General features: G+C 66.5%; 51 protein-coding genes, 1 pseudogene and 1 riboswitch (1 of these 53 cut by a window edge). Of the genes and pseudogenes, 17 read left to right on the top strand and 35 right to left on the bottom strand.

Annotated features, from left to right (window positions below; translation table 11 throughout):
• The 3 genes from ACSLGO_RS10630 to ACSLGO_RS10620 form a co-directional block, all read right to left on the bottom strand.
• Positions 1-1,109, bottom strand: partial view of an acyl-CoA dehydrogenase gene (locus tag ACSLGO_RS10630; protein WP_152225413.1) — the 5' portion only. 154 nt of this gene lie to the left of the window's left edge; only the first 1,109 of its 1,263 coding nucleotides appear in the window; its start codon is at positions 1,107-1,109; its stop codon lies off the left edge, out of view.
• 285 nt (positions 1,110-1,394) lie between these two features.
• A complete protein-coding gene (locus ACSLGO_RS10625; RefSeq protein WP_091601110.1) occupies positions 1,395-2,303 on the bottom strand; it encodes an SDR family oxidoreductase in 909 nt (302 codons plus the stop codon).
• 261 nt (positions 2,304-2,564) lie between these two features.
• Entirely contained in the window at positions 2,565-3,767 is a 1,203-nt protein-coding gene (locus ACSLGO_RS10620) for a multidrug effflux MFS transporter (protein WP_255300436.1), read from the bottom strand.
• A 100-nt stretch (positions 3,768-3,867) separates the two neighbouring features.
• Between ACSLGO_RS10620 and ACSLGO_RS10615 the strand changes: the two genes are divergently transcribed.
• Positions 3,868-4,308, top strand: a complete 441-nt coding sequence (locus tag ACSLGO_RS10615; protein ID WP_433122547.1) for a universal stress protein — start codon at positions 3,868-3,870, stop codon at positions 4,306-4,308.
• A 10-nt stretch (positions 4,309-4,318) separates the two neighbouring features.
• On the opposite strand, the gene ACSLGO_RS10610 is transcribed toward ACSLGO_RS10615, so the two are convergent.
• Positions 4,319-6,019: an MFS transporter gene (locus tag ACSLGO_RS10610; RefSeq protein ID WP_263127834.1), complete on the bottom strand. Its 1,701-nt coding sequence runs from the start codon at positions 6,017-6,019 to the stop codon at positions 4,319-4,321.
• 137 nt (positions 6,020-6,156) lie between these two features.
• On the opposite strand from ACSLGO_RS10610, the gene ACSLGO_RS10605 reads away from it, so the two are divergent.
• Complete coding sequence (locus ACSLGO_RS10605; RefSeq protein ID WP_091601104.1) at positions 6,157-6,723, top strand: TetR/AcrR family transcriptional regulator; 567 nt, start codon at positions 6,157-6,159, stop codon at positions 6,721-6,723.
• 65 nt (positions 6,724-6,788) lie between these two features.
• Positions 6,789-7,256, top strand: a complete 468-nt coding sequence (rraA, locus tag ACSLGO_RS10600) for a ribonuclease E activity regulator RraA (RefSeq protein ID WP_386917279.1) — start codon at positions 6,789-6,791, stop codon at positions 7,254-7,256.
• 129 nt (positions 7,257-7,385) lie between these two features.
• Here the strand turns inward: rraA and ACSLGO_RS10595 are convergent, their stop codons facing one another.
• A complete protein-coding gene (locus ACSLGO_RS10595) occupies positions 7,386-8,231 on the bottom strand; it encodes an HpcH/HpaI aldolase/citrate lyase family protein (RefSeq protein ID WP_091601100.1) in 846 nt (281 codons plus the stop codon).
• 207 nt (positions 8,232-8,438) lie between these two features.
• Between ACSLGO_RS10595 and ACSLGO_RS10590 the strand changes: the two genes are divergently transcribed.
• The 3 genes from ACSLGO_RS10590 to ACSLGO_RS10580 all read left to right on the top strand — a co-directional run bounded on the left by ACSLGO_RS10590 (position 8,439) and on the right by ACSLGO_RS10580 (position 11,976).
• Positions 8,439-8,720 carry a hypothetical protein gene (locus tag ACSLGO_RS10590; protein WP_387003576.1) on the top strand — a complete coding sequence of 94 codons (282 nt, stop codon included), beginning with the start codon at positions 8,439-8,441 and terminating at the stop codon, positions 8,718-8,720.
• Positions 8,721-8,756: 36 nt separating this feature from the next.
• Positions 8,757-9,401: a TetR/AcrR family transcriptional regulator gene (locus ACSLGO_RS10585; RefSeq protein WP_263127837.1), complete on the top strand. Its 645-nt coding sequence runs from the start codon at positions 8,757-8,759 to the stop codon at positions 9,399-9,401.
• Between the two features lie 76 nt (positions 9,402-9,477).
• Entirely contained in the window at positions 9,478-11,976 is a 2,499-nt protein-coding gene (locus ACSLGO_RS10580; RefSeq protein ID WP_436401069.1) for an MMPL family transporter, read from the top strand.
• A gap of 558 nt (positions 11,977-12,534) precedes the next feature.
• Here the strand turns inward: ACSLGO_RS10580 and ACSLGO_RS10575 are convergent.
• On the bottom strand, positions 12,535-12,861 hold the full coding sequence (locus ACSLGO_RS10575) for a hypothetical protein (protein WP_386917282.1): 327 nt from the start codon (positions 12,859-12,861) through the stop codon (positions 12,535-12,537).
• A gap of 483 nt (positions 12,862-13,344) precedes the next feature.
• On the opposite strand from ACSLGO_RS10575, the gene ACSLGO_RS10570 reads away from it, so the two are divergent.
• A complete protein-coding gene (locus ACSLGO_RS10570; protein ID WP_386885764.1) occupies positions 13,345-13,584 on the top strand; it encodes a hypothetical protein in 240 nt (79 codons plus the stop codon).
• A gap of 12 nt (positions 13,585-13,596) precedes the next feature.
• Here the strand turns inward: ACSLGO_RS10570 and ACSLGO_RS10565 are convergent, their stop codons facing one another.
• Both ACSLGO_RS10565 and ACSLGO_RS10560 read right to left on the bottom strand, forming a co-directional pair.
• Entirely contained in the window at positions 13,597-14,970 is a 1,374-nt protein-coding gene (locus ACSLGO_RS10565) for an FAD-binding oxidoreductase (RefSeq protein ID WP_436401160.1), read from the bottom strand.
• Positions 14,971-15,007: 37 nt separating this feature from the next.
• Positions 15,008-16,822 carry an L-lactate permease gene (locus tag ACSLGO_RS10560; protein WP_436401068.1) on the bottom strand — a complete coding sequence of 605 codons (1,815 nt, stop codon included), beginning with the start codon at positions 16,820-16,822 and terminating at the stop codon, positions 15,008-15,010.
• A gap of 213 nt (positions 16,823-17,035) precedes the next feature.
• Here ACSLGO_RS10560 and ACSLGO_RS10555 point away from each other — a divergent pair.
• Positions 17,036-17,563: pseudogene (locus tag ACSLGO_RS10555) on the top strand (SDR family oxidoreductase); the annotation flags it as partial.
• Here the strand turns inward: ACSLGO_RS10555 and ACSLGO_RS10550 are convergent.
• The 7 genes from ACSLGO_RS10550 to gcvP form a co-directional block, all read right to left on the bottom strand.
• Positions 17,560-17,979 (bottom strand): ChaB family protein, encoded by a 420-nt coding sequence (locus ACSLGO_RS10550; protein ID WP_091601085.1) that lies wholly within the window; start codon positions 17,977-17,979, stop codon positions 17,560-17,562. The pseudogene ACSLGO_RS10555 and the gene ACSLGO_RS10550 overlap by 4 nt on opposite strands.
• Positions 17,980-17,981: 2 nt before the next feature.
• Positions 17,982-18,200, bottom strand: a complete 219-nt coding sequence (locus tag ACSLGO_RS10545) for a hypothetical protein (protein WP_325786269.1) — start codon at positions 18,198-18,200, stop codon at positions 17,982-17,984.
• An 80-nt stretch (positions 18,201-18,280) separates the two neighbouring features.
• Complete coding sequence (locus ACSLGO_RS10540; protein ID WP_387003555.1) at positions 18,281-19,702, bottom strand: L-serine ammonia-lyase; 1,422 nt, start codon at positions 19,700-19,702, stop codon at positions 18,281-18,283.
• Positions 19,703-19,726: 24 nt separating this feature from the next.
• Positions 19,727-21,028, bottom strand: a complete 1,302-nt coding sequence (gene glyA, locus ACSLGO_RS10535) for a serine hydroxymethyltransferase (protein ID WP_436401067.1) — start codon at positions 21,026-21,028, stop codon at positions 19,727-19,729.
• Complete coding sequence (gene gcvH, locus ACSLGO_RS10530; protein ID WP_263127845.1) at positions 21,025-21,402, bottom strand: glycine cleavage system protein GcvH; 378 nt, start codon at positions 21,400-21,402, stop codon at positions 21,025-21,027. Before gcvH ends, glyA begins: the two co-directional genes overlap by 4 nt.
• Positions 21,403-21,720: 318 nt before the next feature.
• Positions 21,721-22,842 (bottom strand): glycine cleavage system aminomethyltransferase GcvT, encoded by a 1,122-nt coding sequence (gcvT, locus tag ACSLGO_RS10525; RefSeq protein WP_091601074.1) that lies wholly within the window; start codon positions 22,840-22,842, stop codon positions 21,721-21,723.
• 13 nt (positions 22,843-22,855) lie between these two features.
• Positions 22,856-25,705, bottom strand: coding sequence for an aminomethyl-transferring glycine dehydrogenase (gene gcvP, locus ACSLGO_RS10520; RefSeq protein ID WP_436401066.1), 2,850 nt, complete (start codon positions 25,703-25,705; stop codon positions 22,856-22,858).
• 147 nt (positions 25,706-25,852) lie between these two features.
• Positions 25,853-25,954, bottom strand: a riboswitch (glycine riboswitch).
• 358 nt (positions 25,955-26,312) lie between these two features.
• Between gcvP and cycA the strand changes: the two genes are divergently transcribed.
• Positions 26,313-27,716: a D-serine/D-alanine/glycine transporter gene (gene cycA, locus ACSLGO_RS10515; protein WP_377955364.1), complete on the top strand. Its 1,404-nt coding sequence runs from the start codon at positions 26,313-26,315 to the stop codon at positions 27,714-27,716.
• Here the strand turns inward: cycA and ACSLGO_RS10510 are convergent.
• The 6 genes from ACSLGO_RS10510 to ACSLGO_RS10485 all read right to left on the bottom strand — a co-directional run bounded on the left by ACSLGO_RS10510 (position 27,703) and on the right by ACSLGO_RS10485 (position 31,045).
• The gene (locus tag ACSLGO_RS10510; protein WP_325786266.1) at positions 27,703-28,542 is read right to left on the bottom strand and encodes an MBL fold metallo-hydrolase; all 840 of its coding nucleotides are present in this window, start codon (positions 28,540-28,542) and stop codon (positions 27,703-27,705) included. The genes cycA and ACSLGO_RS10510 overlap by 14 nt on opposite strands.
• Positions 28,543-28,656: 114 nt before the next feature.
• On the bottom strand, positions 28,657-29,274 hold the full coding sequence (locus ACSLGO_RS10505) for a hypothetical protein (RefSeq protein ID WP_141653616.1): 618 nt from the start codon (positions 29,272-29,274) through the stop codon (positions 28,657-28,659).
• A gap of 24 nt (positions 29,275-29,298) precedes the next feature.
• The gene (locus tag ACSLGO_RS10500) at positions 29,299-29,886 is read right to left on the bottom strand and encodes a DUF6286 domain-containing protein (RefSeq protein WP_152274019.1); all 588 of its coding nucleotides are present in this window, start codon (positions 29,884-29,886) and stop codon (positions 29,299-29,301) included.
• Positions 29,883-30,287 (bottom strand): Asp23/Gls24 family envelope stress response protein, encoded by a 405-nt coding sequence (locus ACSLGO_RS10495; RefSeq protein ID WP_091601063.1) that lies wholly within the window; start codon positions 30,285-30,287, stop codon positions 29,883-29,885. The genes ACSLGO_RS10500 and ACSLGO_RS10495 overlap by 4 nt, the downstream gene beginning before the upstream one ends.
• Positions 30,284-30,463: a hypothetical protein gene (locus tag ACSLGO_RS10490; protein WP_091601061.1), complete on the bottom strand. Its 180-nt coding sequence runs from the start codon at positions 30,461-30,463 to the stop codon at positions 30,284-30,286. The genes ACSLGO_RS10495 and ACSLGO_RS10490 overlap by 4 nt, the downstream gene beginning before the upstream one ends.
• 63 nt (positions 30,464-30,526) lie before the next feature.
• Positions 30,527-31,045: an Asp23/Gls24 family envelope stress response protein gene (locus ACSLGO_RS10485; RefSeq protein WP_091601059.1), complete on the bottom strand. Its 519-nt coding sequence runs from the start codon at positions 31,043-31,045 to the stop codon at positions 30,527-30,529.
• Between the two features lie 374 nt (positions 31,046-31,419).
• Here ACSLGO_RS10485 and aceB point away from each other — a divergent pair, with 374 nt between their 5' ends.
• Entirely contained in the window at positions 31,420-33,018 is a 1,599-nt protein-coding gene (gene aceB / locus ACSLGO_RS10480; protein WP_436401065.1) for a malate synthase A, read from the top strand.
• Between the two features lie 316 nt (positions 33,019-33,334).
• On the opposite strand, the gene ACSLGO_RS10475 is transcribed toward aceB, so the two are convergent.
• Entirely contained in the window at positions 33,335-34,450 is a 1,116-nt protein-coding gene (locus tag ACSLGO_RS10475; protein WP_377955081.1) for an alcohol dehydrogenase catalytic domain-containing protein, read from the bottom strand.
• A 161-nt stretch (positions 34,451-34,611) separates the two neighbouring features.
• Between ACSLGO_RS10475 and ACSLGO_RS10470 the strand changes: the two genes are divergently transcribed.
• Together ACSLGO_RS10470 and ald are read left to right on the top strand one after the other, a co-directional pair.
• Entirely contained in the window at positions 34,612-35,073 is a 462-nt protein-coding gene (locus tag ACSLGO_RS10470) for a helix-turn-helix domain-containing protein (protein ID WP_436401064.1), read from the top strand.
• An 88-nt stretch (positions 35,074-35,161) separates the two neighbouring features.
• Complete coding sequence (ald, locus tag ACSLGO_RS10465; RefSeq protein ID WP_263127850.1) at positions 35,162-36,280, top strand: alanine dehydrogenase; 1,119 nt, start codon at positions 35,162-35,164, stop codon at positions 36,278-36,280.
• 70 nt (positions 36,281-36,350) lie between these two features.
• On the opposite strand, the gene ACSLGO_RS10460 is transcribed toward ald, so the two are convergent.
• The 3 genes from ACSLGO_RS10460 to ACSLGO_RS10450 form a co-directional block, all read right to left on the bottom strand.
• Positions 36,351-37,682: an MFS transporter gene (locus ACSLGO_RS10460; RefSeq protein ID WP_325786263.1), complete on the bottom strand. Its 1,332-nt coding sequence runs from the start codon at positions 37,680-37,682 to the stop codon at positions 36,351-36,353.
• 84 nt (positions 37,683-37,766) lie between these two features.
• Entirely contained in the window at positions 37,767-38,813 is a 1,047-nt protein-coding gene (locus ACSLGO_RS10455) for a Gfo/Idh/MocA family protein (protein WP_436401063.1), read from the bottom strand.
• Positions 38,810-39,547 carry a GAF and ANTAR domain-containing protein gene (locus ACSLGO_RS10450; RefSeq protein ID WP_152274025.1) on the bottom strand — a complete coding sequence of 246 codons (738 nt, stop codon included), beginning with the start codon at positions 39,545-39,547 and terminating at the stop codon, positions 38,810-38,812. The genes ACSLGO_RS10455 and ACSLGO_RS10450 overlap by 4 nt, the downstream gene beginning before the upstream one ends.
• 365 nt (positions 39,548-39,912) lie before the next feature.
• Here ACSLGO_RS10450 and ACSLGO_RS10445 point away from each other — a divergent pair, with 365 nt between their 5' ends.
• Positions 39,913-40,284: a hypothetical protein gene (locus tag ACSLGO_RS10445; protein WP_152274026.1), complete on the top strand. Its 372-nt coding sequence runs from the start codon at positions 39,913-39,915 to the stop codon at positions 40,282-40,284.
• An 82-nt stretch (positions 40,285-40,366) separates the two neighbouring features.
• Here the strand turns inward: ACSLGO_RS10445 and ACSLGO_RS10440 are convergent, their stop codons facing one another.
• From ACSLGO_RS10440 to ACSLGO_RS10430, 3 genes are all read right to left on the bottom strand, one after another.
• A complete protein-coding gene (locus ACSLGO_RS10440) occupies positions 40,367-42,589 on the bottom strand; it encodes a catalase (RefSeq protein ID WP_436401062.1) in 2,223 nt (740 codons plus the stop codon).
• 270 nt (positions 42,590-42,859) lie between these two features.
• Positions 42,860-43,051 carry a hypothetical protein gene (locus tag ACSLGO_RS10435; protein ID WP_091601037.1) on the bottom strand — a complete coding sequence of 64 codons (192 nt, stop codon included), beginning with the start codon at positions 43,049-43,051 and terminating at the stop codon, positions 42,860-42,862.
• 51 nt (positions 43,052-43,102) lie between these two features.
• On the bottom strand, positions 43,103-44,062 hold the full coding sequence (locus ACSLGO_RS10430; RefSeq protein WP_325786257.1) for a lantibiotic dehydratase C-terminal domain-containing protein: 960 nt from the start codon (positions 44,060-44,062) through the stop codon (positions 43,103-43,105).
• Between the two features lie 515 nt (positions 44,063-44,577).
• Here ACSLGO_RS10430 and ACSLGO_RS10425 point away from each other — a divergent pair.
• Together ACSLGO_RS10425 and ACSLGO_RS10420 are read left to right on the top strand one after the other, a co-directional pair.
• Positions 44,578-45,546 carry a helix-turn-helix transcriptional regulator gene (locus ACSLGO_RS10425; RefSeq protein ID WP_436401061.1) on the top strand — a complete coding sequence of 323 codons (969 nt, stop codon included), beginning with the start codon at positions 44,578-44,580 and terminating at the stop codon, positions 45,544-45,546.
• A 45-nt stretch (positions 45,547-45,591) separates the two neighbouring features.
• The gene (locus ACSLGO_RS10420) at positions 45,592-46,887 is read left to right on the top strand and encodes a PLP-dependent aminotransferase family protein (protein ID WP_152274029.1); all 1,296 of its coding nucleotides are present in this window, start codon (positions 45,592-45,594) and stop codon (positions 46,885-46,887) included.
• A 29-nt stretch (positions 46,888-46,916) separates the two neighbouring features.
• Here ACSLGO_RS10420 and ACSLGO_RS10415 read toward each other — a convergent pair whose 3' ends face one another.
• From ACSLGO_RS10415 to ACSLGO_RS10395, 5 genes are all read right to left on the bottom strand, one after another.
• A complete protein-coding gene (locus ACSLGO_RS10415) occupies positions 46,917-47,123 on the bottom strand; it encodes a hypothetical protein (protein ID WP_141653613.1) in 207 nt (68 codons plus the stop codon).
• A 31-nt stretch (positions 47,124-47,154) separates the two neighbouring features.
• Positions 47,155-48,585: a dihydrolipoamide acetyltransferase family protein gene (locus ACSLGO_RS10410; RefSeq protein ID WP_436401060.1), complete on the bottom strand. Its 1,431-nt coding sequence runs from the start codon at positions 48,583-48,585 to the stop codon at positions 47,155-47,157.
• A 61-nt stretch (positions 48,586-48,646) separates the two neighbouring features.
• On the bottom strand, positions 48,647-49,621 hold the full coding sequence (locus tag ACSLGO_RS10405) for an alpha-ketoacid dehydrogenase subunit beta (RefSeq protein WP_152274031.1): 975 nt from the start codon (positions 49,619-49,621) through the stop codon (positions 48,647-48,649).
• Positions 49,618-50,823 (bottom strand): pyruvate dehydrogenase (acetyl-transferring) E1 component subunit alpha, encoded by a 1,206-nt coding sequence (gene pdhA, locus ACSLGO_RS10400; RefSeq protein WP_152274032.1) that lies wholly within the window; start codon positions 50,821-50,823, stop codon positions 49,618-49,620. The genes ACSLGO_RS10405 and pdhA overlap by 4 nt, the downstream gene beginning before the upstream one ends.
• A 145-nt stretch (positions 50,824-50,968) precedes the next feature.
• On the bottom strand, positions 50,969-52,108 hold the full coding sequence (locus ACSLGO_RS10395) for a histidinol-phosphate transaminase (protein WP_263127857.1): 1,140 nt from the start codon (positions 52,106-52,108) through the stop codon (positions 50,969-50,971).
• A 114-nt stretch (positions 52,109-52,222) separates the two neighbouring features.
• Between ACSLGO_RS10395 and ACSLGO_RS10390 the strand changes: the two genes are divergently transcribed.
• Positions 52,223-52,621: a phage holin family protein gene (locus ACSLGO_RS10390; RefSeq protein WP_091601017.1), complete on the top strand. Its 399-nt coding sequence runs from the start codon at positions 52,223-52,225 to the stop codon at positions 52,619-52,621.
• Here the strand turns inward: ACSLGO_RS10390 and ACSLGO_RS10385 are convergent.
• A complete protein-coding gene (locus ACSLGO_RS10385; RefSeq protein ID WP_436401059.1) occupies positions 52,618-53,964 on the bottom strand; it encodes a hypothetical protein in 1,347 nt (448 codons plus the stop codon). The two genes, ACSLGO_RS10390 and ACSLGO_RS10385, sit on opposite strands and share 4 nt — an antisense overlap.
• A complete protein-coding gene (locus ACSLGO_RS10380; protein ID WP_091601013.1) occupies positions 53,961-54,236 on the bottom strand; it encodes a hypothetical protein in 276 nt (91 codons plus the stop codon). Before ACSLGO_RS10380 ends, ACSLGO_RS10385 begins: the two co-directional genes overlap by 4 nt.
• A gap of 228 nt (positions 54,237-54,464) precedes the next feature.
• Here ACSLGO_RS10380 and purB point away from each other — a divergent pair, with 228 nt between their 5' ends.
• The gene (gene purB, locus ACSLGO_RS10375) at positions 54,465-55,889 is read left to right on the top strand and encodes an adenylosuccinate lyase (protein ID WP_386885803.1); all 1,425 of its coding nucleotides are present in this window, start codon (positions 54,465-54,467) and stop codon (positions 55,887-55,889) included.
• Positions 55,890-55,951: the final 62 nt, after the last annotated feature.

The following is a 55,951-nucleotide window of genomic DNA, read 5'->3' as shown; positions in this document are numbered from 1 at the left end:
AGGTGGTTGGTCGAGAGGATCGCACCCGCTCCGGCCACCGGCCAGATCTCCTGCAGGGCGTTGAGACTGATGGCAATGGAATCCGCCGCCTCAAACCTCACCTTCATGCGTTGTTCCGGATCCGCCACTCCACCGTCGCAGGCGATTGCGAACAGGCTTCGCCAGTTTTGGAGATGCCGTTTCTTCACCGTCTCCACCATCGAGATTGCCCCCGCCAGGCGGACCAGCAAATGAGGGTTTTCGGTGACCGACACCCCTGTGCCGCGCCGGGCCCGTCGGACCTTGCTTTCGGTAATGAACTCCTCCAGGCCGCCCAGTGTCGCGCCGATGGCGGAGTTGGCCATGGTGGAGTTGAAGATGGACATAAACGAGACCCGGTAAAGAGGCCCGTCGTTGACCTCCCAGCCGGGATTCTGGTCACTGTAGGTGTTGCTCAGCAAATGAACCCTGTAGTCGGGAACAAACGCGTCGTTTACTGTCACGGATTTACTTCCGGTGCCCTTGAGGCCGGCAACGTCCCAGCTGTCCTGTGCCACAGAAAAGTCGGTGCGCGGGATGACGAAGTTGCGGTCGCCGCCACCAAGAATGACCCAGTCGGCATGGTCGACGCCGCTGGAGAATCCCCACGTGCCGCTCACGATGTATCCGCCTTCGACCTCCGTCCACTTGCCGGTAGGGGCATACGAACTCGAAGCGCGCGTGTCCGGGCCGTCCTGCCAGAACTCGTCCTGGAGCCGCTTGTCCATAAGCGCGATCTCGAACGAGTGCACATTGAGCTGCCCGCCAATCCAGCCGGCGGAGGATTCAGCACCGGCGATCTTCATGATGCCTTCGAAGAAGCAGTCGGGCGCCATTTCGAGGCCTCCGTAACGCCTGGGCGTCAGCGCCCGGAATACACCGGCGCGGCGCATAGCCTCCACCGTGACCGTCGGAACCTGCCCGATTCGTTCGGTCTCTGCACGTCCGTTCCGGATGATATCCAGGATGTCGTCGACGGCGCTAAGGTAGTTGGCGCCGGCTTCGTACGCGCGTCGGGCGTACTCGTCATGGCCAGCACCCTGCCCGTTACGGACAGGTTCCGTCTCAATGGTTCCTAAGGTGGCGTGCATGCCAAGTCCTCTCACGTGGGTTGTGCAGCGGGCCGCATCCGGAAGGCAAGTAACGGCCACATTGCCGGTTGCGCGTGACCGGTGGTGCAGCCGATCTATGCATCACACTAGGACCGGGCGATTGGGCTGTCTTTGGCTGTAACGCCCAACCTGAGCCCTCCGTTTAGATAAGCCGATGGGAACGTGAATCGTGTTGCCTGTTATTCATGGACAAGCTGCTGTGCCCCCAGAGCGCAAAAAAACCGGCCCCGCGCAAGTGCGGGGCCGGTTTCTTTTGGGAGGAGTTTAGGGCGAAGGCATTCCGCCGTTGACGTTGAGCGTCTCGCCCACCACGTAGCTCGATTCCGGTGACGCCAGGAAGACGTACGCCGGCGCGAGCTCCGTGGGCTGGCCGGCGCGGCCGAGCGGAGTGTCCTTGCCGAACTCCGGCAGGGCATCCTTGGGCTGGCCGTCGGACACCTGCAGCGGAGTCCAGAACGGACCCGGAGCCACCGCGTTCACCCGGATGCCCTTGGGTGCCAGCTGCTGGCCCAGGCCCTTCGTGAAGTTGTTGATCGCCGCCTTGGTGCTGGCGTAGTCCAGCAGGTGCGGAGAGGGGCTGTAGGCCTGGATGGAGGTGGAGTTGATGATGCTCGATCCGGCCGGGAGGTGCGGCAGGGCCGCCTTGGTCACCCGGAAGAAGGAGTAGATGTTGGTCTTGAAGGTGTCATCGAGCTGTTCGTCGCTGAGGTCTTCAAGGTTTTCGACGGCCACCTGCTTGCCTGCGTTGTTCACCAGGATGTCCAGGCCGCCGAGGCCCTTTACGGCATCCTCGACCACCTGGGTGCAGTACCCGGCATCGCGGAGGTCACCGGGGAGCGCGACGGCGGTTCGGCCGGCGTCCTTGATGAGCTGGATGACTTTGGCGGCGTCTTCCTCTTCCTCAGGTAGGTAGGAGAGCGCGACGTCGGCGCCTTCGCGGGCGAAAGCGATGGCCACGGCCGCGCCGATTCCGGAGTCCGCGCCGGTAATCAGTGCCTTGCGGCCTTCCAGCCGTCCGGTTCCGCGGTAGGAGTCCTCGCCGCGGTCCGTCTTGGGCTCGAGGTCCGCATCAAGGCCGGGTTCCGGCTGGTCCTGCTTGGGTGGACTGACGGAGGGATACCGGTTGACCGGATCCTGGAATGTGTACTGGTCCGAAGTGTTTTCGTTGGCCATTGAGTTTCCCCACTTCCCATTCTTCATGGATATGGAGCCGCAACTGGCGGCCGCCTACATTAGGTAAGCATGCTTAGCATCCTATTGCGGTGCGGCACCGGCGGGCAAACCCGGGCCGATGGCCGGGCCGGAAATCTGGTGGGGAAGGGCCTAGAAGAAGAGGCCGAGGAAGCCGACGCTGATGCTGCCAACCAGGCCGATAATCAGGAGCCAGACAATGGGCGTGCGGAACTTGTTCATGTGTCGCATGGTCCCCACAGTCTACGCGGGATGCCGCTGGCGGGTGAGGAACAGGGCGGTGGCCGCCAGCAGGGCCGAGGACGTCATCACCAGGGCCAGCGGAAGGGCGGTGAATTCTCCGCCCAGTCCGGTCAGCGGGGAGACGATTGCACCCATCAGGAACTGCGCCCCGCCGAGCACTGCGCTGCCGCTTCCGGTGGCTCCTTCCGCCTGGGCCAGGGCCAGCGCCGTCGTATTCCCCATGATGAATCCCAGGGAGGAAACCATGCAGAACAGCGGCACTGCGAGCAACAGCGGCGGAACAGCCGCGACCACCAGAACCAACAGGACGGCGGCGAACCCCAGCAGTACGCTCACGGCCCGCAGGACGGTGCGGCGCGGCGGAACGCTTCGACTCAGCCGGGCGGCAATGAACCCGGAGGCAACCATCCCCGCGGCGTTGAGGCCGAACATCAGCCCGTAGGTCTCCGGCCCCAGGCCCATAATGCTCTGGTAGACGAACGGGGAGGCCGAGATGTAGCTCATCAGCACCCCGAAGGAACTTGCGAAGAGCAGCACGTAGCCCAGGAACCGCCAGCGGCGCAGCACCACGCCCAGCCCGGCGAAGGGCGGGCCGCTGGAGCGGCGCTCGGCAGGCAGGGATTCACGGACCGCGGCCGCTGCGCAGATGAACATCAGCGCCGCAATGCCGGCCAGCGTCCAGAGCACGCCGCGCCAGTCCCAAAGCCCGGCCAGGACCCCGCCGATGACGGGCGCCACCACCGGAGCGACACCGCCGATGGTCATGAGCAGGCTGAAGGTCCGCGCCGCGGCGGGGCCGGAAGAGAGATCGGCAGCCACGGCGCGGGCAATCACCGGCCCGGATGCCGCACACAGGCCCTGCACGAAGCGCGCGGCAATCAGGACCCCCAGATTCGGCGCAGTGGCACAGGCAATGGACGCAAGAACGAAGGCCCCGGTTCCGATAAGCAGCGGACGGGTGCGGCCGTATTTGTCAGACAGCGGCCCGAAGCCCAGCTGTCCGGCCGCCATGCCGAGGAAAAACGCAGTGAGGGTCAACTGGACCCCCGACGCCGAGACATCCAGGTCCGCGGCGATGCCCGGGAAGGAGGGCAGATACAGGTCCGTGGTGAATGGCCCGGTAGCCGCCAGGAACGCGAGCACCAGCAGCAGGCCCGCTCCCAGCGGGGCTGCCGCACGGGGCTGGGACTCGTTGGCTGGCACCTGCTGATAGTACGAACAATCCCCGCCTCTGGAGAAAACGGCAGCTGGGCCTCAGACTTTTTGCAGGAAACATTCGCAGCGGACAGACAGGACCAGGGCCATGGCACAGGACACCCGCAAGCGAATCGTCGTCGGCGTCGACGGTTCGGAACTCTCCCTCGTGGCACTGCGGACCGCGCGGCGGCTGGCTGACCTGCTGGATTGCCGAATCGAGGCCGTGACGGTCTGGTCCTACCCGGTGGCGCTGGCCGTGCCTATTGCTTCCGCCGAGTGGTCCCCCCGGGTAGAGGCCCAGAGCGCACTGGAAGAAACCCTCCAGGCCGCCTTCGGCCAGGACGTTCCGGAGGGGCTGAAGAAGCTGGTTGTGTCCGGCCAGCCGGTGCAGGTGCTGGTGGAGGCCAGCAGGGGCGCGGAAATGCTGGTGGTCGGCAGCCGGGGCAGGGGCGGCTTTGCGGGACTGCTGCTTGGGTCAGTCAGTTCCGCTGCGGCAGCCCATGCCCACTGCCCCGTGCTGATCGTGCATCCGCCGGAAGCGGACTAGGAGTTCTCCGCTAGCGGCGGGGCGAGCAGGCGTCCTGCTCCGCCCGTTCGGTCTGGAGTTCCACACTGCCGGCACCCTTGGAGATGGCGGCAGTTTCAGCGGGCGCATCGTCGAGCGCAGTGCCGGACGCGGCAAGTGCGGACTCCGGCGCGGCGGAAGGCGCCGCATCGCCGTCGGACGCCGCATCCTGGTCCGCCGCCACCCGGCGCAGCATAAAGAGGGCGCCCACCGCGGCGGCCACCATCAGCGCAATGCCGATCAGCGACGTCGCCACCACACCCGAGTCGAAGGCGGCCTGGGCGGAGGCCAGCAGGTCCGCGGACTGCGGGCCGGGCAGCGCCTTGGCTGCTTCAACCGCTCCGCCGAGCGTTTCCGACGCCGCGGACGCCGCCGCAGGATCCATGCCGTCCGGGAGCACGATTCCGTTGCGGTAGCCGGCGGTCAGGATGCTGCCCAGCACAGCGGTGCCGAGGACGGCACCCACTTCGTAGGCGGTTTCGGAGATGGCCGAGGCCGCACCGGCCTTAGCCGGCGGGACGCTGCCGAGGATCAGGTCATTGGAGATGGTCTCCGCGGAGCCGACGCCGATGCCAAGGATCATGAAGGCGATCACCAGTCCCAGCGGGCTCTCGTCATGGCCGGTCATCAGCACCACGGTGTAGCCAATGGCACTGAAGGTCAGGCCGGCGGCGACGGCATAAGCCGGACGCACGCGGCGCACCACGCGGACGACGGCGAGGCCGGCCACCACGGTGAGCATCAGGCCCGGGAGCATCATCAGTCCGGCTTCGCGGGGCGTCTGCCCCAGGACCAGCTGCAGGTGCTGGGAAAGGAAGAGGATGAAGCCCACCTGGGCGAAGACGCTCAGCAGGTTGGCGGAGATGGAACCGGTGAACACCGGATTCCGGAACAGGCGCACATCCAGCATGGGTTCGGAACGGCTGAGCTGGCGGCGCACGAAGGCAACGCCGAAGAGCAGGCCGGCGGCCATCGGAACCAGGGCGTAGGCGTCGAGGCCGTGCGTGGAGATGGACTTGATGCCGTAGACCAGCGGGAACATGGTGGCCATGACCAGCAGGATGCTGACCGGATCCACCTTGCCCGGCTTGGGGTCACGGGATTCGGGCAGCAGCTTGGGCCCGAACACCAGCAGCGGGATCAGCACCGGAACGGCGAGGAGGAAGACCGAGCCCCACCAGAAGTGTTCCAGCAGGGTGCCGCCCACAATCGGGCCCAGTGCGGCACCGCCGGAGAATCCGGCCGCCCACACGGCGATCGCGATCCGGCGCTGGCCGGGCACCACGAACATGTTGCGGATGATGGACAGTGTGGCCGGCATCAGCATGGCACCGAAGAAGCCGAGCAGGGCGCGGGCACCGATCAGCGCTCCGGCAGACGGAGCGAAGGCCGCCGCGACGGAGACCAGGCCAAAACCGGCCGTACCGATCATGAGCAGCTTCCGCCTGCCGAGCCTGTCCCCGAGGCTGCCCATCGGGACCAGCAGGCCGGCCAGGATCAGCGCGTAGATGTCGATGATCCAGAGCAGTTCCGTTCCGGTCGGCGCCAGGGCACGGGACAGGGACGGGACGGCAAAGCTGAGCACGGTGTTGTCTACCGCAACCAGCAGGACGGCGAGCATCAGCACCGCCAGTCCCAGCCATTCACGCTTTCCGGCCCGCTGAAGCACGGGCCGTTCCTGTACCGCAGGCACAATTCCTCCTTGGACCTGGCAGGGCTCCGCCTGCCGAAAATGATGGGTTAAAAAGACATGCCAGCAACCAGCGGGGTCTACCCGTACGTTACTGTACCGTCTAGACTGTACAGCACGGAATGGGCTAGCGTAAAGCCATGCCTGAACAGACACCCGCCCGGGAACGCGTCCTCTCCGCCTACGAGGATCTGCTGATCAATGAGGGACCCCGCGGGGCAACGCTCGACGCCGTGACCGCACTTGCCGGCGTCTCCAAGGGCGGACTGCTGTACCACTTCAAGAACAAGGAGGCCCTGGCCACCGGGATCCTTGACCGCCTGCGGGTCCTTGCCGCTGCGGACCTGGAGCGCATGCGCACCGACGCCGAGGGTCCGGCACGCTTCCTGGTCCGCACCTCCGTCTACGTGGACAGCGGCCTGGACCGTGCGCTGATTGCCGCGGTACGCCTGGCGCAGGCCAACGACGCCGCCGCCTCCGAGCTGCTCCAGCGGATCCACCGCGACTGGTTCAACCTGATTCTCGACGAAGTGGGAGACCAGGCCATTGCCCGCGCCATCATGCTGCTGGGCGACGGACTGTATTACAACGAGGGCCTGCCCGGCGGCTGGCCCCAGGGTGAGGACTCCCCCACCTCGGGTTCAGTGGAGGAGCTGCTGGAGGTTGTGGACCTGCTCAAATCCCAGGCCGCAGCCAAGCACGCCTAAGCGGTACCTTCGACAGCCCGCCGCGTCCACGCGGCCCGGATGTGTCCTGTGGCACAGTATGTGCCATGGAAAAGAGCACAGCAGACCTCTACGACGAACACGGCGAAGCCCTGGCTTCGGTCTCCCTCCAGTTCCAGGACCTCGGCGGCTCCACCCGCTTCACCGGCCCGGTGCGCACCATCCGCTGCCATGAGGACAACGGCCTGGTGAAGTCCACCCTGAACTCACCGGGCAACGGCGCGGTACTGGTGGTGGACGGCGGGGGTTCGCTGAACACCGCCCTGATGGGGGACATGATCGCCGAGGCAGCGGTCCACAACGGGTGGGCCGGCGTCGTCATCCACGGCCCGATCCGTGACCGGGCCGCCGTTGCCAAGCTGCCGCTGGGCGTGAAGGCCCTCGGCTCCAACCCGCGCAAGAGCGCCAAGGATTCCGTGGGAGAGGTGGACGTTCCGGTGGAGTTCGGCGGAGTCATCTTCCGGCCCGGCGCGGTGCTCTACGCGGACGAAGACGGCATCCTGGTGGAGCGGTAAGCACTGGAGGGTGGCGCAGGTGCTGCTGTTCCGCTCTGCACTTCAGTTCAGCGGACTATGGCGAAGACTCCGCGCACACCCTGACCGGAAGCGTGCTGGAGCAGCCCGTTCTCTGAAACGCCCCCGGAACTAGGCGTTCCAGAGACCGTAGGAGTCCGCCAGGGAAGAGATCTTCTGGGCCCGGGCCAGGCGCGGCAGGTAGGAGCCGTCGCCCACCACTGCGCCGGCGGCGTGTGCCTCGAGCAGTTCGTGGGCCCAGACAATTTCGGATTCGCTCGGCGAGAGGCCCTTGTTGATCGTGTCCGCCGCCTCGGGCATCAGGCAGAGCTTGCCGGTCATGCCCATTGATGCGGTCACCTTGCACGCGTCCAGCAGCTTCTCGCCCAGCGTGCCCGGCGTGGGGCCGTCGATCGGGCCGGGAAGCTGGCCCACGCGGGAGGCCACCACCAGCTTGGAGCGGGCGTACGCCAGTGCCATCGGGTCATCGGACGCGCCGGTGTCGCGGCGGAAGTCGCCGACGCCGAATGCCAGGCGGAAGGTGCCCGGAGCACTGGCGATCGCCGTCGCGTTTTCGATGCCGAGCGCGGACTCGACCAGCGCCAGCACCGGGGTGCCGGCCTGCAGCCGCATGGCGGTGTGCGTGACCTGCTCCGGCTTTTCGGTCATGGCCAGCATGACGCCGCGCAGGCCGGGTGCCTTTGACAGGGCAGCCAGGTCATCGGCCCAGTAATCGGTTTCGATGCCGTTGACGCGCACCCAGGCAGTCATGCCGGTGGAGAGGGCCTCCACCACGCGCTCACGTGCCTCTGCCTTGCCTTCGGCGGGAACTGCGTCCTCCATGTCGAATACGACAGAGTCCGCTTCCGAGGCCAGCGCGGGAGCAAAATGTGCTTCGTCCGCGGCAGAAGCCAGCAGCCAGGAACGGGACAATTTCGCGGGCAGCGCCGCAGCGCGGCTGTTTCGGAAGGGAGCCATACGGTCGAGCCTACTTTCCGGCCCGGCGATACCCCAATGCGGAACCCCCAGGTGTGATCACCGTTACTCCTCCGATGCACCCGGGTTTGCTTCGCAGAATCCCGCGATGGTATCTCAGGCCGGCAATTTTCCCTCGGCACTCGCCTGATACGCAGCGCCGGCCGGGGACGGAAAACGCCCCGCCCGGAAATCTGGAAGACTTAAGCCATGAGTGAGCAGAGCAGCGGGAAAAACACGCAGCCCGGCCGCAGCGGCTGGCTGACCGGAGGGCCGCTGCTGACGGTGCTCCTGTTCGCCGGGCCGCAGATTCCCGGGCTCCTGAGCCGGCTGTTTTCCGGCGCCCCGGACGGGGTCTATTCACTGGCCACCGTCTACGGAGGAGCCGCGCTCACCCTGGTTGGCGCGGGAGTGCTGGTGCACTTCCTCGGATCGCGGCGCTTGTCCGCTGCCGGACGGGCGCGTGAGGCTTCGGAGCCGGAACGGGATTAGTTGCACCCGGTGCAACGATGCACTTAGTGTAGGAGTGTGCTTTCTGCCAGTACCTCTCCCGACCGCCGGTCTGCCCTCAAGAGCAAGCACCGCCAGGCGATAGTCAACGCCTGCGCTGACCTGCTCTCCGAGCGCCGCGGCACCGATTTTTCCGTGGATGAACTCGCACAGCGGGCAGACGTCTCCCGTCGCACAGTCTTCAACCACTTCGCCTCTCTGGACGACGTCGTTACCGAGGTGGGCACCGGCGTCGTCGCTTCCTCCCTCATGCTGCCGGAAGGCACGGCACCGGCCGGGCACTCTCCCCTGGATGACCTGGTGGACCTGGTCAGTTCGCCCAGGTTCATCGAGGCGGTTTCCTACCTCACCGAGGTCCTGGGCCGGGCAGACACCCGGTCTTCGCCGCAGCAGGCCATCATGGCCTTCCGCTCCGTGACCCTCGCCGGAGACCAGGTGATCTCCGCCCTCACCTCCCGCCACCCGGAATCCGATCCGGAAGACATCCAGCTTCTGGTGGGCACTTTCGCCGGCGGAATCAGCGTGCTCTATGAACGCTGGAGCTCCCTGACCGGCGCCGTCAACACCCCTGATTCCCGCACCGCCTGGATCGAACTGCTCCAGCGGCTCACTGCTGCCCTTCGTACCGGAGTAGGCTCCGGCACTCCCCCGGGCAGCCCCTAAGTTTTCGCTCGCGGCGGTTCACCTCCGCCGCCCCCGTCCGCAGCAAAACCCAAGTTTTTCGATAAGGACCTTCCAAATGGCTGAATTCCTCTACCGCCTGGGGCGGGGCGCCGCACGGCGTGCCCGCACCGTGCTGGGAGTGTGGATCGCCGTGCTGGCAATCGCCGGCATAGCGTTCGCACTCTTCGGCGGCACCCTCTCCACCGCCATCTCCATCCCGGGCACACCCACCACCCAGGTGACAGACCGCCTCCAGCAGGAACTGCCGGAAGCCTCCGGCGGAACCGGCTCCGTGGTCTTCCAGACCGAGGACGGCTCGCCCTTCACCCAGGAGCAGAAGGACGCCATCGCTGCGCTGGCGGCCGATGCCTCCGAGGTCGACGGCGTCGAAAACGCCGTGGACCCCTTCGCCACCGAAGCCCAGCGGAACGCTCAGCGCACCCAGCTGGAGGAAGGCCAGGCACAGCTCGACGCCGGCCGCGCCCAGCTGGAGGCGGCACGCGCCGAACTCGATGCCGGCCAGCAGCAGCTCGACGCCGCCCGTGCACAGGCGGAAGCAGCCGGCGCACTCGAAACGGCCCAGCCGCAGCTGGACGCCCAGCAGGCCCAGATTGATGCCGGCCGGGCCGAACTCGAGGCGCAGGCCGCCGCCGCGGAAGAGCAGGCTCCGCAGCTGGAACAGGGAGCCGCCCTGCTCAACATGGCCCAGAACATCCGCATGGTTTCCGAGGACGGCAGCGCCGCAATTGTGACGGTGGTCTTCGAGGACACCCAGATGGAGGTCACCCAGGAAACGAAGGATGCCCTCGTGGCGGTCTTCGACGACGCCCCGGTTGAGGGCGTCACCGCCGACTTCTCCACGGACATCGCCCAGGGCATCCCAACCATCTTCGGCATCGGCGAGGTCATCGGCCTGGTTGTCGCGGCCGTTGTGCTGGTGGTCATGCTCGGCACGCTGGTCGGTGCGGGACTGCCGCTGATCACCGCCCTGATCGGCGTCGGAATCGGTGCCCTGGGCGCCCTGGCGTTCTCCGGCGTTGTGGAAATGGTCTCAGTGACTCCGGTGCTGGGCCTGATGCTCGGCCTGGCCGTCGGCATCGACTACGCGCTGTTCATTGTGAACCGGCACCGCCGCCAACTGAAGGCGGGCTATGACCTGGAGGAGTCGATCGGCCTGGCCAACGGCACCTCAGGCAACGCCGTCGTCTTCGCCGGCTCAACCGTGCTGATTGCCCTGCTGGCCCTGAACATCACCGGCATTCCATTCCTTGGCCTCATGGGCACCGTGGGTGCTGCGTGCATCGCGATTGCCGTGATGATCGCTGTAACGCTCACCCCGGCACTGCTGAAGCTGACCGGCATGCGCATCCTCAGCAAAAAGGAACGTGCCGCCGTGTCCCCCGCCGCGGAAGCAGCCTCTCCCACGGCCGTACCGGGTTCGGCGAAGCCAATGTCCACGGTGAGCGCCGTGCTCACGGCACTGGTTTCGATTGCCGCCCTGCTGGTGATCGCCATTCCCGCCCTGGATCTGCGCACCGGGCTTCCGGACGGGTCCTCCGAGGCGCATGACTCCACGCAGTACCGGGCCTACTCCACGCTGTCGGAGAAGTTCGGCGAGGGCCAGAACGGCACCCTACTGGTGGTGGCCGAGCTGGACTCCGAGCCGGCCGACGCGGAGGCAACCGCTGTCCAGGCGGAGATCGCCGGGATCCTCTTCGAACAGGACGGCGTTTCCGCCGTCGCGCCGATCGGTTCCTCGGAAGACGGCAGCACGATCGCCTTCCAGGTGGTTCCCGAAGAAGGTCCCACGAGTGAGTCCACCGAGAACCTGGTGCACACCCTGCGGGACATGTCCCCGCTGAACGGCGAGTACGAGATTGGCGTGGCCGGAACCGCTTCGGGCAACATCGACATTTCAGACAAGCTCTCCGACGCCCTGCCGATCTACCTTGGCGTAGTGGTGGGCCTGTCACTGCTGATCCTGATCCTGGTGTTCCGGTCCATCTACGTTCCGGTCATTGCCACGCTGGGCTTCGTGCTTTCCTACTTCGGCGCCCTGGGCGGCGTCGTGGCGATCTACCAGTGGGGCTGGCTCTCCGGGGTCTTCAACGTGGAGACACCGGGCCCGATCCTGAACTTCCTGCCTACCATCCTGGTGGGCATCCTGTTCGGCCTGGCCATGGACTACATGCTGTTCATCGGCTCCGGCATGCGGGAGGCCTACGCCCACGGTGCCCCCTCCCGGGTTGCCGTGGTGCAGGGTGTCCGCGCCGGACGCGCCGTGGTGACCGCTGCGGCGATCATCATGGTCTCCGTGTTCGGCGGCTTCGTCTTCTCCCACAGCGCCATGATCCGTCCAATCGGGTTCGCGCTGGCATTCGGTGTGCTGCTGGACGCCTTCGTGGTCCGCATGCTGCTGATCCCGGCGCTGATGCACCTGGCCGGGGACAAGGCTTGGTGGCTGCCGAAGTGGCTGGACAAGATCCTGCCGGACGTCGACGTCGAAGGCTCCTCTCTGGAGCGCCGCCACCCGCACGTTGACCACCACGAACCGGAACCGGCCAGCCGCAGCTAGCGGCGTCCCGGCCCGGATTATCGAAACAGCAGCTGCCCCTTTCGGGCGGCTGCTGTTTTTTGTGGCCTCCGTCATCATCGCGAGAAGCGTGTGAATTTCTGGACGCCGTCCAAAAGATGGCATATAACTGTCTGGACGAAGTCCATAATTGGTCTTTATCTATTTACTGCTGTTTACGGCATGCGGGACCCGCTGGGGGAGGACCGCACCTGGCAGGTTCAGCCCTTGTCCCCCGCCCTGTCCCGACAGACGACCCAGGAGATCCCCGTGAACCGCCCCGCCCCCCGGCTTGTGCCGGTATTTGCCGCAGCCGCCGCTGCCGTCCTGGCACTCTCCGCCTGCACACCCGCTTCTTCGGCTGCGGCCTCCTATCACGCTTGCCTCGACGACACCTCGCTGCAATTCACCAGCATTGCCACATCACCCGGGGAGCTCGATTGCGGCCCGGGCAGTATCCCGGTGTCCTGGTTGGCTGCCGGAGCTGACGGGGAGGTCCCCAGCGTGGCGGTGTCGGCGTCGCCCGCGGCGTCAGCGTCAGCTTCAGCGTCAGCTTCAGCGTCAGCCGATGCCAAGGGAGGCAAGGGCGAACCGGGCACCGACGGCAAGCCTGGAGAATCCGGGCCGGCCGGTGTTCCGGGACTGGCGGGACCGGCGGGCGCTTCCGGCAAGACCGGGGCGGCTGGCCAGGCGGGACCGGCCGGGGCGGCGGGCCAGGCGGGGGCGGCGGGAGCGGACGGAGCGGCGGGACCGGCCGGATCTGACGGAGCGGACGGAGCGGACGGTGCCGACGGTGCCGACGGTGCCACCGGGCCCGCCGGCGAACCGGGCCCAGCCGGTCCCACTGGACCCGCCGGCCTTCCCGGCCGGGATGGGAACAGCATCCACAACGGATCCGGGGCTCCCTCAAATAACGTGGGCGTGGACGGCGACTTCTACCTCGACACCGCAACCTTCGCCATCTACGGCCCCAAGACGGCGGGAACATGGCCGGGTGGGTCTCAAAGCCTGATTGGCCCGCAGGGACCCATGGGCCCTCAAGGCGCGCAAGGCCTTCAAGGTGATCAGGGTGACCCGGGCCCAGCGGGAACCACCGGTGCTGCGGGACCAGAAGGTCAGGTTGGCCCGGCCGGACCACAGGGACCTGCAGGGCCCCAGGGGCCGGCAGGGCCAGCCGGACCGCCGGGCGATAAGGGCGACACCGGCGATACCGGGCCCGCCGGCCCGGCCGGACCGGCAGGGGCAGGGACGGTCTTCGTCAGCTTCCTGCCCGGCACCATAGATCCCACAGCTCTCACTAACAGTGCGGGTTACTTCCCGATCGCCGGCTCGGTGGCTCCCTCCAGTTCCCGAGAGGCTAACGAAATTCGAATGCCGCGCGCAGGGACCATCACCGAGATGAGAGTCGAGATGACGGAACGGAGCAGCCTCATCGACGTGTACCTCGTCCGTGACGGCCTGTTCCAACCCCTCATGTCCTGCACGACTACCTCCCAATGCGGGCGCACTGGATCGCTGGCCGTGGAGCAGAACCAGAAGCTCGTCCTGTGGGTTTACGGCTTGGGCCCCGCTCCCATTGAGAACCTGCGCGTCTCACTGGTCTTCGAGTAGGGCAACCGGCTCCTAGATGGCCTTGCCCGGGTTGAGGATGCCCAGCGGATCCAGCGCGGCGCGGATGGTGTGCATGACTTCCAGCGAGACGTTCCCGAGCTCCTCCTGGAGCCAGTCCCGTTTCAGCAGGCCAATGCCGTGTTCTCCGGTGAGCGTGCCGCCCAGGGACTTGGCCAGGTGGAACATCTCCCCCAGCGCCACCTTGGGCGGCCCCTCCGTCACGGACTCCTCCGGGTCCATCACGATCATCGGGTGCAGGTTGCCGTCGGAGGCATGGGCGATGGTGAAGATGCGCACCCCCGTGCGTTCGGCGATCGCCTCCAGCCCGGAGACGACGTCGGCCAGTTTCCCGCGCGGCACCCCGATGTCCCCAACCGAAACCCTGCCGAGCTTTTCGAGTGAGGGGATAGCTTCCCGGCGGGCGGTCACCAGCGCGGCCGCCTGCTGGTCGTCGACCGCCCGTTCACAGATCCCGAACGATGAGACGGCGTCCATCACCACGTCCTGCTCCAGGAAGGCGCCGTGTCCGTCCGTTTGAACCAGCAGGAAGGAAGCACCGCGGGAGCGGTAGTCCGTGCCCAAAGCAGCGTCCACTGCTTCCAGGGTCTGGCCGTCCATCAGCTCCATCATGGACGGCTGGATCCGCGCCGCAACAACGGCCGACGCCGCCCGGGCCGCCTGTTCAACGTTCGGGAAGAAGGCCGCAACCGTGGCGGTCTGCACGGGCAGCGGACGCAGCCGCAGGGCTGCTTCGACGACGATTCCCAGGGTCCCTTCCGACCCGATCATCAGGGCGTTCAGGTCATAACCGCTCACGCCCTTGATGGTCTCCCGGCCGGTGCGCAGTTCCCTCCCGTCCGCAAGGATGACGCGCAGCGCCAGCACGGCTTCGCGCGTGACGCCGTATTTGGCGCAGCGCATCCCGCCGGCGTTCGTGGCGATGTTCCCGCCGATGGAGCAGATGGCGGTGCTGGCCGGGTCCGGGGCGTAGAACAGCCCGTACTCAGCGGCGGCAGCGTTCAGCTCAGCATTCAGCACGCCGGGCTGCACGACGGCGAGCTGTTCCTCCGGATCGATCCGCAGGATCGAGTCCATGCCGGACACGTCCAGCACGATTTCGCCCTGCCGGGAAGACGAGGCGCCTGCCAGCCCTGTTCCGGCCCCGCGGGGAACCACCGGTATCCGGTGGGCGCTGGCCCGGCGCAGGACTTCGGCTACTTCCCCGGCGTCCTGGGCGAAGACCACTCCGTCCGGGATGCTCTCAGCCACGAAGCCGGATCGGTCCGTGCTGGCCGCCAGCCGGTCCCCTTGGTCAACGGAAAACCTGGCTGCCGCGCCCAGCACGGCGGCCGCCCCATCCGCGACAGGAATGCCGGAAGCGTTCATGGGCTTCGTACTCACACGTTCTCCTTGACTTGCCAACCTACGGGACCATCCAGCCGAGCACCGGCGTGGACTGCAACCAGATCAACAGGGTCATCCCGACCAGCAGGCCCAGGGACCAGCCGATCAGCTTGCGCAGCAGCGTGCCCTCCACCCCGTTGAGGCCCACGGCCGCGGCCGCAATGGCCAGGTTCTGCAGCGACAGCATCTTGCCCAGCACCCCGGCGGAGGAGTTCGCCGCCGCCATCAGGGTGGGCGAAAGACCGGTCTCCTCGGCGGCCGCGACCTGCAGCTGCCCGAACAGGGAGTTCGACGACGTGTCCGACCCGGTCAGCGCCACGCCGATCCAGCCCAGCAGCGGAGACAGGAGTGCGAAGAAGCCGCCGGCGGAGGCGAGCGCGACACCGAGGGTGGTGGTCTGTCCGGACAGGTTCATCACGAAGGACAGCGCGAGCACCGAACAGACTGTGACGATCGTCCAGCGCAGGGTCTTCAGGGTCTCGCCGTAGATCCGGATCCCCTTCGCGGGTGCAATCCGGTAGAGAACCATGGTCAGGATCCCGGAGATCAGCAGCAGCGTTCCGGTGGCCTTCAGGTGGTCGAAGCGCAGGTTCTGCGCCCCCACCGGATCTCCGGAAGAATTCACCACGTCCAGGCCCGGCCAATGGAAGGTAACACCGCCCACCTGGGTCAGCCATGCCTTGATGGCGGGGATCTGCGCGAGGGAGAAGACCACAATGATGATCAGGTACGGGGCCACGGAGAGCCAGACGCTGCGGGCCGGCGGCCGTGCGTTATCGCGTCCGCCTTCTCCTGCGGAGCCCTCGCTCCCGCCGCTGGCGGCAGACCGCCGCCCAGAGCCGCCGCTTCCGGAAGCCTGCGAGGTGCTGCCGTCTCCGCCTGTGCGGGTCAGCGTGTCGGTTCCTTCCTCAGCAGCGCCTTCGCCCGCACGTTCTCCGGCGGCGGCACCGCGCACCGCACCGGCGTCGTCGTCCATCGCTTCCCCGGACATGCCGATCAGTTCCTTCGGCTGCCAGACCCGGAGCATTGCGAGCACCGCGATCACCGTGGCGACGGCCGCCACGACGTCGGTCAGTTCCACGACGAAGAAGTTGGAAGCCACAAACTGCGCCAGGCCGAAGACGATGCCGGCCACCAGGGCCACCGGCCACGTCTGCCGCACACCGCGCTTGCCATCCACCAGGAACACCAGGATCAGCGGGACCACGAGGGCGATAAACGGCGTCTGCCGCCCGGTCATGGAGGAGAGCTCCTGCAGGGGAATGCCGGTGACGCCGTTCAGCGCGATGATGGGCGCGGCCATGGCACCGAATGCCACCGGCGCCGTGTTGGCCAGCAGCGCCACGATCGCCGACTTCAGCGGTTTCATGCCGGAGGCCATCAGCATCGCGGCGGCAATGGCTACCGGGGCGCCGAAACCAGCCAGCGATTCGAGCAGGGCGCCGAAACAGAACGCGATCAGGATGGACAGGATCCGCAGGTCATCGGAGATGGAGCGGATGGTCCGTCCCAGTACGTCGAACCACGGGGTTGCCACCGTGAGGTTGTAGATCCACAGGGCGTTGATGAGGATCCACAGGATCGGGAAGATTGCGTAGAACGCACCCAGGGCGGTGGCAGAGAGGGTCTGGTCCAACGGCATACCCCAGCCGAACAGCGCCAGCAGGATGGACAGGACCAGCGAGATGATGCCCGCCTGGTAGGCCTTGAGCCGGAAGACGCCGAGCATCACGAAGAGCAGGAGGAGCGGGAGCGCGGCGAGGATGGCGGAAAGCACCAGGGAATCGCCAATAGGATCAAGGACCTGTTCGTACTGCGCTGCCGGAAAATGCACAAAAACCCCTTTGTTTTTGCCGGGCCGGTTGGATCCGGTCCTGCCCGTAGACAAGTTGGGTAGACACTAGGCGCGCCGGTCCGGCCGGTCAACGCCCCTGCCTGCCCTTCTCACCGAAATGGCAGAAAGTGCCCGTTTCAGCGCTGAAACGGGCACTTTCTGCTATCTCGATGGGTACGGCAGGATATGGTCATGAGTTTCGAGGCCGCCGCGGCTTTCGGCCGGGTGGACGTGCTGTTCAACAATGCCGCAGCTTCGGCCCGTCGGGTTCCGTGGACCAGATCAGCCTCGGCGACTGGAACGAAACCATCGCAGTGAACCTGACCGGCACCATGCTCTGCGCTGCGGCGGGCGGTCCGGCAAATGAAGGAACAGGACCACCCCGGCGGCCGGATCATCAATGACGGCTCCCTCTCCGCCGTTGCTCCCCGCCCGCTGGCCGCGGCCTACACCGCCACCGAGCATGCCGTCACCGGGCTCACCAAGTCGATTGACCTGGACGGCCGCGCCTGGGGAATCAGCTGCGCGCAGATCGACATCGGCAACGCTGCCACGGAGCTGCTGGACGGCATCACCGCCGGAGGCGCGCTGCAGCCGGACGGCACCCGCAAAGCAGAACCGACCTTCCCGGCGGAAGAAGCGGCCCGGATGGTCGTGTTCATGGCCGGACTGCCGGCGTCGGCCAATCCGGGCTCCGTGGTGCTCACGGCAGCCGGCATGCCCTACCTCGGCCGCGGCTAGGACCGGCTCTTCCGGGTTTCCTTCTCGTTGGCCTTCTGGATGGCCTCAACCAGCTCATCCTTGGTCATACGGGACCGGCCCGTAATCTCCAGCTTGGATGCGACGTCGTACAGATGGTCCTTGGTGGCATTGGCATCCACTCCCCCGGCGGTCTTCGCGTTGGAGCGCCTGCCCTCTTCAGCCTTCTTGTCCGAGGGGCCCTTCGAGTCCTTGGGCTCCCAGTGGTCGCCGACCTTTTCGTAGGTGTGCTTCAGCGAGGCATACGCGGTCTGCGCGGCCCGCTGCTCGTTCCCGTACTCATCCATCGCGGAGTCGTAGGTCTTCGCGAATGTGTCCTGCGCCTTCTGGTCTGAACGTTCCAGGGTTGACGGCAGCTCGCTCTTTTTGGCCTTGCCGGCCTTGGTGGTCTTCGGCATTCTCAGTCGTCCCCCTCCGGCTGCAGCGTGGAAGCTTCGGTTCCTTGAGGCCCGCCGAGCACTTCCTGGACTTCGGCGCTGTCCGTGTCATCCGCCAGCGGTTCGGGCTGGCGCCATTCCTGGGCGTGGTCCGGAGCGGCGTTACGGGTGAGGTTCCGCGTTTCGTGCTTCATTTCCTCATCCATGCGGCGCCCATGGGTGCTGTTTCCGCGTTCGGTCATGATGCTTTCCTTCCGGTCGGCAACTTACTAAGCGTCCTTACTGTCTACCACTCGGACAGGCCCGCCTCAACCCGCGGAGGTCAGCACTCCACCACGTTCACGGCCAGGCCGCCCATCGCCGTCTCCTTGTACTTCGAGCTCATGTCCCGTCCGGTTTCCCGCATGGTCACAATGACTTCGTCCAGGGAGACACGGTGCTCGCCGTCGCCCCAAAGGGCCATCTTCGCGGCGTTGACCGCCTTTCCGGCGCCGATCGCGTTCCGTTCGATGCAGGGCACCTGGACCAGGCCGCCGATCGGATCGCAGGTCAGGCCGAGGTTGTGTTCCATGGCGATTTCCGCGGCATTCTCAACCTGTTCGGGCGTTCCGCCCAGGATTTCGGCAAGGCCCGCGGCAGCCATGGACGACGCCGATCCCACCTCGCCCTGGCAACCCACCTCCGCGCCGGAAATCGAAGCCTGCTCCTTGTAGAGCACCCCGATCGCGCCGGCAGCGAGCAGGAAACGGACGACGGCGTCGTCCTTCTGTTCCTGCGTGGCCGTGTCCATGCCGGGGCCGTAGTGCGTGGCGTAGAAGAGCACAGCGGGGATGATGCCCGCGGCACCGTTGGTCGGCGCGGTAACAACGCGGCCGCCGGAGGCGTTTTCCTCGTTAACGGCCAGCGCCACCAGGTTGACCCATTCCTGCCAGAAACGCGGGTCCCGCGTGGGATCCTCCTCGCGCAGGCGGGTGTGCCACTGCGGTGCCCGGCGCCGGACCTTCAGCCCGCCGGGCAGCAGGCCGGTGCGGGAAATGGCTGAGTCCTTGCACTGGTCCATCACATCGCGAATGTGCAGCAGCCCGGCCCGGATCTCCTCCTCGGAGCGGGATACCAGCTCGTTCGCCAGCATCACCTCGCTGATGGACAGCCCGTTGTCCGTGCAGTGTTCCAGCAGTTGAACGGCGGTGCGGAACGGGTACGGCAGGGATTGCTTGGAGGCTTCAAGCTCGACGGCGGCCGTCTCCTCCTCGCCGTCGCGCACAATAAACCCGCCACCCACGCTGAAGAACGTCGCTTCGTGGAGGAGTTCACCGTCCGCGCCGGCAACCGCGAACCGGATGCCGTTGGTGTGCCGGGGCAGGACGGTAAGCGGGTGCAGCACCATGTCTTCAATCCCGTATTCGAGGACCACCGCGACGCCGCCGGCCCGCTCAAGCTGGTTGGCCAGCGAGATCTTGCCGCTGGCTTCGATCTCGGCGAGCCGTTCCTCCATCTCATCAGGGAGGATCTCTTCCGGAGCGAAGCCTTCCAGGCCGAGCAGGACGGCGGGAAAAGTTCCGTGCCCGCGGCCGGTCGCCGCGAGGGACCCGTAAAGATCCACGCGGAGACCGGCCACGGAACCAAGGACACCGGCGTCGGCAAGCTCCGCGGCGAAGGCCGCGCCCGCCCGCATCGGCCCCACGGTGTGGGAGCTCGAGGGGCCGATGCCTACGGTGAAGAGGTCGAATACGCCTACAGCCATGCGGTGTCCTTTGGTTCGCGCCGGTTAGGCGCGGGCGGGTGCTCCGGACAGGTCGGCGACCTGCGGGTAGAGCGGGTGGGCCGCGGCCAGTGCGTGGACGCGGTCCTTGAGTGCACTGAGGTCCTCGCCGTCGCCGGCGATCAGGGCCAGCGCGATGATGTCTGCGACTTCACGGAACGCTTCCTCCCCGAAACCGCGGGTGGCCAGCGCCGGGGTGCCGATCCGCAGACCCGAGGTGACCATCGGGGGCCGCGGGTCGAACGGCACGGCGTTGCGGTTGACCGTGATTTCGATCTGCGCGAGGCGGTCCTCGGCCTGCTGGCCGTCCAGCTCCGCGTTGCGCAGGTCAACCAGCACCAGGTGCACGTCAGTGCCCCCGGAGACCACCGAGATACCCTTGGCAGCGACGTCGCCGGACAGCAGCCGCTCGGCGAGGATCCTCGAACCGGCGAGAGTGCGTTCCTGGCGTTCGCGGAACTCGGGCGTGCCGGCGATCTTCAGTGCGGTAGCCTTGCCGGCGATCACATGCTCCAGCGGGCCGCCCTGCTGGCCGGGGAACACCGCTGAGTTGATCTTCTTGGCGATGTCCGCGTCATTGGAGAGGATGATGCCGCCGCGCGGACCCGCCAGGGTCTTGTGCGTCGTCGAGGTCACCACATGGGCGTGCGGAACCGGGCTGGGGTGCAGTCCGGCCGCGACCAGTCCGGCGAAGTGCGCCATGTCCACCATGAGGTAGGCACCCACCTCGTCAGCGATGGCACGGAATGCCTCGAAGTCCAGCTGCCGGGCGTAGGCGGACCAGCCGGCAACAATGAGCTTCGGCTTGTGCTCACGGGCCAGGCGCGCGACGTCGTCCATGTCCACGGTGTGGGTGGTTTCGTCCACGCCGTAGGGAACGATGTTGTACAGCCGTCCGGAGAAGTTGATCTTCATGCCGTGAGTGAGGTGGCCGCCGTCGGCCAGGGAGAGCCCCAGCACGGTGTCACCCGGGCGGATCAGCGCATGCATCACCGACGCGTTGGCCTGGGCACCGGAGTGCGGCTGCACGTTGGCAAAGCCGGCACCGAAGAGTTCCTTGGCGCGGTCGATGGCCAGCTGCTCAATGACGTCCACGTACTCGCAGCCGCCGTAGTAGCGGCGCCCCGGGTATCCCTCGGCGTACTTGTTGGTCAGCACCGAGCCCTGGGCCTCCATGATGGCCACCGCGGTGTGGTTCTCGGAGGCGATCATTTCCAGGCCGTCCTGCTGGCGGCGGCGCTCGTTATCGATCTGCTCAGCTACCTCGGGATCGATCTCCGCGAGGCGGGAGTTCAGGAAATCGGTCACAGCTCGCCGCCGTTCTTCTCTGCGTACTCAGCAGCGCTCAGCAGCTCACCCTCCTCCGTGACCTCAACGGTGAACAGCCAGCCTGCACCGTAGGGGTCTTCGTTCAGGATGGCCGGGTTGTCCACGGCTTCCTGGTTGACCTCGACGATGGTGCCGGAAACCGGGGCGTACAGGTCCGAGACGGACTTGGTGGATTCAACCTCGCCGCAGGTCTCGCCCGCAGTGACGGTGTCGCCGACGGCGGGAAGGTCGACGTAGACAACGTCGCCCAGCGCGTCAGCGGCGACGGCGGAAATGCCGACCTTCACGGGGCTGGAAGAGTCCACCCACTCGTGCTCAGCGGAGTAACGGAGGCCTTCAACAACTTTGCTCATGGGGTGTGCCTTTCAAGTGGTGTGAACAACTGGTTCAAAGTCTACGGATATGGATGCTGCGTGCCTGGGGCAGACGGTACGGCATTCTGCCGCCTCTTAGCGTTTCCAGATCCCGCCCTACTCCACGCAAGCTCGGAGAGGGACCCTGGATCTTTCACTGCCTCGCTCGTTCCTCGCTCGGCGATGCGGGCTACACGAAACGCTCCGCCACCACCGAGTCCGTCCGGCTGAGGTGCCAGTTCCCCCATCGAGAGGCCAGTTACGGCTGGTTTCAGGGCTGAAAAGAGCCGTAACTGGCCTCTCGGCGGGAGGGATGACTTACTTGCTGCGCTTGTAGAACGGGAGAGAGACGACTTCGAAGGATTCGGGCTTGCCCCGGAGGTCGACGTCGAGGAGGGTGCCGGGCTCGGAGACGGCGGCATCGACGTAGGCCAGGGCGATCGGGTAGCCGAGGGTGGGGCTGGGAGCGCCGGAGGTGACTTCGCCGACGGGGCCGCCGTCCTGAAGGACCGGGTAGTGCGAACGGGCCGACCGGCGGCCGGAACCCTTCAGCCCAACCAGCCTGCGTGCCGGGGCCTGTTCCTTCTTGGCCGCGAGGGCATCGCGGCCCACGAAACCGCCGTCCTTGGACAGGGCGACGACGCCGCCGAGGCCGGCCGCATACGGATCCACGCCGAGCGAGAGCTCGTTGCCGTAGAGCGGCATGCCGGCCTCCAGGCGGAGCGAGTCGCGGCAGGCGAGGCCGGCCGGAACAAGTCCACGGCCCTCACCGGCGGCGAGCAGTGCCTGCCAGAGGGCAGCGGCGTCGTCATTCGGTACATAGATCTCGAAGCCGTCCTCACCGGTGTAACCGGTGCGTGCCACCAGAAGCGAATGCGAGCTGCCCCCCACGGCCAGCTCAACCTGCGCCGCGGCGTAGTACTTCATTCCAGTGACCAGTTCCTGCTGCGCCGCGGGCACGAGGTCCAGGAGGATGGCCTCCGCTTCGGGACCCTGGATGGCCACGAGTGACGTCTCGGCCGTCTTGTCCTGCACCGCGACGTCGAATCCTTCGGCACGCGCGGCCAGCTCAGCCGCCACGGTGGCTGCGTTTCCTGCGTTCGGAACCACCAGGTAGGACTCGTCGCCCAGCCGGTAGCTAATCAGGTCATCTATGATCCCGCCGTCGGCGTTCGTGATCAGCGAGTACTTGGCGCGGCCCACGGCCACTGCAGAAAGCTTGCCGGTCAGCGCGTAGTCCAGGAACGCGGCGGCCTGCGGGCCGGTGACCTCGACTTCGCCCATGTGGGACAGGTCGAACAGGCCGGCGGCCTTCCGGACGGCGTGGTGTTCGGCCAGCTCGGAGCTGTACTTCAGCGGCATCTGCCAGCCGCCGAAGTCGGTGAAGGAAGCGCCCAGGCGTTTGTGCTCTTCGTAGAGCGCGGTGTACTGCTCAGTCATAGCGGCGATCCCCTTAGTTCTCGAAGTCTTCGATCGGCGGGCAGGAGCACACCAGGTTGCGGTCCCCGGCAGCACCGTCAATGCGGCCTACCGGCGGGAAGTACTTGTCCATGCGCAGGCTCCTCAGCGGGAAGACAGCCTGTTCGCGCGGGTACGGGCGGTTCCAGTCGTTGCCGGCTGCGACGGTGGCCGTGTGCGGGGCGTTGCGCAGCGGGCTGTCCTCGACCGAGAACTCCCCGGCTGCCACCTGGTCGATTTCGCCGCGGATGGCAATCATCGCGTCGATGAACCGGTCAATCTCGCCCTGGTCCTCGGACTCGGTGGGCTCCACCATCAGGGTGCCGGCCACCGGGAAGGACAGGGTGGGGGCGTGGAAACCGTAGTCCACCAGCCGCTTGGCCACGTCCTCGGCAGTGACGCCCGTCTTGCTGGTCAGCTCGCGCAGGTCCAGGATGCACTCGTGCGCCACCAGGCCGCCCTTGCCGGTATAGAGAACCGGAAAGTAGTCGTTGAGGCGGGCTGCCACGTAGTTCGCGGCCAGCAGGGCGCTCTTGGTCGCTGCGGTGAGGCCGTCGCCGCCCATCAGCCGGACGTAGGCCCAGGAGATCGGCAGGACGCCGGCGGAGCCGAAGCGGGACGCGGAAATCGGGATGTCGTCCCCGTCGTCCCAGGCGGCGGCGTTGCCGGGCATAAACGGTGCCAGGTGGGCCTTGGCTGCAACCGGACCGACGCCGGGGCCACCGCCGCCGTGCGGGATGCAGAAGGTCTTGTGCAGGTTCAGGTGGGAGACGTCGCCGCCGAAGTCGCCGGGCTGCGCGAGCCCCACCAGGGCGTTGAGGTTGGCGCCGTCGATGTAGACCTGGCCGCCTGCCTCGTGCACGGCGTCGCAGACGTCGCGGACGTCGTCGTCATATACACCGTGGGTGGAGGGGTAGGTGATCATGATGGCGGCGAGGTTGTCCCGGTGCGCGTCGATCTTGGCGCGCAGGTCCGCGTGGTCGATCGCGCCGTCACCGGCAGTGCCGACGACGACGACCTTCATGCCGGCCAGGACGGCGGAGGCCGCGTTGGTGCCGTGGGCGGAGGCGGGGATGAGGCAGATGTTGCGCTGTTCCTCGCCGCGGGCGTGGTGGTAGCCGCGGATGGCCAGCAGGCCGGCCAGTTCGCCCTGGGAGCCGGCGTTGGGCTGGATGGAAACCTGGTCATAGCCGGTGATGGTGGCCAGCTGGGCTTCCAGGTCCGAGATCAGTTCCCGCCAGCCCTCGGTCTGCGAGTCCGGGGCGAACGGGTGGATGGAAGCGAACTCGGGCCAGGTCATGGCCTGCATCTCAGCGGTGGCGTTGAGCTTCATGGTGCAGGAGCCCAGCGGGATCATGGTGCGGTCCAGGGCCAGGTCCCGGTCCGAGAGGCGGCGTAGGTAGCGCAGCATCTGGGTTTCGGAGCGGTAGGAGGAGAACACCGGGTGGGTCATGTATTCCGAGGTGCGCAGCAGTTCAGCGGGCAGCTCGAAGCCGGCAGCCTCGGCAGCCGGTTGTGCCGCTGGTTGTGCGCCGAAGGCTCGTGCGACGTCGGCAATCACGGCGTCCGTGGTGGTTTCGTCAGCCGACACGCCCACGGTGTCCGCATCGATCTGCCGCAGGTTGATGCCCTTGGCTTCGGCTGCGGCCACCACGTCGGCGGCACGGCCGGGAACGCGGGCAGTGACGGTGTCGAAGAAGACGTCGGAGGCCAGTTCGATTCCGGCGCCGGAGAGAGCGGTGGCGAGCGCGCGGGCGTGGCCGTTGGTGCGCAGGGCGATCGCTTTCAGGCCTTCGGGGCCATGGTAGACGGCGTACATGGAGGCGACGATGGCCAGCAGCGCCTGGGCGGTGCAGATGTTGGACGTGGCCTTCTCGCGGCGGATGTGCTGTTCGCGGGTCTGCAGGGCGAGGCGGTAGGCGGGGGTGCCGGCGGAGTCTTTGGAGACACCGACCAGGCGGCCGGGCAGCGAGCGCTCCAGGCCCTTGCGCACTGCCATGTAGGCGGCGTGCGGTCCGCCGAAGAACAGCGGAACGCCAAAGCGCTGCACGGAGCCGACGGCGATGTCCGCGCCCTGCTCGCCGGGAGGGGTCAGCAGGGTCAGGGCCAGGAGGTCAGCGGCCACGGTTACCAGGGCCCCGCGGTCCTTGGCTTCGGCGATTACGCCGGACAGGTCCCGGACGGCACCGGAGACGCCGGGCTGCTGGAGCACGACGCCGGTGATCTCGCCTTCCGGCAGGCCGGACGCGAGGTCAGAGACTTCGACGTCGAAGCCCAGGGCCTTGGCGCGGCCGCGGACGATCGCGATGGTCTGGGGCAGCGCATCGGCGTCGAGCACGATCTTGCCCTCGGACTTGGCCTTGTTGGAGCGGCGCATCAGCAGGACGGCTTCGGCGACGGCGGTGGCTTCATCGAGCAGCGAGGCGTTGGCCACCGGTAGCGCGGTGAGGTCCTGGACCATGGTCTGGAAGTTCAGCAGCGCTTCGAGCCGGCCCTGGGAGATTTCGGGCTGGTACGGAGTGTAGGCGGTGTACCAGGCGGGGTCCTCCACCACGTTGCGCAGGATCACCGGCGGGGTGTGGGTGTCGAAGTAGCCCTGGCCGATCATTTGGACGGCGGTCTTGTTCTTGGCGGCGATGCGGCGCAGCTCTGCGAGGGTTTCCTGCTCGCTGCGCGGCGCGTTCAGCACCAGCGGAGCATCCTGCCGGATGGCAGCGGGGACGGCAGTGTCCACCAGGTTCTCGAGGGTGTCATAACCGACGGCCTTGAGCATGGCGTCGGTTTCGGATGCGCGGGCACCAATATGCCGGTCAACAAAGGCTGCGGTGGACGGGGCTGCTGTCATGGGAGGCTCCAAGAGGCTGGCGAGGGTACGCCGAGACGACGGTTGGCTCCTCCCCGCTCTGTATTGGACCTGAGAGATTCCGCGGGTGTTATCCGCTTGCACCGTCGGTGAGGATCCGGCATAGCCGGTCCTGCTTTCCAGAGTTGCCTCGCCATGGCGGTACAGGGGCCTGAGAGATTCCCGGGGAGGGTTTGCTCCTACGGCGCCCGCGTCTGCATGTCACGCGCGGGACTCTCCCGCCACGGCTGGTAAAGGCATATTCAATTGTGGCTGCACCCTGACTTTAGCCCGCCCTGCGGCCCCCTTCAAGGTATGACCTGGGCCGCATTTGCTGTCCGGCATCTGGTATACGCGCACGGCCGCGCCCGGGTCCCAAATTGACAGCGCCCCGGTGACTGCCGAAACTAAAACGATCGGCGGTATCGCCGCATCTCATGAGGCGTCATTGGATATCTGAGCATATTGGTGGCAGCAGCGTGTCTTGCCGGCGGCATGCCACACGGCGCCATGAGAAAGAACCCCCATGCCAGGTAGCTCCACCCCCGCTTCAACCACGGACCATTCAGCTGCGGTAACAAGTTCAAAGGACCCGGGCCTCGCGCGTTCGATGTCCAGCCGCCACATCCAGCTCCTCGCCATTGGCGGAGCCATCGGAACCGGGCTTTTCATGGGCTCGGGCAAAACGATCTCAGTGGCCGGACCCTCCGTCATCTTCGTGTACATGATCATCGGCTTCATGCTGTATTTCGTGATGCGGGCAATGGGCGAACTGCTGCTCTCCAACCTGCAGTACAAATCCTTCAGTGACTTTGCTGCGGACCTGCTCGGCCCCTGGGCCGGGTTCTTCACCGGCTGGACCTATTGGTTCTGCTGGGTGGTCACCGGAATCGCGGACGTGGTGGCGATCGCCCACTATGTCACGTTCTGGTGGGCGGAGATTCCGCTCTGGATTCCGGCCCTGGCCTGCATTGTGCTGCTGGTGGCCCTGAACCTGCCCTCCGTGAAGGCCTTCGGTGAAACCGAGTTCTGGTTCGCCCTGATCAAGATCATTGCCATCCTGACACTGATCGTGGTGGGACTGGTCCTGATCCTCACCCGCTTCGATTCCGGCGGCGGCGCCACGGCAGGGTTTGAGAACCTCTGGGAGAACGGCGGGTTCTTCCCCACCGGCCCCATGGGCTTCGTGGCCGGTTTCCAGATTGCCGTCTTCGCCTTCGTCGGCATCGAACTGGTGGGCACCGCCGCGGCGGAGACGAAGGATCCGGAGAAGAACCTCCCCAAGGCGATCAACTCCATCCCGCTGCGCATCATGCTCTTCTACGTAGGCGCCCTGGTGGTGCTGATGGCCGTGATTCCGTGGACGCGGTTCAACGCGGACGAAAGCCCATTCGTGGGCATGTTCGCCCTGGCCGGCCTGGGCATAGCCGCCGCCGTCGTTAACTTCGTGGTGCTGACCTCCGCCGCCTCCTCGGCGAATTCAGGCATTTACTCCACCTCGCGGATGGTCTTTGGCCTGGCGCACGACGGCGATGCCCCCAAGGCGTTTGGCCGCTTGTCCAGCCGGAAAGTTCCGCGCAACGCCCTGTTCTTCTCCTGCACGTTCCTGCTGGCCGGGGTGGTGCTGCTCTACGCCGGGGATTCGGTCAGCGAGGCATTCACGCTGGTGACCACCATTTCCGCCCTGTGCTTCATGTTCGTGTGGACCATCATCCTGCTGAGCTACCTGGCCTACCGGCGCCGCCGTCCGCAGCTGCACCGGGACTCGGCGTTCAAGCTTCCGGGCGGCCGGGTGATGGTCTACGTGGTGCTGGCGTTCTTCGTGTTCATTGTCTGGGCGCTGACTACCCAGCCGGATACGCTGACGGCACTGCTCGTCACGCCCATCTGGTTTGCCCTCCTGGCCGGCGCCTACGCCCTGCTGCGCCGCACTCCGCTGCACCAGGCGCGGGTGGCGGAGTTCAAGGCCATGGCGGAGGCAGAACGGGAAGCCGCGGCGCCTAGCCGCGCGTGAACTTGAGGTAGCGGCGGGCCGAATCCTGCACTATCCGGTCCGCTCCGCGGTGCAGGATGTAGTCCCACCAGGCCCCGTACAGCCGCTCGTAGGACAAGGGCGCCAGCAGTTCGGCACCGGCTTCCACCACGTCCGGGCGCTCCGGGATCAGGTTGGGATAGCTGTACATAAAGGCAACGTGGCTGAAGTCCGGGATGACCTGGATGATGTCGCCGCTGAACAGCGCCCCGACTCCGTCCGGGTCGTCATCCCAGTGCATGACCGTGCCGCCGGGGAAATGGATGCCGGGCCGGTACAGGACAAGGCCTTCGGCCAGGTCCATCCTGTTCCCGTCCCAGAACTGCAGGGCGGGGTCGCTGCGTCCCACCCATTCCCGGTCTGCGCTGTGGAGATAGACGGGGACGCCGAATTCCCGGGCCCAGTCCACCATGGTGGCGTAGTAATGCGGGTGGCTGATGGCAATGGCGGTCAGGCCGCCTTCGGCGTTGATGAGGTCGATCAGCTCTTCGTCCAGGTACGGTACGCAGTCCCAGAGCACGTTGCCCCCGGCAGCTTTCACCAGCAGGGCACGCTGGCCGATGGCGAACTTGGGTTCACTGCCGATTCCCAGCACGCCGGGGCCCTGCGGATGCACGCTGGCACGCCGGGCACCGGAACGAAGGCGGGTGAGCGTGGTCCACGCCTGGCCGGAGAGCGGAACGTACTGCCGCTCATCCAGGCACACCGGGCAGTCAGCGCGGAGTTCCCCGTACTGGGTCCCGCAGGTGACACAGATGGGATAGTCGTTTGGAGGCAGCGCCTCCCGGTAATGCTGCACCATGGTCATACACCCGTCCGTCGCCGGCTAAGGCCGAAGTGCCGTTCAGGCTACCGTGCGGCGCCGCGGCGGAACACCGTTGCGGCAAAGATCACCGGGTGTGCCGAGTAACGATTCGGCAACTCAGTAGACAACCGTGCCGGTGGACTCAACCGTGTTTCCCAGCTGCGCCGGCCGCCCGCTGACCTCGAGGGCAATCCCAGCGGTATGCAGCGGCACTTCCAGGGCACGGCTCAGGTTCGCCAGTACGTCACTGCGGATGCGGCGCAGCGCCTCCTGCACATCCGCCCGCTCGTTCAGGGTCAGCCGCATGGCGAGGTCCGGTGACTCGGCAGTTCCGCGCAGCAGCGCAGAGCTGCTGACCACGCCCGGGACGGATGCGGCGTCGTCCTCTACCGCAGCAGCCAGCACCGCCGTGTCGCACCGGGTGATGCCGCGGGCAGGGTCCTCATGGAGGCGGTAGCTGGAAGCCGCACGCCGCCGCGGCACTTCGGCCAGCATCCACCACAGCCCCAGCAACCCCAGGATGATGCCGCCGATCAGCACGGCCGCAGCGGGGAGGGTCTCCAGCACACCGGGACCGTCGGACAGCACCGGCTCGTCCTGGCCGGCAAGGCTGCCGCCGGAGAACTGGTCCATGAGTCCCGAGGAAAAGAGGATCGAGGCTGCCCCCGCAGCAAGCAGGATGAGGCCAATGATGATCAGCCACGTCCGGTTCATGGCTCCTGCATGGTGTCGCATGCTGCATCCTTCCCCTGCGCCGGGTCAGTCCCGTGAGCGGATAGTGACCCGGACCCGGGGAACGGGATCCAGGCCTGAGGCTTCCAGCCGTGAATGCACCCCGTCAGCAACCCAGCGCTGCAGGTCCCGGGTGTCATGCAGGGCAGTGGTGACCGAAACCCGGACGTCACGGTCCGTGGCAGTGGCCGAAGCTGAGGAGACGCCGTCGATGTGTTCGCAGGTAGCCGCTGCCAGCTGGGCCACGGCACGGCGGGACATCACCGCCGAGGGCTCCCCCACCGTTGCCTTCCTGGCCTCCGGATCCCCGGAGGCGGGAAGCCGGACCGGCAGGTCATGGAAGCGGCCGGGAATGATGCCGGCGAGCAGCAGCACCAGGCCGGCGACGGCGAGCGCGATGCCCAGCGCCCAGACTCCGGTGCTGTTCCACGCCGAGTCGGACAGCCACTGCACGGGAGCGGTGAGCGCCTCGGGCCAGGTTCCCGAGGTGAGCCGGAGCAGTGCCGCCACGACGGCGGCAACGCCAAGCACCAGCAGCACGACGGCGCAGATGGTGGCGGGAACGGAGCGGCTGGGCCGCGGGCGCAGGGCCACCGGCGGCGACTCGGCGCTCACAGCAGCCTCCTCCGCCCGGACGACGCAGGCCTGGGACTGAGCCATGCCACCGTGACGTCCACCTGCCGCACCTGTACCCCGGTCAGGTCGGTGACCCGCCCGGCGATCCGTTCGCGGAGTTCCTGTGTTGCCGTACGCAGCGGAACCGGATAGGGAAGCCCCACCTTGACCCAGAGGCTGGCGATGTTACCGGCCAGCTCCACCGAGGCCTCGGGCCGCGCGGTGAAATCCGCCTTCGACCCGATTCCCAGGAATCCTCCGGAGGTTCCGCCGGCTGCTGTTTCGTCGCGTGCCACCTGGCTGGCGATCTTCTCCAGGACCCTGCGGGACATTGAGGTGCTGCCGCGGTCTTCAATCGCCCGCCGGGGGCGGCGCTCAGTGTCCGCCTGCGTCATGGTCATCGGCTTGCGGCACGGCCAAACAGCCCGGCCATGTCCAGTTTGCCGTCAGCCACCAGGCCCACCAGCAACCCGATCAGGCCAAAGAGGACGGTGACCAGGAAGGCGAACCACCCCCCGAACGCCAGCACTATTCCCAAAACCAGACCAACTACCAGGCACCATCTTGTTGCATTCATCGGTGCTCTCCTTAGGACGTATCAATACGTTTGGGTGCAGCCCGGGCGAAAGCCGGGCGCTTTCTACTCCAGGCGTCCCGACGGCTTCTTCTGCGACTGGCCGTCGTCGTCGTTGTCGTCATCCGGGAGGTGGACGTCCGTAACATTGACGTTGACCTCAAGGACTTCCAGCCCGGTGGCGTTTTCGACGGAGCGGATGACGTTGGTGCGGATCGCCTGGCTGACCTCGACGATCGAGAAGCCGTATTCCACAATCACGCTCACATCCACCGCAGCCTGGCGCTCACCTTTCTCCACGCTCACGCCGTTCCCGTAGTTCGTCTGGGAGCCCGGGATCCGCTCGGTGACGGCACTGAACGCGCGCCGCGCGGCATTTCCCATTGCATGGACGCCCGGAACTTCGCGGGTGGCAATGCCGGCAAGTTTCTGCACCACGTTCTCTTCGATGGTGGTGTCTCCGCGTGGTGTGTGCAGCGGCCCTGAGGGCCGGTGCTGGGCGAGGTCACTGTCCCGCTGCGTATCGTCTCCGCTGGCCGTCGGCGAGGCGGTGGACTGTCCAGGATTCCTGGCGGATTCTGCCATGGCACTCATCTCCTGAAGAAGGGGATCCCGGAGGGGGATCGCCGTCTCTCCATTAAGGGCGCATTGACCGGGGATCGTCACTCCCAGTGGAACTTTTCTCCGGCTCGAACACGAAATCCGTCCGCTGCCCCTCGGCCTTTCCCGGCACACCAGCACCTGACCTTGCCCTCATTCCCACCGGATCATAATGTTCACGATACGGAAATAAGTTTTCGTCTAGGATGAGAGTTCGTTCACGACGTGAGCGGACAGAGAGCTGGATTAGCGGGAAGGAGCGGGTTTACACCCCTCGGTTCGCCCCGTACGTTCAGGGCACGCTGCATTTCGACGACGCCGTCCGGCCCCGACCAAGCCGGTGCGCGAGAGGAGAACCCATGGCTATCGAAGTAACCGATCCAAACCCGGCCGAGGGCGCCGGGACCATCCTGACACCGGAGGCACTGGCGTTCATCGAAGAACTTCACCACCGCTTCGCCCCCACCCGGAATGGCCTGCTGGCCGCCCGCACGAAGCGCCGTGAGGCAATCGCAGCCGGTGAAACCCTGGACTTCCTGCACCAGACCGCCGAAATCCGCGAAGGCGACTGGCGGGTGGCCCCGGCCCCCGCCGCCCTCCAGGACCGCCGCGTTGAAATGACCGGCCCCGCATCCCCGGCCAAGATGGCGATCAACGCCCTTAACTCCGGCGCCAAGGTGTGGCTGGCGGACCTTGAGGACGCAGCGACGCCTACCTGGCACAACGTGGTGGATGCCGAATACAACCTGTACCGGGCCGCCCGCGGAGACCTGTCCTTCACCTCCCCGGACGGCAAGGAGTATGCGCTGCGCACCGACGTGCCCCTCGCCGTCGTAGTCATGCGCCCGCGCGGCTGGCACCTGCCGGAGAAACACGTACTGATCGACGGCGAACCGGCGGTGGGAGCGCTGGTCGATTTTGGCCTGCACTTCTTCCACAACGCGAAGAAGCTCCTGGAAAACGGCCAGGGCCCCTACTACTACCTGCCCAAGATGGAGAGCCACCTGGAGGCCCGCCTCTGGAACGACGTCTTCGTCTTTGCCCAGGACTTCGTGGGCGTTCCGCAGGGCTCGGTCCGCGCCACCGTACTGATCGAAACCATTCCCGCCGCGTTCGAGATGGAGGAAATCCTCTACGAACTGCGAGACCACGCCGCCGGACTCAACGCCGGGCGCTGGGACTACCTCTTCAGCATGATCAAGGTGTTCCGCGACTCCGGCAAGGATTTCCTGCTTCCGGACCGCGCCGACGTCGCCATGACCGCACCCTTCATGCGCGCCTACACGGAGCTGCTGGTCAAGACCTGCCACCGCCGCGGGGCCTTCGCAATGGGCGGGATGGCAGCCTTCATCCCCAACCGGCGCGAACCCGAAATCACCGCGAAGGCATTCGAAAAGGTCACGGCGGACAAGTCCCGTGAGGCCAATGACGGCTTCGACGGCTCCTGGGTAGCCCACCCGGACATGGTGGACACCTGCCGCGAGGTCTTCGACTCAGTCCTCGGCGACAAGCCCAACCAGGTGGACAAGCTCCGCGAAGACGTCAGCGTTACTGCCCGGGACCTGCTGGACGTCACCACTGCCGAGGGATCGATCACCGAGGCCGGGCTGCGCTCCAACCTCTACGTCGCCGTCGCGTACACCGCCGTTTGGCTTTCGGGCAACGGAGCGGTGGCAATCCACAACCTGATGGAGGACGCCGCCACTGCCGAGATCTCCCGCTCCCAGGTCTGGCAGCAGGTCCGCAACGGCGTCACCCTTGAGGACACCGGGGAGACTGTCACCGAGGACCTGGTCAAGCGCCTGCTGGCGGAGGAAACCGAACGGCTGCGCGGCGAAGTGGATGAAGAGAAGTTCAACCGCTACTACGCCCCGGCCAGCGAACTGATCGGCCGGATCAGCCTGGCTGAGGACTACGTGGACTTCCTGACCCTGCCGGCGTACGAGCTGGTGGACTAGGTTTCGACCGGCGTGGCGCCGGGCCAGCCGGGCTGGCGACACGCCGGGCGGCCACGCGCCGGGCTGGCTGCGCACCGGGCTGGCCACGCGCCGGGCGGACCGGAACGGCGGCAACGAAACTCCTTCGCTCGCAGAGCTCGCTTCGGAGTATTAAAGCCGCCTAACCCGGTCCGTCCGGCGCTCGAATGTTCCGGCACCGTCGCCTAACCCGGCCCGTCCGACGCTCGAATGTTCCGGCACCGTCGCCTAACCCGGCCCGTCCGACGCCCAGATGTTCCGGCACCGCCGCCTACCCGGCCCGTCCCGCGGGTTCGGGTCAGTCGAAGTGGATAACCTGGCGGATGGCCTGGCCGTCCGCCAGGGTGTCCATGGCCTCGTTGATGTCTTCAAGGGCAACTTCGGCCGAGACCAGTTCTTCGACCGGCAGCTTCCCCTGGCGCCAGAGATCCGCATAGACCGGAATGTCCCGGGACGGTACGGCCGAGCCGAGGTAGCTGCCAATGATGGTCCGGGCTTCCGCCGTCAGGGTCAGCGGAGCGATCTGCGCCTGCTGGTCCGGGGCCGGGAGTCCCACGGTCACCGTGGTGCCGCCGGGAGCGGTGAGCTGCACGGCAGTCTCGAAGGCGCGCGGGTGCCCCGCAGCCTCCACGGCCAGCGCAGCCCGGATCCCGGCGTCGGCCGCCTGCGCGGGGGTGTAGACGGTGTCAGCGCCGAGTTCCAGGGCGCGCTTCAGCTTTTCCGGCAGCGCGTCAATGCCGATGACGCTGTTCACCCCGGCCGCGCGGGCTGCCAGCAGCGCTGCCATGCCAACACCGCCCAGCCCAACCACGGCGACGTCGTCATCCGGGCCTGGGGGCGCCGCGTTCAGTACCGCCCCGGCACCGGTCAATACTGCACAACCCAGCAGGGCGGCGACGGCAGGCGGAACATCATCATCCACCGCCACGACGGACCGGTAATTGACGACGGCGTGGGTGGCGAAAGCGGAGACCCCCAGGTGGTGGAGCACGGGTTCACCGTTCCGGCGAAGGCGGATGCCGCCGCCCAGAAGGGTGCCTGCGTTGTTGGCCGCGCTGCCGGGGGTGCAGGGCATCTTGCCGTTGGTCCGGCAGGCGGCGCATTCCCCGCAGCGCGGCAGGAACGCCATCACCACGCGCTGGCCGCGGTGCAGGTCCGGAACGTCCGGTCCCAGCTCCTCGATCCGCCCGGCGGCTTCGTGGCCCAGCAGCATGGGCAGCGGACGGACGCGGCTGCCATTCACAACGGAAAGGTCCGAATGGCACACCCCCGCGGCCTCGATACGGACCAGAACCTCTCCGGGGCCGGGCGGGTCCAGCTCGAGATCGGCCAGGCGCAGCGGGCGGCTGGAGGCGTAGGGACGCTCCGCTCCAGTACGTTCCAGGACGGCTCCCCGTATGGTGCGGCTGCTCATGATTCCCCTTTGAATCGGCGTTCTGCGCCGCTGCGGGCGCGGTTGGCTCCCATTCCAGCACGGCGCATCCCGGACGCCAAAGAGGCACCCGGCGGCGCGGCGCGCAGTTCTGTGACGCCAGATCATGTTTCCGGCCGGTTTCATTTGGCAAGATGTGATCCATGAGCCAACAGAGCAGGACCTTCCCCGCGCTGACCGGCAAGGATGCCTCCGCGCTGACCCGGGCACTTTCGTCCGGCGACGTCACGGTCTTCGTTGACGGCACGGCGCTGCGGCTTCCTGCCGCAGCGCGGGACGCAGTACTGGAACTGCTCGGCCGGCTTGCCGGGGGCTCTGCCGTGACCGTCGCCTCCGCTTCTTCGGACGATACGAAGGAGCCCGGCGAATCCCCGGCGCACAATCCGCTGCTCACCACTTCCCAAGCCGCCGCTGCGGCCGGGATTTCCCATACGTACCTGCGCAACCTGACCGACGCCGGGGTCATCCCCGTTGAATACCGGGGTACGCACCGCCGGATCAGGATGTCCGACGTCGAGGCCTGGCTGAAGTCCCAGCACGAACAGCGCGCGGCGAAGGCGGCCGCTCAGGGCGGGGACGGCACTTCAGGGGGGACTGATACCTAGGAGCACCGCCGCCGTGCGGCTCCGCACACCTGCTCGCCAGCGCAGCTGGTTCCACTCGTACTTTCAATTCTGTTGACCGGAGCAAAACGTGATTATCGGTATCCCCAAAGAAATCAAGAACAACGAGTACCGCGTGGCCATTACGGCCTCCGGAGTCCATGAGCTGACCACCCGGGGACACACCGTCCTGGTGGAGGCAGCCGCCGGAGCCGGTTCGAATATTACCGACGAGGAATATGCGACAGCCGGCGCCGAACTGGTGCCGGCGGCGTCGGATGTCTGGAAGCGCGCAGACATGATCCTGAAGGTCAAGGAGCCCATCGCCTCGGAGTACCAATACTTCCGGCCCGGGCTTGTCCTCTTCACCTACCTGCACCTGGCAGCTACCGAGGAGCTGACCCGCGCCCTGCTCGAATCCGGCGTTACCGCTATCGCCTATGAAACCGTCCAGGAAGGCCGGGCACTGCCGCTGCTGGCCCCCATGTCCGAGGTTGCCGGCCGTCTCGCCGTCCAGGTTGGCGCGCAGTGCATGATGGCCCCCGCCGGCGGGCCCGGGCTGCTGCTGGGAGGCGTTCCCGGGGTGCGGCCGGCCAAGGTGGTGGTGCTCGGGGCCGGAGTAGCCGGGACTAACGCCGTCGCTGTTGCCGTGGGCGCCCACGCGGACGTAACGGTCCTGGACATCAACATCAACCGGCTGCGCGAACTCGATGCGCTCTATGCCGGCCGCATCAAGACCGTGGCATCCAACGCCTTCGAGATTGAGCGGGCCCTGCTGGATGCAGATCTGGTAATCGGCTCCGTCCTGGTGCCCGGCGCCCGCGCCCCCAAGCTCGTCACCAATGACATGGTGGCACGCATGAAACCCGGCTCCGTCCTGGTGGACATCGCCGTGGACCAGGGAGGCTGCTTCGAGGACAGCCGTCCCACCACGCATGAAGACCCCACCTTCCGCGTGCACGGGTCCCTGTTCTACTGCGTGGCGAACATGCCGGGCGCCGTACCCAATACCTCCACCTATGCGCTCACCAACGTCACCCTTCCCTACGCCGTGGCGCTGGCGGACAAGGGCGTGCGTCACGCGTTCGAGGATTCTCCGGCACTGGCCCGGGGGCTGAACATCGCCGGCGGCGCGGTGACCCACCACTCGGTGTCCGACGCACACGGACTGGCCCTGACCGAGGGCTGGAAGGAACTGGTTGCTCCGTAGTCCTCCGCACGGAACGGTAAAGGCCGGCATCCCCCGTGGGGGCTGCCGGCCTTTACCGTTCCGGAAGGGCTTAGTGCGGCGCCGGAACCTTGGCTGCAGCGCCGCGGAGCACCGGAGCGCCCAGCATCGAAATGACGACGGCGCCCAGGGCCATGGGGATGACGAACAGGAAGTACAGGTCCCCCGGGGTCCAGCCGCCGTCGATCAGTCCGCCGGCCAGGATCGGCGAAACGATTGCGCCGACACGGCCCATGCCGATCACCAGGCCCAGGGCGGTGCCGCGGACCTCGGAGTCGTAGTAGGTGGGGCTGATGGCCAGCATGCCGGCAATCGGGGCGTTGGAGCCGAAGCCCACGAGGGCCGCGGCGAACAGTGCCAGCGGCAGCGAGCCTTGGGTGGAGTTGGCGAACACCACGAATGTGGCTGCGCCAATGACGAAGAAGACGGCCAGGACCCGCCGCATGTCGTAGCGGGCGCCGAAGACTCCGAGCACCACTGCGCCGGTGATCGCGCCGACGCTGAAGAGCACTCCGGCGTTGATGCCGTCCTGGGCGCTGAAGCCGCTGGCGGTGATCAGCTTGGGGGTCCAGGAGTTCGCGAAGTAGAAGCTGGCCATGAGGATGAAGTACGCCAGCGAGAGCAGGATGGTGCGCCGGGCGTTGGCGCCGGTGAGGACATCTGCGAAGCGGGATTTCTTTTCCCCGCGCGGTGCCGGTTCGGGCAGTTCCGCCACCGGTTCCTGGCCAATGCTGCGCAGGGTCTTGTTGATGCGTTCCAGGGCGTTGGCCGGGCGGCGCACCGAGAGGTAGTCAATGGACTCCGGCAGCACCTTGAGTACCAGCGGAATCATGATCAGCGTGGCAATGCTGCCGAAGAGGAAGGCTGAGCGCCAGCCGAAGGAAGAGATCAGCACACCCGTTACCAGGCCGCCCAGCACGCCGCCCACCGGCTGGCCGATGCTGACGATGGCCAGGGCGGTTGAGCGCCGCTTGGCGTTGGAGAACTCGGAGGCAAAGACGTTGATGGTCGCCTGCAGGGTGCCGATCGCGACGCCGGTGACCAGGCGCAGGACCAGCAGGACCTCGTAGGACGGAGCGAAGACGGAGGCGAACATGCCTGCCGCGACGACGCAGACGCCGATCAGCAGGGTCTTCTGCCGGCCAATGATGTCCGCGATGGTGGAAACGAAAATGGAGCCAACAGCCATACCGACCAGTGCTGCGCTGAGCAGGAAACCGAGCTGGGCTCCGTTGAGGTCCCACTCTGCTGAGACGGCAGAGGCGCTGAAGGCCATGACCAGGACGTCGAAACCGTCGATCATGTAGAGGGCTGTACAAATTGCAATGATTCCGACTTGCCGCCGGCTCAGGGTGGAATCTTCGATCCGGTCTTTGAGGTGCATTCCTCAAATGCTAAAGGAGATGAGGACCACAACGTGATTTCGGTCGCGCTGGTGCAGAGTGGTTACGCGGCGGCCTTCGGCGAATCAGATTCCGGCGTGGATCTGCCGTATAATTTCCAGCCCCCGCAGTGAGTCGGCAGGGTCCACCGGCAAGGATCCGCCCTCCAGGACAGCCGCCGCGAAGCCGGCATAGAACTCCTGGTAGCGGCCGGCTTCCGTGGGCACGGCGACGGCGGACGCAGCCGTCCCCAGCACCCCCCACTCGGCCGGCTCCTCTTCGCCGTACCCCGGATCTCCGGGGAGCATCCCTGCGTCCAGCTGGGCTTCCTGCGGATCGACTCCGCGCTTGGTCCAGGCCGCTGTGGACCCGGTGACCCGGAACCTCTCCCCCGGCTGCGGGGCCAGGGAGTTCATCGACAGGTGGGACTGGACGCCCGAGGCATGCTGCAGGACCACGAACACGTCGTCGTCCGGGCCGCCGCCCTCCCGCCGGGAGTGGACTTCCGCGTAAGCGGGTTCGGCAGGGCCGAAGAGCTGCAGTGCCTGGTCGATCAGGTGGGGGCCCAGGTCGAAAAGGATCCCGCCGCCGTCGTCCGTCCCGGCTTCCCGCTTCCAGGCCTTGGTGACGGACGGTTTGAAGGATTCCATGCGGGATTCGAACCGGCTAACCGTTCCGAGGTCGCCGCGTTCGATCAGGCCCTTGAGCGTGAGGAAGTCCCCGTCCCAGCGCCTGTTCTGGAAAACCGAGAGCGCCTTGCCGGCGGCGGCCGCTGTTTCCAGAAGGTCCCGTGCGGCCTGCGGAGAATGCGCGAAGGGTTTGTCAGCCACTACATGCAGTCCTGCGCGTAGCGCAGCAAGCCCCAGTGGCGCATGGGTTGCCGGGGGCGTGCTGACAACGGCGAGGTCCAGCTCTCCGGCCAGGGCCAGGGCGGCCTCCGCCGAGGGCACGACGGCGGCGCGCGGATAAGCCAGCGAAGCGGCTCGGGCGCGTTCCGGGTCAGAGGTGACAATCACGTCCAGGGAGTACCGCGGATCGGCTTCGAGCAGCGGAGCGTGGAAGACCCTCCCGCCCAGACCGTAGCCAAGAAGGAGCGTGCGCAGCGGGCCATCCGCCGGTGCGGAGCCGGTCACGGGGTCTGGAAGTGCGTCTCGGAGGGGGCGCCGTTAAGCTTCGCGACGATCTCCCCTGCCAGCACCTTGAGTTTGAGGTTCCTGCTGTTGGAGGCCCGCTTCAGTGTGTCGAATGCCTCGCTTTGGGAACAGCGGTTCTGGCCCATGATGATGCCGATTGCCAGGTCGATGTCCGTTCGCGACTGCAGCACGGACTGCAGGTCTTCAACGGTGGCTGCGCGCTGGGACATCCGCACCGCCAGGCGGAGTGCCATTGAGGCTTCCTCCGCGTACGTGCGTGCCACCCGCTTGAAATCTTCATCGAAGGTCATGGCGGAGCGCGAGTAGAGGTTCAGGGCTGCCCGGGCATGCCCCTCCAGCCTCAGCGGAACCGCGTAAATGGACCGCACACCCTGCGCGACGACGTGGCGCATGTATTCGGGCCAGCGCTGATCGGCCGAGGTATCGGCAACGTCGACGGCCTCATGGACCCGAAGGGCATGCAGGCACGGGCCATCATCAAAGGCGTACTGCATCTCATCCATTTCCAGCGCGGCGCTCTCGCTGCTGGCAACGGTGTAGTTATGTCCGCGGGACCGCTGCAGGGTGATGCCGCAGTACACCGTGCCCATGGAGGAGAGCGATGACGCGCTGAGCCGGGCCAGCTGCTGGAGGAATTCAAGTACATCCTCGTGGTGTATCAGCAGGTCCTGCAGCTGCGCTGCGGTGGCGGTCGCAGACCTCAGGTCATCCATAGTGCCTTGTTTCCTTTTTCCAGCCCCGGTGTCCGCTCTAAGCGCCCACGATTGTCGTGGTTGAGGTTAGATACTACGATATCCGGATACGGTCAAGACGCGGCCACGGCTTCTGCATACCTTTACGGAGTTATCGATGGGCCTGCCGGCGCACTTGCCGATCTGCCACCATTGCGGCGTTGACGATTACCTGATTTACGAGTTCTACACGGCACCTGCCGGAAACGATCCCGGCGTCGTGAGCTACACCTGCTCCGCGTGCGAGAGTTTCGCCGGCCATGAAGTGCCTGCGGGATGGTCCCCGCCGGGGTGGCGCGTTGGAAACTAATCCGCAGTCCCCGCTTCCCGGTGGACTTACGCTGCTTTTGGGTGCCGCAGCACACCTCTCGGCCGAAGCCAGCAGGCTCTTCCTTGCCGAACTGTCCTTGACCGAAAAATCGGTCCGCGTCCTCAAAGCCCTCACCGCACCGGGCATGCCCGCCGCACGGGTGGCCCAGCTAACGCACCTCAGCCAGGACGAGGCGTCCTTCAGTCTCGCGTCGCTGCACCAGGCCGGATACGCCCGGCCCCGCCGGCCGGGCCGGTGGACGCGTACGGCCGCAGGTACCGCCATGGTGGAGGAACTGGCCGCGGTCAGGAAAAACTGTGATTCGCGGGCCGGCGAAGCTGAGCTTCGGCAGGCGCTTTACACACTTATTCGGTCCCTCGAAGCCAAGGACGCACCCGACCCGGCGTAACGGCCCGCCTATCCAACAACAGCGGCGGGTCCCCGGCAGCAGTGCTGCCGGGGACCCGCCGTCGCTTACGTGGCGCCCGCCGCTACGAAGCGGCAGCCACCGGGAACCGCTCCCACACCCGGTGCTGGCTCAGCAGCGTCACCAGTCCGGGAACCAGTTCTTCCGGGGACTCTACGAGGATGCCCGGGGCGTCCTCTGGGATGCCGGACGCGCCGAGCACTCCCGCCCCGCTGCCCCAGGCACCGAGCGCCTTGGAGTGGCGGTAGGCCTCCGTCAGCAGGATAGCCACACGCGGGTCGATTGCCGGGTGCCCGGCAGGGTTCCCTGCCTTGGCGTCCAGGCTGTCCACCGCATCCGAACCGTACTCACCTGAACCGGCAACGACGACGGCGTCGAACTCCGTGGAACGTGCCGTCAGGTAGGTCCGCTGGACTGGAATCTGGCCGCCCAGCATGCCGCCCTGCGGCGCGATGACCAGCGGCACCATGTCCGCTGCGTCAATGGCAGCACGGATCCGGGCCAGGGCAGCCAGGTCAGTGCTTCCGTCTGCGAGGATTCCGATGATGCGGCCGTCAACCGGCCAGGTGCCGCCAACCTGCTGCAGCGCGGGGCTCGGCTCGGCGTCGTCGACCTTGAGCGTCGGAGCCGGTGCCGGAAGTCCCAGGCCTGCTGCCACCTCGGCGCACAGGCGCTCGTCAATGTTTGCGAGGGCCTGCAGCTGGCGGACCTTGATGTTCTCTTCGTAGCACTTGCCGAGTTCGAAGGTGTACGCCTGGATGACGTGGTCCTGTTCCACCGGGGTCAGCGAGCGGAAGAATTGCCGCGGCTGGCTGTAGTGGTCATCGAAGGTAGCCGGATTTTCCCGGACCTTGCGGGACTTCGCCACCGGCGCGGGCACATCGATGAACGCGCCCATGTCCGCGCCGGCCAGGAACGGGCAGCCGCCGTCCAGCGAGTTGGGCTGGTAGGGCGCCACACCGCTGTGCACTGCGTCCTGGTGGAAGCCGTCCCGGAGCATGTCATTGACCGGGGCGTGCGGCCGGTTGATCGGGATCTGGGCGAAGTTCGGCCCGCCCAGGCGGGTCAGCTGGGTATCGATGTAGGAGAACAGGCGGCCCTGGAGCAGCGGGTCATTGGTGACGTCGATGCCCGGAACCAGATGGCCGGGGTGGAAGGCAACCTGCTCGGTTTCGGCGAAGAAGTTGGTGACGTTCCGGTTCAGGGTCATGATACCGATGACCTGTACCGGCGCCAGCTCCTCCGGCACGATTTTGGTGGGATCAAGCAGGTCGATGCCCTCGAACATCTCATCCTCGGTGTCCGGGAAGACCTGGACGCCCAGGTCCCATTCCGGATACGCGCCGGCTTCAATGGCGTCTGCCAGGTCCCGGCGGTGGTAGTCCGGATCCATGCCGTTGATGATCTGTGCTTCTTCCCAGACCAGGGAGTGCACTCCCAGGCGCGGCTTCCAGTGGAACTTCACCAGTGAGGTCTCCCCCTTGGCATTCACCACCCGGAACGTGTGGACACCGAAGCCTTCCATGGTGCGGTAGGAACGGGGAATACCGCGGTCTGACATGTTCCAGATGGTGTGGTGCTGCGCTTCGGTGTGCAGGGAGACGAAGTCCCAGAACGTGTCATGGGCGCTCTGCGCCTGCGGGATTTCCCGGTCAGGGTGCGGCTTTCCGGCGTGGATGACGTCCGGGAACTTGATGGCGTCCTGGATGAAGAAGACCGGGATGTTGTTGCCCACCAGGTCGAAGGTTCCCTCGTCCGTGTAGAACTTGGTGGCGAACCCGCGGGTGTCACGGACAGTGTCTGCGGATCCACGGGAGCCCAGGACCGTGGAGAAGCGCACGAAGACGGGTGTCTGGGCATCACGCGCCAGGAATCCGGCCCGGGTAATACCTTCGGCGGCCCCGTTGGCAACGAAGACGCCGTGGGCTGCCGCACCGCGTGCGTGCACAACGCGCTCGGGGATGCGCTCGTGGTCGAAGTGGGTGATCTTTTCCCGCAGGTGGTGGTCCTGGAGAAGGACGGGGCCGCGCGGACCGGCTTTCAGGGAGTGGTCCGTGTCCCGCAGCCGGGCGCCCTGCGCCGTCGTCAGGTAGCGGCCGGACTGCGCATTGGACGTCTTGGGAGCGCCCGTGGGGACGCCGGTTGGCGAAACGGTTTCCGGGCTGTCCTGGTCCGGCTTGGGGGGAAGCGGATCATGGGGTTCGGTGGGTTCTGCAAGTGAGGGCTGCTGCGGCGCAGGTGCGCCGGGAATCGGAAGTCCGTTGGCGGATGTGCTCTGATCTGACATGTGGCCTCCATCTAGTGGAACTTATTGCCGCGCCTGGAGCGCGGCTCCAGAAACAGCCTATCGAAAAATAGTAAGGCTGCTTAACAAGTACTCGCGGCGACGTCGTAAAACACAAAGAAACGGACCTGCCGGTGGGGGGTACCGGCAGGTCCGTCTCCGTGGGGAAGCTTCCCCTACCGCTCCGAAACCCCGGCCCCGCAGCGGGCCGGCGTGCCGGAACGGACTTCTCTGTGCCCGGCAGGCGCGGGCTGTGATGATGCTGCGGCGGCGCTACTCCCAGAGACAGTCCGCCCAGGCGGCGTCCCTCAGGTAGTCCCGTGCCGGACCCACATTGAAGAGCTCACCGCGGGACTCCACGTATCCCATGCCGCGCATGTCAACCACTGTTTCCTCGTCGCAGCCCAGGACCGTCCCCAGGTCCTTGTCATCAGCAGCCAGAACTACTTCATTCCGTTGCGACATATTGACCGCCTCCTTCTCCTCGACGCCCTCTCCCCGGTCCATCCGGGAGAACTAGTGCTTGTCCAAGAGCATGGCTTCGCGCTCTGTGCTCCAGGTTCGGGCGTACAGCCCCATGGCGGCTTCTTCCCGCAGGGACAGACCCAGGCGGTTAAGGAGCATGTGGGCCTGGTAAACCGTCAAATGCTGTGCACTGCGGCTCACGCGGGCCTTGTCCGCCCGGTACAGATAGGTGTCCACAGTCCGGAACCACCGGCGTCTCCAGTTTTCGACGGCGGATTCGGCTGCCGTAGCGGCCATCAGCCGGTGGGTCGGCATGACCTTCGCACCCACCTGGACCGTCATGGCCTGCCGGACGCTGGCCGCACGCGGGCCGAACCCGGCGGTGCAGCTGCGCAGGTGGCTGTCCCAGTAATAGTCCCAGGAGAGCCGGCGCCGGTCCGGCCAGCTGGATGCCCGCGGACCCTTCATCATGCTGCGTGCCGAATCGAAGAGCAGCAGCGAGCCAAGTGCCCACCGGTTCTGCACCTTCGGAAAACGGGCCGTTGCCCAGGTGCCAAGGTCCGAGGACAGCTCGAAGACTTCCTCGGCGAGTGCCAGGCCTTCCACTCCGCCGTACTTGGCCAGATCGGCTTCGATCCGCGGGTCCTGCTGCTCGGCGCCGCCGGGGCTCAGCCTGTCGCAGGCCGGATCACCGAAGGCGTGGGTCACGGTCAGGTGGCCGATGACGCCGCTTGCCTGCTCCTGGAGTGCTCCGAGGAGGGACTTCAGCCGGTCCAGGGTTTCCTGGGGCGCCAGGACCTTCATGCGTACATGGGCGTTCGCGGGTTCGGAGCAGCGGGTGTAGAACCACCGCTGCGCCCCCCACAGCTGGGCTTGCGCCGCCAGCGGGGTAACCAGTTCTCCAATGATGCCGTCCGCTACATCGAAGCCGCCGGTATAGATGGATAGTGTCCACCAGTGAGTGCTTGCATTAGTTCGCGAGGCGTTTCGAACTGCTGTTAGCTGGCTCATGGCGTTCTTCCTCCGGGTTCAAGTCTGGTTACCGCCGCTGGGGCGGGTCTAGATGTATTGCTGGTTGGTTCATCCCCCAATAGAGGGGCCTAGATTAGAACCATTCCCAGCTCTTGATGGAAACCGGTGCAGTTGCCTTCTTCATGGTCGTATCCCCTCTTTTGGTTCGGCTGGTTGCACAGCCGGTCGTGTTTGACTCCGAAAGCTTCCCCCGGGCCGGAAGGGTGTGTCCACCGTTACCAATTTCAGCTTCCTGTCATGTCCGGTTGGTGCCCCGGGGGTCGTTTTCGGCCTGGGCGCACTGCCTTCAAAAGCCCGCAGACAAGCGGAAATCGGCATTTTGGGTACCGAACTACCGGTCTAAGGTGGAGAATGGCATTAAGCTGTCATGTCACTCTCTTCGGGTTCCAATTTTGGGGCGCAGCGCGTTCCCCGAAGGCCGGCAGTTCTTGGGGGCATCAGGTGCACGCCGGATCCATGCCGGCCGTCCCAGCACCGCGGTTGTAGGAGGAGATTTGCTGGATCAGGTATCGGTTGAGGTGTACCGCTATGCGGTCTCCCATCCGGGTTGGACCCCTGCTGAAGCGTCCGATGCACTGGGCTATACAACGCGTGCCATAGACCGGGCCGTGGAAGAGCTCCGGTCCCGCTGCCTGCTCTTCTCCGAGGGCCCCGACAACCTTGTCTACACCGCCGTTTCCCCCGACGTTGCCCTGGCCGAGCTGGTGGATCCGGATGAACGCGAAATGCTGGAACTGCGGGCGCGCATTGGCGCCAAACGCCGCGAACTGGCAAGCCTCGTGCCCACCTTCGCCGAAGCACGCCGCCAGGTAGCCGCAGACGCCTCCGTTGAAGTACTCGAGGACCCGGAGCAGGTGCAGCGGGTGCTCATCGAATACGGCCGCTCGGCGTCGGAAAGCGTGCTGATCGCGAGGCCGGGCCACGGCTCCAACGCGGACTTCCAAGAGGAAAGCGTGCAGAAGGACCTGGACCTGCTGCGCGCCGGTGTGAAGAGGCAGACCCTCTACCACTCCAGCACCCGGGACCACGTGCCAACCTGCAAGGCGGTCGAGCGGATCAGCGAGGCCGGTGGGGAGTTCCGCACACTGCCCTACGTGCCCATGCGCACGCTCATTTTCGATGACAAGGTGGCGGTCGTGGCCCGCCAGCTGCACACGTATGACAGGGCCGGCCTGGTAATCCGCGACGCAAACCTCATTGGCCTTTTCAGCAAGCTCTTCGAGTTCGCGTGGAGCCTCGCCGAGCCCTTCCTCGCGGACGATCCGGGCCAGTCCGGCCTGAGCAGCACCCAGCGCTCCGTGCTGGCCGGGCTGGCGGCGGGGCACTCAGATGAGGTGATCGCGCGCCGGGTGGGCATTAGTGTGCGAACCTGCCGGCGGCACATCGCCTGGATGCTGGAGGAACTGAAGGCGGAGAGCCGTTTCCAGGCTGGAATCAAGGCACACAAGGCAGGCTGGATCTAGAAAACTTGTGTTGCTTACCGGTCAACCCGAGTGCCATGATGTGGCATGACGTTTGAGGAAACCACGGGGTCGGTGCTGACCCCGGAAGCACAGGTGGCCCTTGACCGGGCTACGGGTTCAGCCCACCGACACCACGATCTGCTGTCGAGCCGGGCCTTCCACATCAAGCAGTCGGCCGTCCGGGATGTCTTCGACATCTCGATCCAGCCGGGCCTGGTCTCGCTGGCAGGGGGCAGCCCGTACCTGCAGGAACTGCCGCTGGACGAACTGGCCGATGCCACGGCGTCCATCATCCGCAGCCAGGGATTGGCAGCCCTTCAGTACGGCCCTGGCCAGGGCCTCGCCGAACTCCGTGAACTGGCGTGCGACGTAATGGCCGCCGAGGGAATCCTGGATGCGGACCCCGCGGACATCGTTATCACCACAGGTTCGCAGTCCGGCCAGGACGTCGCCGCCAAGGTCTTCTGCAACCCGGGCGACGTGGTGCTCTGCGAAGACCCCACCTACGTGGGCGCGCTGAACACGTTCGAGTCATACGAAGTGGACATCCAGCCGGTCAGCATGGACTCCGAGGGATTGATTCCCGAGGCGCTGCGGGAACGGATCAGCGCGCTGCGCGCAGCCGGCAAGACCATCAAGATGCTCTACACGATTCCCAGCTTCAACAATCCCAGCGGCATCACGCTCTCCTCTGCCCGCCGGGACGAAATAGTGCAGATCTGCCGCGAAAACAACATTTTGATCCTCGAGGACAACCCCTACGGGCTTCTCCGGTTCGACGGCGAGCCGCTGGCCCCGCTGCGGGCATCACACCCGGAGGACGTCCTCTACCTGGGCTCATTCTCCAAAATTTTCGCCCCCGGCATGCGGCTGGGCTGGGCGCTGGTCCCGCGGCACCTGTTCCGCCGCTTCTACCTCGCCTGCGAGGCCGTGGTGCTGTGCCCCTCGCCGCTGACCCAGATGATCACCGCGGCCTACCTTCGGGATTTCGACTGGATGAGCCGCATCCGGGATTCGCGCCGGCTGTACGCCGGCCGCTGCGCAGCGATGCTGGCGGCACTGCAGGATGAGATGCCCGACGGCGTGAGCTGGACGGTGCCGGACGGCGGCTTCTTCGTCTGGGTCACCCTGCCCGAGGGAATCGACACCTATCCCCTGCTGGCAGAGGCCATTGAGGCAGGAACGGTGTTCATTCCGGGTACGGCCTTCACCCCGGGCGACGAGCCCAGCTCCAGGCTGCGGCTGGCGTTCAGCGCCGTCTCCGAAGAGGACATCGCCGAAGGCGTGCGCCGGCTGGCCCCCGTGATCCGGCGGGCGCTGGCGGCGGCCGGAGCCTCCTAGTCCGGATGCCGCCGCGGGCGCCGCTGCAGTTACCTGCGGCGCCTGCGGTCGAAGAAGGGCACCACGATCACGAAGAGAAGCGCCATGATCGCCAGCCGCCAGAGCATGCCAAGGTTGGGGAACAGGATGATCAGCAGGCTGGACACGATGAAGGCGCCCACGAGGATCCAGGCCGTCCGCTTCCAGTCGATCTGGGGTCCGCCGCCGCGGTTTCCGGGTCCGGGATTCATTGCCATGCTGCTCCGATCGTTGGTTCCCTCTTCGAGCCTAGTCCAGAAGCAGGGCCGGCTCCTCCAGGATGGCCGCCACATCGGCCATGAACCGCGCTGAAAGGTCGCCGTCCACCACGCGGTGGTCGAAGGACCCGCCCAGGGTGGTGATCCAGCGCGGGATGACTTCGCCGTCGAGCACCCACGGCTTCTGCTTGATGGTGCCGAAAGCGACGATTGCCACCTCGCCCGGATTGATGATCGGGGTGCCCGTGTCGATGCCGAGGGCACCGATGTTGGTGATGGTGAGAGTGCCGCCGCGCATGTCCGCCGGTGGGGTCTTGCCGGCGCGGGCCGTGGTGGCCAGCTCGTTCAGGGCTACGGCAAGTTCCTTCAGCGAGAGGTCCTGGGCATCCTTGATATTGGGCACCATCAGGCCGCGCGGCGTGGCGGCTGCGATACCGAGGTTCATGAAGTGCTTGACGTGAATCTCGTCGCCGGCCCAGGTGGCGTTTACGGAGGGATTCCGTGCGGCCGCCCAGATAACCGCCTTGGCCAGGATCAGCAGGGGCGAGACCTTGATGCCTTCGAAGTCCCGGGAGGCCTTCAGCCGCTTGACGAATTCCATGGTGCGCGAGGCATCAACGTCCACGAAGATGCTCACGTGCGGTGCGCTGAAGGCGCTGTCCACCATGGCCTTCGCGGTGGCCTTGCGGACTCCCTTGACGGGGACACGCTCTATGCGGCTGTCCTGCGGCTTGCTGGAGGAGGACCAGAAGGTGTCCGCCGAGTCGACTTCCGACTCGCGCTGGGCCTGGTAGCTGATCAGGTCCTGCTTGGTGACCTCGCCGCCGGCGCCGGTGGCAGGGACGTCGGCAAGGTTGATGCCAAGGTCCTTGGCCGCCTTACGGACCGGGGGTTTGGCCAGCACGCGCTGGATGAGCTGGTTGAAGCGGTCCTGTACCGCGGCACCGGCCGCGCCTGCAGCCGCTACGGCAGCTCCGCGGGGATCCGGCCGGCTGGCAGCGGCACGGGGCGCGTCGGCCCGCCGGGGGGCCTCAGCCGGCGCTTCGGGGGCCGCCGGTACGGCGGCGGCCCGGCTGCGCCGCGGACGGCGGCGAACGGCGTCGGCCTTGGGTCCGGTTCCGGTGAGCGACGACGACGGCGGGCCGTCGGCGGCTGCCGGTTCAGGGGCCGCGGCTTCCTTCACCTTGCCGGATGCCTTGGCCGGGGTCTTCCCGCCCGCCCCGGCTGGTGAGACCTGGAAGATGGGCGTGCCAACCTCCACCGTGGTGCCTTCTTCGACGAGGATCCCGCTGACCGTCCCGGCGAACGGCGAGGGCAGTTCCACCAGTGACTTGGCGGTCTCGATCTCCACGATCACGTCATTGACGGCAACCGTGTCACCTTCCTTGACCCGCCACTGGACGATCTCTGCCTCGGTGAGGCCTTCCCCGACGTCGGGCAGTTTGAATGTTTTTTCAGTCATGGCATCTCGATCTGGCGTTGGCCGGCGGACCGGCGGCGGAAGGCGTGGGGCAGGTGCTCTGTCAGTAGGAGAAGACGGTGTCCAGGGCATCCATGAGCCGGTCAATGTCCGGCAGGTAGTGCTCCTCTACGGCGGCAACGGGATAGGGCATGTGGAATCCACCCACCCGCAGGACAGGCGCTTCCAGGTGCAGGAAGGCACGCTCGGCCACCCGCGACGCGATTTCTCCGCCGATGCCGCCGAAGGTGGGCGCTTCGTGCGTGACGATCAGGCGGCCGGTGCGCTGCACCGACTCAGTGACCGTGTCGAAGTCGATCGGGGAAATGGAGCGCAGGTCGATAACCTCGATGCTGCGTCCGTCCTCCGCTGCGGCCTCGGCCGCCGCCAGCGCCACCGGAACCAGAGGGCCGTAGGCGACGATCGTGGCGTCGGTTCCGGCGCGCAGGATCTGCGCCTTGTAGGGATCTCCGGACGGCGCAGTGGTGTCCACTTCGCCCTTCAGCCAGTAACGGCGCTTGGGCTCGAACACGATCACCGGGTCCTTGCCCTGCATGGCCTGCTGGATCATCCAGTAGCCGTCCTGCGGGTTGGACGGTGCCAGGATGCGCAGGCCCGCGGTGTGGGCGAACAGCGCTTCCGGAGACTCCGAGTGGTGCTCGATCGAACCGATGCCGCCGCCGTACGGGATCCGGATGACAACCGGCGCGCTGAGCGCGCCTTCGCTGCGGGAGTGCATCTTGGCAAGCTGCGTGGTGATCTGGTTGAACCCCGGGAAGACAAAACCGTCGAACTGGATCTCGCAGACCGGCCGGTAGCCGCGCAGTGCCAGGCCGATCGCGGTGCCGATGATGCCGGACTCGGCCAACGGCGTGTCCATGACACGGTCGGTTCCGAATTCGGCCTGCAGGCCTTCAGTGATGCGGTAGACGCCGCCAAGCGCCCCAATGTCCTCGCCCATCAGCAGGGTCTTGGGATTGGCGGCCAGGCCGGCGCGGAGCCCGGCATTGATGGCCTTCGCCATGGTCATGGTGCTCATGCGCCGACCTCTTCCTCGGTGTCGTTGCCGGACCCTGCGTCGGCGAATCCGTCCTCGTACGCCTTGTGGAACGCCAGTTCCTCGGCAATCAGGGGGTGCGGTTCGGCGTACACGTCCGTGAATGAGTCAGCGAACGACGGCGGTTCCATGGCCTGCACGTCCGAGCGCAGCTGGGCTGCCATGTCGTCCGCCTCTGCCGCAAGGGCTGCGAAGAAGGCGTCGTCGCCGGCACCGGAGGCACGCAGGTGCTTCTCGAGGCGGGTGAGCGGGTCCCGGCCGATCCACGCCTCTTCGTCTGCGGAGAGGCGGTATTTGGTGGGGTCATCCGCGGTGGTGTGCGCACTCATCCGGTACGTGAAGGCTTCGATGAGCACCGGGCCGTTGCCGCTGCGGGCGTGCTCAAGTGCCCACCGGGTCACGGCGTGGACAGCCAGCACGTCATTGCCGTCCACCCGGATGCCGGGGAATCCGTAGCCCTGGGCACGGTTGGCCAGCGGAATCCGGGACTGGACTTCAGTGGGGACGGAGATGGCCCAGTGGTTGTTCTGGCAGAAGAAGACCACGGGGGCGTCATAGGAGGCCGCGAAGACCATTGACTCGTGGACGTCGCCTTCGGAGCTTGCACCGTCGCCGAAGTAGGCGACCGTGGCGCCGGCCGGTGAGGACGCGTCGGCTGCGTTGTCCCGGGCCATGCCCATGGCGTAGCCCACTGCGTGGGGCACCTGGGCGGCCAGGACCAGGGTGTAGAGATGGAAGTTCGATTCGCGCGGGTCCCAGCCTCCGTGGGAAATTCCACGGAAACGCCGCAGGAGGTGGGAAAGCTGCAGGCCGCGGGTCAGCGCGACTCCGTGCTCGCGGTAGGTCGGGAAGACGTAGTCCTGCGGGGCAAGCGCCCGGCCGGAGCCGATCTGTGCGCCTTCCTGTCCGGTGAGGGGCACCCACATCACCAGTTCACCCTGGCGCTGCAGTGCAGTGGCCTCGGTGTCGAACCGGCGGATGAGGAACATGTCCCGGTAGAAGGAGCGCAGTGCCTCGCCGTCGACGTCGTCCGCGTACCGGCCGTACAGCTCGTGTCCGACGCGCTCCCCCTCGGGGGTCAGCAGCTGGACCATGCCGTCCGGTGAGCTGCCGGGGGCAGGCACCAACGTCTCATTCAGCGCCGTCGAATCGAATTCGGTGGCGGGCAAGTGCTCCAGGGCCATACCTCTCCTCGCCGGGGCGGACTTTCGGGTCCGGCCCCCGCTAGAAATATGCCGCTCAGGGAATATGTACCCTTTGTGGCATATATGTGGAAGTTACTTCCCACAGCCTAGCGAGGGCCGGGACCCCAAAAGCACTCAGGACACGCTAGGAAACGCGGGGGCCTTTTGTATAGGTTGCACATAAAGCGAGGAATCGGCTGTTGGCTTCCTCCTCACCAATGGTCACCCGCATGCCTTCGGTCCCGAAGGCACGTACCGCCAGCGCCTGCTGCTCCGCCAGCACTGCAAACTCGGGGGTATTCTCCCCCAGGTCCAGCCAGACGAAGTTGCCTTCAGCCTGCGGGATGGCCCAGCCCAGTGCCTTCAGCCCTTCAACCACGCGGGTCCTTTCGGCTACCAGCGCTTGTATTCTTTCCACAACTTCGTCGTGGTGCTGCAGGGAGGCAATCGCGGCCTGCTCGGCGATCTGCGAAACGGCGAACGGCACGGCGGTAACGCGGAGGTACTGCGTCAGGTGCGGATGGGAAATCGAATAGCCCACGCGCAGGCCGGCCAGCCCCGCGCCCTTGGAGAAGGTACGCAGCACAACGGCATTCTGGTGCCGGCGGTAGATCTCCACACCGTTGACGGCGTCCGGATCACGCACGAAGTCCTCATACGCTTCGTCGATCACGACGATCACGTCCGAGGGGACCTTCGCGAGGAATCCCTCTACTTCTTCGGTACTGAGCACCGGGCCGGTGGGGTTGTTGGGGGTGCACAGCAGGACCATCCTGGTGCGCTCGGTGACAGCGGCAGCCATCGCCTCAAGGTCATGGCGCCCATCGGCAAGCAGCGGAACCTGCACGCTGCGGGCCCCGGAAAGGCCGACTGAAATGGGGTAGGCCTCGAAGGAGCGCCACGGGTAGATCACCTCGTCCTGGGTGCCGTCTTCCCGCTGCCCGGCGAAAGTGGCCAGGAGCTGGTTCAGTGCGCCAAGGCTTCCGCCGCCGGTGACGATGTCTTCGGCGGGCACATCCAGGAAAGAGGCCAGTTCCGTCCGCAGCGCCGTTGCCAGCGGATCGGGGTAGCGGTTTACGTTCGGGTGGGCGGCAATAGCTTCCAGGACTGAAGGCAGCGGCGGAAAGGGGTTCTCGTTCGAGGAGAGCTTGTAGCTCTGCAGCCCTTCAATTGCCACGGGCGGCTTTCCGGCAGCGTAGCGCGGCAGGCGGTCAACGACCGGGCGCGGGCTGATCGTGTGCGCCTCTCCTGCCACAGCACTGGTGTCATTCTCGGTAGTGGTCATGGCTTAAGACTAGTCCGGATTCACGGGTGCTCATGTGACGGAACGCACAGGTGCTCTCCGGGCCGAATCGCTGCAGGGCTTTGGCCGCGCCGGCGGCTGTGCCAGCATTAGGGCATGCGCCTAGTGCTGAGAGTCCTCATTAACGCCCTCGCCCTATGGGTTGCCGCGTGGGCACTGCCCGGGATCGTCGTAGGGGAAGCCGGTGCGCCGGCTACCGGCAACACCACCTTCGACATTGTGCTGGCATACCTCTTCATCGGCCTGGTGTTCGGAGTCGTGAACGCTCTGGTGCGTCCCATCGTCCGGCTGCTCGCCCTTCCGCTGACCATCCTGACCCTTGGCCTGTTCACGGTGATCATCAATGCGGCCATGCTGATGCTCACTGCGTGGCTCACCAGCTTCACTCCGGTGCATTTCGAGATTGATTCATTCTTCTGGACGGCAATCTTCGCCTCGATCATCATCTCCCTGGTCTCGCTGGTGGCCGGTTCACTGGCGGGCACCCGCCGCTAATCCCTGCCGGGAGGCACCCTGCGGGGCGCCGCGGGACTGGGCTCCGGCGCTTTCGGCACTACCTGCAGGGCCGGCCGGCGTTCCCTGCGCCGGAAGCGGTAGAGCTCCCGGGACGCGGTGCTTCCCGCACCCACCACAGCGCCAGCGCCCGCCAGGGATGCGCGGAGCGACGGGTCTGCGCTGCCGTCCGCAACCTCGGCTCCCTCCAGATAGACGGGCAGTTTGTGGGCCGGGCCCAGTCCGCTGTCTCCAGCCACCGGGGCGTCGCCGGTGAGGGTCAGGGTCACGCGGTTAAGGGCGTCGGGGTTGGACGTGCCGTCCGCTCCCGGCACCCAGTCCTGCGCATGTTCAAGGTGCAGGGCCTGGACCTTCGGCGGGATCGCGGCATCACCGGCCGGGGCACCTGCGGTCAGGACGTAACGGACATCCAGCCCCTCCGTTTCCCGCAGGTAGCCGGCCGTGTTGGCAGCATGGATGCCGCCCTGGCTGTAGCCGACGAGGATCACGGAGTCTCCCGCTTCCGCTTTGGCCTGCCGCAGTGCCTCTGCCACGGCCGCAGCGACAAACCGGCTTTCTGCTGCCCGGCCCTCGGCGTTGCCGTAGTTGTCGAACGGGTTGTCCCCCGCGGCCCCTGAACCCGGCTGCGTTCCCGGGATTGTCACCACGAAAACCTGCCCCGGGCCTGCGCTTCCGTCCGTTGTTTCCAGGCGCAGCACCTCCACCACACCGGGGTCATCCTCCCGCAGCAGCACGGCGCTCCGCTCCAGCAGTCCGGCTGCGGTTCCGGAAACCTGGACCGTTTCGGCCGTGCCGTCCGCCGCCCGGACCCGCTCCACCTCGATTTCCCGCAGGGCGCTCCGCCCGCCCAGCATCCCTGCCAGCGCCAGGAGTGCCGGAGTGTCCACGAGCCGCAGCGGCAGGGACTCCACCCAGCGCAGCTTCGGAAATCCGCCGGGGCCGGCATCCAGGAACGCGAGTCCCGCGGGCAGCAGTCCGGGCAGCCCGCCAAGGCGTTCGGCACGCCCCTCCGCATCCCGGTAGTTGGCTGCCGCAGTCCGCAGCCCGGAGGCCGCTTCCTCGGCTGCCTGAATGCACGCGCGCAGCAGGAAGACAGCACGGTCAAGTTCCACCCTGGCTGTTTCGGCTGCGGAGGCAGGCTGCATCCGGTTCCAGGCAGCCTCCTCCCCCCAGACCCGCTGCAGGCCGGCGCCAATGTCACGCAAGGTTCCGGCGATGGCCTCAAGGCGCCCGGCGCGGATCTCCAGCGCGTCGAACTCCACGAGGATGCTGTTCTGCCCGCCCCGGACCTGGTACGCCGGCGGCAGCGGACACGTGCCGCTCATTCCAGCCACCCCTGTTCTTCGAACTGTTCAGCAGCGGAAACAGCACGCCGGGCAGATGCTGCCCGCTCCAGGGCCTCCAGGCAGACCCCTAATTCAAGGGCCAGCCGGTAAACCCGGTCCCGGAAGGCCGCGCCGGCCGCAGACCTCCACTGCTCCTCATCCCCGTTCCCCAATTCACGCTGCAGGCGGCGCAGCTCCGCCGCATGCTGCTCAAGCAGCTCCGCCGTTTCCCCTGCCCTGAGCGCCTGGGCCGCTGCGTCCCCGCCTGTCACGTGTTTCCTGCCTGTCCTGCCGGCCGTTCATGCCGCCGCCGAATTGGTTCCGGGGCGGACCGGCGGTCCTGTTCCGCCGGGAAGCCAACTCTAGGCAGCCGCGGGCCTGCCGCCGTCGTCCGCTCCCCTGCCGGGGAAACCGGCACTCGTTCGGATCATTGTGGAGGGCAGCTGGAGCGCCCTGTCACGGAATCGGCTCCGGCGCGGGACCATGGAAGAATTGGCCCCATGGCCGATTCTTCTTCCGCTCCCCGCGTGTCCCTTGCCGCCGTGACCCCCGCAATCGCACTGGGTCCCCTGGACGGCCGGTACCGCTCCGCCACCGCACCGCTGGTTGACTACCTCTCCGAAGCTGCGCTGAACCGCGACCGTACGCACGTTGAGGTCGAGTGGCTGATCCACCTCACCTCCAACGCCGTGCTCCCGGGCACCTCGCCGCTGTCCGCCGAGCAGCAGGCACAGCTGCGCGAAATCGTCTCCGGATTCGACGGCAACTCCGTCAACGAGCTGGCGGAGATCGAGCAGGTCACCGTCCACGACGTGAAGGCCGTTGAGTACTACATTGGCCGCCGGCTGGCCGCGATAGGCATCGAGAACCTCACCGCGCTGGTGCACTTCGGCTGCACCTCGGAAGACATCAACAACCTCTCCTACGCCCTGGGTGTCAAGGGTGCCGTGGAGAACGTCTGGCTGCCGGCGGCCCGGAAGATGGTGGCCCAGATCGCCGCCATGGCAGAGGCAACCCGTGCCGTTCCGATGCTCTCCCGCACGCACGGCCAGCCCGCCACTCCCACCACCCTGGGCAAGGAACTGGCCGTCACGGTGCACCGCCTGACCCGCCAGCTGAACCGCGTTGCCGGCACCGAGTTCCTGGGCAAGATCAACGGCGCCACCGGCACCTACGCCGCGCACTACGCCTCCGTCCCGAACGCCGACTGGCAGCAGGTGGCAAAGTCCTTCGTCGAGGGTCTCGGCCTGACCTGGAACCCGCTCACCACCCAGATCGAGTCGCATGACTGGCAGGCGGAGCTCTACGCGGACATGGCCCGCTTCAACCGGATCCTGCACAACTTCTGCACGGATGTCTGGAGCTACATCTCCATCGGCTACTTCGCCCAGGTCCCCGTTGCCGGCGCCACCGGCTCCTCCACCATGCCGCACAAGGTGAACCCGATCCGCTTCGAGAACGCCGAAGCGAACCTTGAAATCTCCAACGGCCTGCTGGACACCCTGGCCTCCACGCTGGTTACTTCCCGCTGGCAGCGCGACCTCACGGACTCCTCCTCTCAGCGGAACATCGGCGTCGCATTCGGGCACTCGCTGCTGGCTATCTCCAACGTTGCCAAGGGCCTGGAGCGCCTGAACGTTGCCGAAGACGTGCTGGCCGCGGACCTGGACACCAACTGGGAAGTCCTTGGCGAAGCGATCCAGATGGTCATGCGCGCCGAGGCCATCGCGGGTGCTCCGGGCATGGAAAACCCGTACGAGCGGCTCAAGGAGCTCACCCGCGGACACCGCGTGGACGCCGAGCGCATGAAGGAGTTCGTCTCCGGCCTGGGCCTGCCGGCCGAAGCCGAAGCACGCCTGCTCGCCCTCACCCCCGCTAAGTACATCGGCATCGCCGAGGACCTGGTGGACCACCTGCAGAAGTAGGACCCCACAGACAAACGACGGCGGGAGGCCCAGGCCGGAGACGAACTCCTTCATGCGCTCGG

This window comes from Arthrobacter sp. IK3, from assembly GCF_051337705.1.
Lineage (GTDB): Bacteria > Actinomycetota > Actinomycetes > Actinomycetales > Micrococcaceae > Arthrobacter_B > Arthrobacter_B koreensis.
The sequence above is the reverse complement of the archived record's forward strand: the minus strand, read 5'-3'. Positions and strand labels throughout refer to the sequence as shown.

Excerpts from the sequence above, each read along its gene's own strand:
- ACSLGO_RS10625 (WP_091601110.1), bottom strand. The coding sequence starts at position 2,303 with ATGGCCAACGAAAACACTTCGGACCAGTACACATTCCAGGATCCGGTC.
- ACSLGO_RS10615 (WP_433122547.1), top strand. The coding sequence starts at position 3,868 with ATGGCACAGGACACCCGCAAGCGAATCGTCGTCGGCGTCGACGGTTCG.
- ACSLGO_RS10605 (WP_091601104.1), top strand. The coding sequence starts at position 6,157 with ATGCCTGAACAGACACCCGCCCGGGAACGCGTCCTCTCCGCCTACGAG.
- rraA (WP_386917279.1), top strand. The coding sequence starts at position 6,789 with ATGGAAAAGAGCACAGCAGACCTCTACGACGAACACGGCGAAGCCCTG.
- ACSLGO_RS10595 (WP_091601100.1), bottom strand. The coding sequence starts at position 8,231 with ATGGCTCCCTTCCGAAACAGCCGCGCTGCGGCGCTGCCCGCGAAATTG.
- ACSLGO_RS10590 (WP_387003576.1), top strand. The coding sequence starts at position 8,439 with ATGAGTGAGCAGAGCAGCGGGAAAAACACGCAGCCCGGCCGCAGCGGC.
- ACSLGO_RS10580 (WP_436401069.1), top strand. The coding sequence starts at position 9,478 with ATGGCTGAATTCCTCTACCGCCTGGGGCGGGGCGCCGCACGGCGTGCC.
- ACSLGO_RS10570 (WP_386885764.1), top strand. The coding sequence starts at position 13,345 with ATGCCGCGCGCAGGGACCATCACCGAGATGAGAGTCGAGATGACGGAA.
- ACSLGO_RS10565 (WP_436401160.1), bottom strand. The coding sequence starts at position 14,970 with ATGAACGCTTCCGGCATTCCTGTCGCGGATGGGGCGGCCGCCGTGCTG.
- ACSLGO_RS10550 (WP_091601085.1), bottom strand. The coding sequence starts at position 17,979 with ATGCCGAAGACCACCAAGGCCGGCAAGGCCAAAAAGAGCGAGCTGCCG.
- ACSLGO_RS10545 (WP_325786269.1), bottom strand. The coding sequence starts at position 18,200 with ATGACCGAACGCGGAAACAGCACCCATGGGCGCCGCATGGATGAGGAA.
- ACSLGO_RS10540 (WP_387003555.1), bottom strand. The coding sequence starts at position 19,702 with ATGGCTGTAGGCGTATTCGACCTCTTCACCGTAGGCATCGGCCCCTCG.
- gcvH (WP_263127845.1), bottom strand. The coding sequence starts at position 21,402 with ATGAGCAAAGTTGTTGAAGGCCTCCGTTACTCCGCTGAGCACGAGTGG.
- gcvT (WP_091601074.1), bottom strand. The coding sequence starts at position 22,842 with ATGACTGAGCAGTACACCGCGCTCTACGAAGAGCACAAACGCCTGGGC.
- gcvP (WP_436401066.1), bottom strand. The coding sequence starts at position 25,705 with ATGACAGCAGCCCCGTCCACCGCAGCCTTTGTTGACCGGCATATTGGT.
- cycA (WP_377955364.1), top strand. The coding sequence starts at position 26,313 with ATGTCCAGCCGCCACATCCAGCTCCTCGCCATTGGCGGAGCCATCGGA.
- ACSLGO_RS10510 (WP_325786266.1), bottom strand. The coding sequence starts at position 28,542 with ATGACCATGGTGCAGCATTACCGGGAGGCGCTGCCTCCAAACGACTAT.
- ACSLGO_RS10505 (WP_141653616.1), bottom strand. The coding sequence starts at position 29,274 with ATGCGACACCATGCAGGAGCCATGAACCGGACGTGGCTGATCATCATT.
- ACSLGO_RS10495 (WP_091601063.1), bottom strand. The coding sequence starts at position 30,287 with ATGACCATGACGCAGGCGGACACTGAGCGCCGCCCCCGGCGGGCGATT.
- ACSLGO_RS10490 (WP_091601061.1), bottom strand. The coding sequence starts at position 30,463 with ATGAATGCAACAAGATGGTGCCTGGTAGTTGGTCTGGTTTTGGGAATA.
- ACSLGO_RS10485 (WP_091601059.1), bottom strand. The coding sequence starts at position 31,045 with ATGGCAGAATCCGCCAGGAATCCTGGACAGTCCACCGCCTCGCCGACG.
- aceB (WP_436401065.1), top strand. The coding sequence starts at position 31,420 with ATGGCTATCGAAGTAACCGATCCAAACCCGGCCGAGGGCGCCGGGACC.
- ACSLGO_RS10475 (WP_377955081.1), bottom strand. The coding sequence starts at position 34,450 with ATGAGCAGCCGCACCATACGGGGAGCCGTCCTGGAACGTACTGGAGCG.
- ACSLGO_RS10470 (WP_436401064.1), top strand. The coding sequence starts at position 34,612 with ATGAGCCAACAGAGCAGGACCTTCCCCGCGCTGACCGGCAAGGATGCC.
- ACSLGO_RS10460 (WP_325786263.1), bottom strand. The coding sequence starts at position 37,682 with ATGCACCTCAAAGACCGGATCGAAGATTCCACCCTGAGCCGGCGGCAA.
- ACSLGO_RS10450 (WP_152274025.1), bottom strand. The coding sequence starts at position 39,547 with ATGGATGACCTGAGGTCTGCGACCGCCACCGCAGCGCAGCTGCAGGAC.
- ACSLGO_RS10440 (WP_436401062.1), bottom strand. The coding sequence starts at position 42,589 with ATGTCAGATCAGAGCACATCCGCCAACGGACTTCCGATTCCCGGCGCA.
- ACSLGO_RS10435 (WP_091601037.1), bottom strand. The coding sequence starts at position 43,051 with ATGTCGCAACGGAATGAAGTAGTTCTGGCTGCTGATGACAAGGACCTG.
- ACSLGO_RS10430 (WP_325786257.1), bottom strand. The coding sequence starts at position 44,062 with ATGAGCCAGCTAACAGCAGTTCGAAACGCCTCGCGAACTAATGCAAGC.
- ACSLGO_RS10420 (WP_152274029.1), top strand. The coding sequence starts at position 45,592 with ATGACGTTTGAGGAAACCACGGGGTCGGTGCTGACCCCGGAAGCACAG.
- ACSLGO_RS10415 (WP_141653613.1), bottom strand. The coding sequence starts at position 47,123 with ATGGCAATGAATCCCGGACCCGGAAACCGCGGCGGCGGACCCCAGATC.
- ACSLGO_RS10410 (WP_436401060.1), bottom strand. The coding sequence starts at position 48,585 with ATGACTGAAAAAACATTCAAACTGCCCGACGTCGGGGAAGGCCTCACC.
- ACSLGO_RS10405 (WP_152274031.1), bottom strand. The coding sequence starts at position 49,621 with ATGAGCACCATGACCATGGCGAAGGCCATCAATGCCGGGCTCCGCGCC.
- pdhA (WP_152274032.1), bottom strand. The coding sequence starts at position 50,823 with ATGGCCCTGGAGCACTTGCCCGCCACCGAATTCGATTCGACGGCGCTG.
- ACSLGO_RS10395 (WP_263127857.1), bottom strand. The coding sequence starts at position 52,108 with ATGACCACTACCGAGAATGACACCAGTGCTGTGGCAGGAGAGGCGCAC.
- ACSLGO_RS10390 (WP_091601017.1), top strand. The coding sequence starts at position 52,223 with ATGCGCCTAGTGCTGAGAGTCCTCATTAACGCCCTCGCCCTATGGGTT.
- ACSLGO_RS10385 (WP_436401059.1), bottom strand. The coding sequence starts at position 53,964 with ATGAGCGGCACGTGTCCGCTGCCGCCGGCGTACCAGGTCCGGGGCGGG.
- purB (WP_386885803.1), top strand. The coding sequence starts at position 54,465 with ATGGCCGATTCTTCTTCCGCTCCCCGCGTGTCCCTTGCCGCCGTGACC.